This is a genomic window from Variovorax sp. GW821-FHT09B01 (genome assembly GCF_059418345.1).
The window spans coordinates 55,560-99,359 of the sequence record NZ_JBWKPQ010000029.1 but is presented as its reverse complement, the minus strand read 5'-3'; the positions used below and the strand labels follow the sequence as shown (position 1 = coordinate 99,359).

General features: G+C 70.4%; 41 protein-coding genes and 1 riboswitch (1 of these 42 cut by a window edge). Of the genes, 21 read left to right on the top strand and 20 right to left on the bottom strand.

The window, feature by feature from the left end:
• Positions 1-120 precede the first annotated feature (120 nt).
• The 3 genes from thiC to AC07RV_RS40820 form a co-directional block, all read right to left on the bottom strand.
• Positions 121-2,001 (bottom strand): phosphomethylpyrimidine synthase ThiC, encoded by a 1,881-nt coding sequence (gene thiC, locus AC07RV_RS40830; RefSeq protein ID WP_296787574.1) that lies wholly within the window; start codon positions 1,999-2,001, stop codon positions 121-123.
• Positions 2,002-2,087: 86 nt separating this feature from the next.
• A riboswitch (TPP riboswitch) is annotated at positions 2,088-2,193 on the bottom strand.
• A gap of 67 nt (positions 2,194-2,260) precedes the next feature.
• On the bottom strand, positions 2,261-2,707 hold the full coding sequence (locus AC07RV_RS40825) for a YchJ family protein (protein WP_093348268.1): 447 nt from the start codon (positions 2,705-2,707) through the stop codon (positions 2,261-2,263).
• A gap of 72 nt (positions 2,708-2,779) precedes the next feature.
• The gene (locus AC07RV_RS40820) at positions 2,780-4,621 is read right to left on the bottom strand and encodes a hybrid sensor histidine kinase/response regulator (RefSeq protein WP_296787576.1); all 1,842 of its coding nucleotides are present in this window, start codon (positions 4,619-4,621) and stop codon (positions 2,780-2,782) included.
• 278 nt (positions 4,622-4,899) lie between these two features.
• On the opposite strand from AC07RV_RS40820, the gene AC07RV_RS40815 reads away from it, so the two are divergent.
• Complete coding sequence (locus tag AC07RV_RS40815; protein WP_296781229.1) at positions 4,900-5,643, top strand: helix-turn-helix transcriptional regulator; 744 nt, start codon at positions 4,900-4,902, stop codon at positions 5,641-5,643.
• 1 nt (position 5,644) lies between these two features.
• On the opposite strand, the gene iaaH is transcribed toward AC07RV_RS40815, so the two are convergent.
• The 8 genes from iaaH to AC07RV_RS40775 all read right to left on the bottom strand — a co-directional run bounded on the left by iaaH (position 5,645) and on the right by AC07RV_RS40775 (position 14,993).
• A complete protein-coding gene (gene iaaH, locus AC07RV_RS40810; RefSeq protein WP_296781233.1) occupies positions 5,645-7,108 on the bottom strand; it encodes an indoleacetamide hydrolase in 1,464 nt (487 codons plus the stop codon).
• Between the two features lie 179 nt (positions 7,109-7,287).
• Positions 7,288-8,121, bottom strand: coding sequence for a metallophosphoesterase (locus AC07RV_RS40805; RefSeq protein WP_296781228.1), 834 nt, complete (start codon positions 8,119-8,121; stop codon positions 7,288-7,290).
• A 13-nt stretch (positions 8,122-8,134) separates the two neighbouring features.
• Positions 8,135-9,262, bottom strand: a complete 1,128-nt coding sequence (locus tag AC07RV_RS40800) for an acyl-CoA dehydrogenase family protein (RefSeq protein WP_296781227.1) — start codon at positions 9,260-9,262, stop codon at positions 8,135-8,137.
• Positions 9,263-9,298: 36 nt separating this feature from the next.
• Entirely contained in the window at positions 9,299-10,546 is a 1,248-nt protein-coding gene (locus AC07RV_RS40795) for a glutamate carboxypeptidase (RefSeq protein WP_296781226.1), read from the bottom strand.
• Between the two features lie 130 nt (positions 10,547-10,676).
• A complete protein-coding gene (locus AC07RV_RS40790; protein ID WP_296781225.1) occupies positions 10,677-11,861 on the bottom strand; it encodes an acetyl-CoA C-acyltransferase in 1,185 nt (394 codons plus the stop codon).
• 55 nt (positions 11,862-11,916) lie between these two features.
• Positions 11,917-13,737, bottom strand: coding sequence for a bifunctional isocitrate dehydrogenase kinase/phosphatase (aceK, locus tag AC07RV_RS40785; RefSeq protein WP_296781224.1), 1,821 nt, complete (start codon positions 13,735-13,737; stop codon positions 11,917-11,919).
• A 20-nt stretch (positions 13,738-13,757) separates the two neighbouring features.
• Positions 13,758-14,489, bottom strand: coding sequence for a carbonate dehydratase (gene can / locus AC07RV_RS40780; RefSeq protein WP_296781223.1), 732 nt, complete (start codon positions 14,487-14,489; stop codon positions 13,758-13,760).
• A gap of 63 nt (positions 14,490-14,552) precedes the next feature.
• Positions 14,553-14,993, bottom strand: coding sequence for a MerR family transcriptional regulator (locus AC07RV_RS40775; RefSeq protein WP_296781222.1), 441 nt, complete (start codon positions 14,991-14,993; stop codon positions 14,553-14,555).
• 126 nt (positions 14,994-15,119) lie between these two features.
• On the opposite strand from AC07RV_RS40775, the gene AC07RV_RS40770 reads away from it, so the two are divergent.
• The 6 genes from AC07RV_RS40770 to AC07RV_RS40745 all read left to right on the top strand — a co-directional run bounded on the left by AC07RV_RS40770 (position 15,120) and on the right by AC07RV_RS40745 (position 20,802).
• Positions 15,120-16,181: an MBL fold metallo-hydrolase gene (locus AC07RV_RS40770; protein ID WP_093348245.1), complete on the top strand. Its 1,062-nt coding sequence runs from the start codon at positions 15,120-15,122 to the stop codon at positions 16,179-16,181.
• Between the two features lie 59 nt (positions 16,182-16,240).
• Positions 16,241-17,542 (top strand): leucine-rich repeat-containing protein kinase family protein, encoded by a 1,302-nt coding sequence (locus AC07RV_RS40765; protein WP_296781232.1) that lies wholly within the window; start codon positions 16,241-16,243, stop codon positions 17,540-17,542.
• Positions 17,539-18,471, top strand: a complete 933-nt coding sequence (locus tag AC07RV_RS40760; protein ID WP_296781221.1) for a pseudouridine synthase — start codon at positions 17,539-17,541, stop codon at positions 18,469-18,471. Before AC07RV_RS40765 ends, AC07RV_RS40760 begins: the two co-directional genes overlap by 4 nt.
• A 95-nt stretch (positions 18,472-18,566) precedes the next feature.
• Positions 18,567-19,343, top strand: a complete 777-nt coding sequence (locus AC07RV_RS40755) for an SDR family oxidoreductase (RefSeq protein ID WP_296781220.1) — start codon at positions 18,567-18,569, stop codon at positions 19,341-19,343.
• A gap of 333 nt (positions 19,344-19,676) precedes the next feature.
• The gene (locus tag AC07RV_RS40750; RefSeq protein WP_296781219.1) at positions 19,677-20,366 is read left to right on the top strand and encodes an HAD family hydrolase; all 690 of its coding nucleotides are present in this window, start codon (positions 19,677-19,679) and stop codon (positions 20,364-20,366) included.
• 109 nt (positions 20,367-20,475) lie between these two features.
• Positions 20,476-20,802, top strand: coding sequence for a thioredoxin family protein (locus AC07RV_RS40745; RefSeq protein ID WP_296781218.1), 327 nt, complete (start codon positions 20,476-20,478; stop codon positions 20,800-20,802).
• Here the strand turns inward: AC07RV_RS40745 and AC07RV_RS40740 are convergent.
• Positions 20,790-21,707 carry a LysR family transcriptional regulator gene (locus AC07RV_RS40740; RefSeq protein WP_296781212.1) on the bottom strand — a complete coding sequence of 306 codons (918 nt, stop codon included), beginning with the start codon at positions 21,705-21,707 and terminating at the stop codon, positions 20,790-20,792. The two genes, AC07RV_RS40745 and AC07RV_RS40740, sit on opposite strands and share 13 nt — an antisense overlap.
• Before the next feature lie 71 nt (positions 21,708-21,778).
• Between AC07RV_RS40740 and AC07RV_RS40735 the strand changes: the two genes are divergently transcribed.
• The 5 genes from AC07RV_RS40735 to AC07RV_RS40715 all read left to right on the top strand — a co-directional run bounded on the left by AC07RV_RS40735 (position 21,779) and on the right by AC07RV_RS40715 (position 26,355).
• Positions 21,779-22,777, top strand: a complete 999-nt coding sequence (locus tag AC07RV_RS40735; RefSeq protein ID WP_296781210.1) for a D-2-hydroxyacid dehydrogenase family protein — start codon at positions 21,779-21,781, stop codon at positions 22,775-22,777.
• Positions 22,774-23,235: a hypothetical protein gene (locus AC07RV_RS40730; RefSeq protein ID WP_296781209.1), complete on the top strand. Its 462-nt coding sequence runs from the start codon at positions 22,774-22,776 to the stop codon at positions 23,233-23,235. Before AC07RV_RS40735 ends, AC07RV_RS40730 begins: the two co-directional genes overlap by 4 nt.
• Positions 23,236-23,303: 68 nt before the next feature.
• A complete protein-coding gene (locus AC07RV_RS40725) occupies positions 23,304-24,140 on the top strand; it encodes a helix-turn-helix transcriptional regulator (protein ID WP_208510932.1) in 837 nt (278 codons plus the stop codon).
• Between the two features lie 136 nt (positions 24,141-24,276).
• The gene (locus AC07RV_RS40720; RefSeq protein ID WP_296781231.1) at positions 24,277-25,338 is read left to right on the top strand and encodes an aromatic ring-hydroxylating dioxygenase subunit alpha; all 1,062 of its coding nucleotides are present in this window, start codon (positions 24,277-24,279) and stop codon (positions 25,336-25,338) included.
• Between the two features lie 45 nt (positions 25,339-25,383).
• Positions 25,384-26,355, top strand: coding sequence for a tripartite tricarboxylate transporter substrate-binding protein (locus tag AC07RV_RS40715; RefSeq protein WP_296781208.1), 972 nt, complete (start codon positions 25,384-25,386; stop codon positions 26,353-26,355).
• 9 nt (positions 26,356-26,364) lie between these two features.
• On the opposite strand, the gene AC07RV_RS40710 is transcribed toward AC07RV_RS40715, so the two are convergent.
• Positions 26,365-26,907, bottom strand: coding sequence for a zinc metalloprotease (locus AC07RV_RS40710; protein WP_093348215.1), 543 nt, complete (start codon positions 26,905-26,907; stop codon positions 26,365-26,367).
• Positions 26,904-27,974 carry an AraC family transcriptional regulator gene (locus AC07RV_RS40705; RefSeq protein ID WP_296781207.1) on the bottom strand — a complete coding sequence of 357 codons (1,071 nt, stop codon included), beginning with the start codon at positions 27,972-27,974 and terminating at the stop codon, positions 26,904-26,906. Before AC07RV_RS40705 ends, AC07RV_RS40710 begins: the two co-directional genes overlap by 4 nt.
• Before the next feature lie 141 nt (positions 27,975-28,115).
• Here AC07RV_RS40705 and AC07RV_RS40700 point away from each other — a divergent pair, with 141 nt between their 5' ends.
• From AC07RV_RS40700 to AC07RV_RS40670, 7 genes are all read left to right on the top strand, one after another.
• Complete coding sequence (locus tag AC07RV_RS40700) at positions 28,116-29,288, top strand: isovaleryl-CoA dehydrogenase (protein WP_057590699.1); 1,173 nt, start codon at positions 28,116-28,118, stop codon at positions 29,286-29,288.
• 152 nt (positions 29,289-29,440) lie between these two features.
• Complete coding sequence (locus tag AC07RV_RS40695) at positions 29,441-31,114, top strand: AMP-binding protein (protein ID WP_093348210.1); 1,674 nt, start codon at positions 29,441-29,443, stop codon at positions 31,112-31,114.
• A gap of 42 nt (positions 31,115-31,156) precedes the next feature.
• Positions 31,157-32,764 (top strand): carboxyl transferase domain-containing protein, encoded by a 1,608-nt coding sequence (locus AC07RV_RS40690; RefSeq protein ID WP_057590701.1) that lies wholly within the window; start codon positions 31,157-31,159, stop codon positions 32,762-32,764.
• A gap of 13 nt (positions 32,765-32,777) precedes the next feature.
• Entirely contained in the window at positions 32,778-33,578 is an 801-nt protein-coding gene (locus AC07RV_RS40685) for an enoyl-CoA hydratase/isomerase family protein (RefSeq protein ID WP_296781205.1), read from the top strand.
• A gap of 16 nt (positions 33,579-33,594) precedes the next feature.
• Positions 33,595-34,266, top strand: a complete 672-nt coding sequence (locus AC07RV_RS40680; RefSeq protein ID WP_208510927.1) for a DUF4126 domain-containing protein — start codon at positions 33,595-33,597, stop codon at positions 34,264-34,266.
• The gene (locus tag AC07RV_RS40675) at positions 34,259-36,259 is read left to right on the top strand and encodes an acetyl/propionyl/methylcrotonyl-CoA carboxylase subunit alpha (RefSeq protein WP_296781203.1); all 2,001 of its coding nucleotides are present in this window, start codon (positions 34,259-34,261) and stop codon (positions 36,257-36,259) included. The genes AC07RV_RS40680 and AC07RV_RS40675 overlap by 8 nt, the downstream gene beginning before the upstream one ends.
• A 119-nt stretch (positions 36,260-36,378) precedes the next feature.
• Positions 36,379-37,359 carry a DUF4349 domain-containing protein gene (locus AC07RV_RS40670; protein ID WP_296781201.1) on the top strand — a complete coding sequence of 327 codons (981 nt, stop codon included), beginning with the start codon at positions 36,379-36,381 and terminating at the stop codon, positions 37,357-37,359.
• A 46-nt stretch (positions 37,360-37,405) separates the two neighbouring features.
• On the opposite strand, the gene AC07RV_RS40665 is transcribed toward AC07RV_RS40670, so the two are convergent.
• Complete coding sequence (locus AC07RV_RS40665; protein ID WP_057590706.1) at positions 37,406-37,720, bottom strand: EthD family reductase; 315 nt, start codon at positions 37,718-37,720, stop codon at positions 37,406-37,408.
• Between the two features lie 119 nt (positions 37,721-37,839).
• On the opposite strand from AC07RV_RS40665, the gene AC07RV_RS40660 reads away from it, so the two are divergent.
• On the top strand, positions 37,840-38,229 hold the full coding sequence (locus tag AC07RV_RS40660) for a hypothetical protein (RefSeq protein WP_093348195.1): 390 nt from the start codon (positions 37,840-37,842) through the stop codon (positions 38,227-38,229).
• 53 nt (positions 38,230-38,282) lie between these two features.
• Complete coding sequence (locus tag AC07RV_RS40655) at positions 38,283-39,203, top strand: 2-hydroxyacid dehydrogenase (RefSeq protein ID WP_296781199.1); 921 nt, start codon at positions 38,283-38,285, stop codon at positions 39,201-39,203.
• A gap of 7 nt (positions 39,204-39,210) precedes the next feature.
• Here the strand turns inward: AC07RV_RS40655 and AC07RV_RS40650 are convergent, their stop codons facing one another.
• The 5 genes in view from AC07RV_RS40650 to AC07RV_RS40630 are tightly spaced (at most 45 nt apart) and all read right to left on the bottom strand, a layout consistent with a single transcriptional unit that may run on beyond the window.
• Entirely contained in the window at positions 39,211-40,176 is a 966-nt protein-coding gene (locus AC07RV_RS40650) for a Bug family tripartite tricarboxylate transporter substrate binding protein (RefSeq protein ID WP_296781197.1), read from the bottom strand.
• Positions 40,177-40,221: 45 nt separating this feature from the next.
• On the bottom strand, positions 40,222-41,172 hold the full coding sequence (locus AC07RV_RS40645) for a Bug family tripartite tricarboxylate transporter substrate binding protein (protein ID WP_296781196.1): 951 nt from the start codon (positions 41,170-41,172) through the stop codon (positions 40,222-40,224).
• Positions 41,169-41,975 carry a citryl-CoA lyase gene (locus AC07RV_RS40640; protein ID WP_296781195.1) on the bottom strand — a complete coding sequence of 269 codons (807 nt, stop codon included), beginning with the start codon at positions 41,973-41,975 and terminating at the stop codon, positions 41,169-41,171. Before AC07RV_RS40640 ends, AC07RV_RS40645 begins: the two co-directional genes overlap by 4 nt.
• A complete protein-coding gene (locus AC07RV_RS40635; protein ID WP_296781193.1) occupies positions 41,972-42,886 on the bottom strand; it encodes a dioxygenase family protein in 915 nt (304 codons plus the stop codon). The genes AC07RV_RS40640 and AC07RV_RS40635 overlap by 4 nt, the downstream gene beginning before the upstream one ends.
• 40 nt (positions 42,887-42,926) lie before the next feature.
• Positions 42,927-43,800: the 3' portion of a CaiB/BaiF CoA transferase family protein gene (locus AC07RV_RS40630; RefSeq protein ID WP_296781192.1), read on the bottom strand. 275 nt of this gene lie beyond the right edge of the window; the window shows 874 of its 1,149 coding nt (coding positions 276-1,149); the start codon falls outside the window, past its right edge; the stop codon is at positions 42,927-42,929.

Below are 43,800 nucleotides of genomic sequence, written 5' to 3'. Positions count from 1 at the left end.
GTCGCCTTTTCTTTGCCTACTTTCTTTTGGCGAAGCAAAAGAAAGTAGGTCGCCCGCCGGGGCGAGACCCGGCCAACGACCTAACCAACAGGCAAGAAGGCGACAACAAAAAGCAGCCCGTCAGACAGCCCGAATAGGGATATACATCTCCCCCCCACCCGCCACAAACTCCTTCGACTTCTCCTCCATCCCCTTCTCCACAGCCAACCCCTCGGCCACCCCCTTCGCAGCCGCATACTCCCGCACCTCCTGCGTGATCTTCATCGAGCAGAACTTCGGCCCGCACATCGAACAGAAGTGCGCCACCTTGCTCGAATCCTTCGGCAACGTCTCGTCGTGGAACTCGCGCGCGGTATCCGGATCGAGCCCGAGGTTGAACTGGTCCTGCCAGCGGAACTCGAAGCGCGCCTTGCTCAGCGCATCGTCGCGCGACCGCGCTCCCGGATGTCCCTTCGCCACGTCCGCCGCATGCGCGGCGATCTTGTAGGCAATGATCCCCTGCTTCACGTCGTCGCGATCGGGCAGCCCCAGGTGCTCCTTCGGCGTCACGTAGCACAGCATCGCGGTGCCGGCCCAGCCGATCATCGCCGCGCCGATCGCGCTCGCGATGTGGTCGTAGCCGGGCGCGATGTCGATCGTCAGCGGGCCCAGGGTGTAGAACGGCGCCTCGTGGCAGTGCTTGAGCTGCTCGTCCATGTTCGACTGGATCATGTGCATCGGCACGTGGCCCGGGCCTTCGATCATGGTCTGCACGTCGTGCTTCCAGGCGATCTGCGTGAGCTCGCCGAGGGTGCGCAGCTCGGCGAACTGCGCCTCGTCGTTGGCGTCGGCACCGCTGCCGGGGCGCAGGCCGTCGCCGAGCGAGAAGCTCACGTCGTAGGCCTTCATGATGTCGCAGATGTCCTCGAAGTGCGTGTAGAGGAAGCTCTCCTTGTGATGCGCGATGCACCACTTCGCCATGATCGAGCCGCCGCGCGAGACGATGCCGGTCATGCGGTCGGCGGTCAGGTGGATGAACGGCAGCCGCAGGCCGGCGTGGATGGTGAAGTAGTCGACGCCCTGCTCGGCCTGCTCGATCAGCGTGTCGCGGTAGATCTCCCAGGTCAGGTCCTCGGCCACGCCGCCCACCTTCTCGAGCGCCTGGTAGATCGGCACGGTGCCGATGGGCACCGGGCTGTTGCGCACGATCCAGTCGCGCGTGGTGTGGATGTTCTTGCCGGTCGACAGGTCCATCACGTTGTCGGCGCCCCAGCGGATCGCCCACACCAGCTTCTCCACTTCTTCCTCGATGCTCGAGGTCACGGCCGAGTTGCCGATGTTGGCGTTGATCTTCACCTTGAAGTTGCGCCCGATCGCCATCGGCTCCACCTCGGGGTGGTTGATGTTCGCGGGAATGATCGCGCGGCCGCGCGCCACCTCGTCGCGCACGAACTCGGGCGTGATGATGCGCGGGATGCTCGCGCCCATGGGGTTGCCGGCCACGCGCTTCGCGCGCTCCTCGTTGGCGAGGTACTCGGCCATCCACTCGCGCTTGCCGTTCTCGCGCAGCGCCACGTACTCCATCTCGGGCGTGACGATGCCGCGGCGCGCGTAGTGCATCTGCGTGACGTTGGCGCCCGACTTCGCGCGGCGCGGCGTGCGCTGCAGCGCCGAGGCGCCGGCACGCAACTCGGCCAGGCGCTGGGCATCGCGGTCCTCGTTCTTCGCGCCGTCGTCGAGCGCATGGTGCGTGCGCCCCTCGTAGCTCTCGGTGTCGCCGCGCTCGGCGACCCAGGCACCGCGCACGTCGGGCAGGCCGCGGCGCACGTCGATCTCGACCTTCGGGTCGGTGTAGGGGCCCGAGGTGTCGTAGAGCGACACGGTCTCGCCGTTGGTGAGCTTCACGTCGCGCACCGGCACGAACAGGTCGGGCCTGCTGCCGGGAATGACGCACTTGTGCGACGCGGGGAAGGGCTCGCGCGTGAGCGAGAGCAGGGTGGTGAACTTGTCGGGGGCATTCATGCAGGGCACTCCTTGTGGATGGAAAGGGTGCTCCGCAATCGCTCGGTGGGCTGTGGGCGCCGTCTCGGGTGGAGGGACGGACCGAAGCCAGGGAGTGCAGCTCTTCTTACGCCGGTATGACCCGGATCAAGTTCGCGGGTCGGCAGCTTTGCCATCTCAGCACGCCACATGCGTGCACCCCGGAGCGGGGCCGATTGTGCGAGCGCCGGCCTTCGCCGTCAACCGCCCGCGTCAAGACGGCGCGCTTTCGCACCGGGCTTCAGGCGCGCGCCTGCAGGTCGCCGTCGACGTAGTACCAGCGCGACAGGCCCTCGGCATCGGACTCGCGCACGAAGCGGCTGCGCTCGTGCAGCCGCGAGGCCGTGCCCGAGGCACCGCGCTGGCGCGCGACGAACTCGACCTCGGCATGGTCGGCATCGCTCATCGAGCGGCCGCGCACGTCGAGCCCGAGCCAGCGCACGTCCGGCTCGAAGTCGAGCGAGGCCGGCCGCGTGCTCGCGTGCCAGGTGCCGAGCAGGTACTCGGCACGCTCGCGCACGAAGGCCGTATAGCGCGAACGCATCAGCGATTCGGCATCGGGCGCGGGGGTGTGCTCGAAGTCGTCGAGGTAGCGGCCGCAGCACATCGCGTAGGCGATGGGCTTGTCGCGGCGGTCGGTGCGGCCGCAGGGGCAGGGTGCGGTGGAGGGATCGGGAACGCTGGGCATGGAGGCCCCTATTGGAACACCGTGCGGGCAGGGGCCTCCAGAGGGCAAGCCCTGGGGCCGCCGCGAGGGGGATCAGCGCGCCTCGGCCGGCCGCATGCTCTGCGCGATCGCCTCGCGCAGCGCCGGTGCGTCGGCCGGCTTGTAGATCAGCGCGTAACCTGCGCGCTCGACCTCGGCGCGGTTCGCGTGCGCGGTCTCGCCCGTGAGGATCACCACGTGGCGCGCCTTGCCCACCGCCTGCAGTGCCTGCGCGGCGGCCAGCCCCGAGAGCCCGCTGCCCAGGCGCAGGTCGCTGAGCATCAGGTCGAACACGCCGGCCTGCTGCAGCGCCTCGCGCGGATTGGCGGCCAGCGCCACTTCGTGGCCCCAGCCGCCGAGCAGCGAGCGCATGGCCTCGCGCACCGGCTGCTCGTCGTCGAGCACCAGGATGCGGATCGGCCCGCCGGTGGGGAGCGCTGCCTCCGGCGGCACCTCGGCGGGGGCCTCGCCCGGCAGCGGCGCCATCTGCTCGAGCACCAGCGAGAAGGTGCTGCCGCGCCCCGGCGCGCTGCGCAGCGCGATGCGCGCGCCCATCACCTGCGCCATGCTGGCCACCAGCGACAGCCCGAGGCCGAGCCCTCGGCTGCGGTCGCGCCCGGGGTTGTCGACCTGGAAGAACTCCTCGAACACCTGCTCGCGGTGCGCCGTGTCGATGCCCACGCCCGAATCGCGCACCTCGATGCGCCAGGCGGGCGCGGTGCCCGAGGGGCCGCCGCGCGTGCGCCGCGCGCACACCAGCACCGTGCCGTGGGGCGTGTACTTGATCGCGTTGTCGACCAGGTTGCCGAGCAGCCGCGCGAGCATGCGCGCGTCGGCGCGCACCACCGCGGGCGTGGCGCGGATGCGCAGCACCAGCCCCTTGGCCTGCGCCAGCGCCGCGAAGCGCCCCTGCAGCGGCGCGAACAGTGTGGCCAGTCGCACCGGCTCGAAGCGCACCGGCGCCACGCCGCCGTCGAGCTGCGCGATGTCGAGCAGCGCGTCGATCGAGCCGCGCAGTGCATCGACGCTGTCGCGCATGAAGCGCAGGTTCTCGGCCGTGGGCGCGTGGCGCGTGTCGAGCGCGTCGACGAAGATCGCGAGCGCATGCATGGGCTGGCGCAGGTCGTGGTTGGCGGCCGCGAAGATGCGCGCGCGCTGCGCCGCGAGCTGCGCCACGTGCTCGAGCTGGCGCGCCAGCGCATCGGCCAGCCGCGCGTTCTCGAAGCCGTTCTCGATCGAGCCCACGATCAGCCGGTTCTGCTTGCGCGCGTAGTGCAGCGCCGCCAGCAGCTGCGAGAGCGCGAGGCAGCCCATGATGACCGTCACGCTGCCGGGCTCGATCACCAGCCGCAGCGCGAGGCTCAGGAACACCGGCACGCTGAAGCACAGGGCCGCGAGCCACCACTGCGCGAGCGCCGCGATGATCACGCCGGTGACGCCGCTCACGAAGAAGTACAAGAGCAGGATGTGCGCGAGATCGCCGCTCGGGAAGAACAGCCACGGCGCCAGTGCCCACACCACGCCCGGGAACAGCATGCGCAGCTCGAGGCGGCGGCGCGTGGCCCAGGCCGAGGCGGCATCGATCGCCTCCGGCGCGAGGCTGCGCAGGTGGCGATGCATGTGCCACTGCATGCCATGCACCAGCACGGCCCACACCAGCGTGCCCTTGTGGCCGGTGAGCACGAGGAAGGTGATCCAGAACACCGCGGCGGTCACGGCCGCCGACAGCGGCGTGTCCATGGTGTCGACGATGTAGGCGCGCGCCAGGCTCTGGTCGACCAGCGGGTTCGGGTTGGGCGATTCGACCCAGTAGGCGCGCAGCCGCTGCAGCAGGCCGGCGGCCTGCGCGGACGAGCGCTCGGCGCTGGCGGGAGGCGTGGGCGGGGTCGGTGGCATGGCGGGTTCGCGGCCCATTCTGCCCGCGCCATGTGTCCGCCCATCGACCCGCGGGCATCCACCCTTGGCGTGCCGCTTGCTACCCGCTAACGTGACGCCCCGGAGACCGGACAAGGTGTGAATAAACCTACTGCGCGCCCCGATCTCGCACCTGCGGTCCTCACCGTACAGAGTACGGCTCCGGTCCTCGGCGCGACCTCGGGGCGCTCGCTACGGTTTCTTCACACCTTGCGAGTGGACCACGGGAAGACAACGCACACCATCGAGGAACAACGGCCATGTACCTGAGCGCTTCCGAACAGCAGGCCTTGCGCGGCGTGTTCACGCTGCTCGCGCGCGACGACGAGGGCGGCGAGCGCGAGATCCGCGAGCGCCTCGGCCATGCGCTGCTCGGCCTGCTGCGGGCCGACCAGTTCGCCTCCTTCGTCTGGGACGCCGAGCGCGGCGGCTTCGGCTCGCGCGTGGCGATCAACATGGCGCCGGCCAACCTCGACACCTATGCGCAGTGGCACCAGCACCACGACCCGATCACCTTCGTGCTGCAGTCGCGCCGCCGCGCCACGCGCGTGACCGAGGTGATGCCGCAGCGCGAACTGATGCGCACGCCCTTCTTCAACGACTTCCTAGCGCGCGACGGCCTGCATTGGGGCCTGAACCTTCATGCCTTCGACGGCGAGCGCGCGCTCGGCGACCTGCGCATCTGGCGCCGCAAGGAGCGCGGCGATTTCGGCGCGCGCGAGACGCTGATGCTCGACCTGATCGAGCCTGCGTTCGCGGGCGCGCTGCGGCGCGCGCAGCAGCGCACGGGTGGCGCGGGAAGCGCGGCCGCCTCGCCCTGGGCCAGCCTCAGCGCGCGCGAACGGCAGGTGGCGCGCGCCGTGCGCGAAGGCCTCACCGACAAGGACATCGCGCGCCGCATGGCGGTGGGCGTGCCCACGGTGCGCACCTACCTGCGGCGCATCTTCGACAAGCTCGGCATCGAGCGCCGCTCGGCGCTCGCGGGCGTGCTGCCGCGCGATTGAATCACTTCGCCGCCGGCAGCCGCCCCAGCAAGGGCTCGATCGCGAGGCCCAGCGCCAGCAGGCGGCGGTCGCTGCCCGCGGGGCCGTCTAGCTCGAGCCCGATCGGCAGGCCGCTGGTCGCGCCCAGCGCCGAGGGCAGCTGCAGGCCCGGGATGCCGGCGTTGCTGCCGGGGTCGGTGTTCTGGATCAGCGCGCCGAAGTTCTCGGGGCTGCTGGCCTCGGGCGCGGCCAGCAGCGCCACCTGCGGCACGGTCGGGAACACCAGCGCGTCGAGCCGGTGCTTCGTGAAGGTGTCGCGGTAGAGCTTCTGCAGCGCCGGCCGCGCCACGCGCATCGCGTGGTCGTAGGCCGGCTTGGCGTCGACCGTGCCGTTCGCGGCCGGCAGCTTGCGCGGCAGCACCAGGCCGTCGAAGGTGCCCTTCACGTCGGGGCTCGCGATGCCCGCGGCGAGCTGCTTCAGGTCGATGCCCGTGGCGTACTTCGCGAGGTAGGCCGCCATGTCGTCGTTCGCCTCGTAGAGCGCGACCGGGAAGCCCACCGCGCCGTTGAGTTCGGCGAGCTTCGGCATCTCGAGCTCGACCAGCGTGACGCCGGCCGCGCGCAGCTTGGCCAGCGCGGCATCGGTGGCGGCGCGGGTGTCGGCATCGAGGTTGGCGAAGAAGGCCGGCACCACGCCGAGCCGCACGCGTTTCAGGTCGGCGGGACGCACCGCCGCGCCGCCCGCGATCGCGCGGTCGAGCAGCACCAGGTCGGCCACCGACAGCGCCATCGGGCCGGCGGTGTCGCGCGTGTGCGAGATCGGCGCGATGCCCTGCTGCGGATAGCGGCCCATCGAGGGCCGCAGCGACGCGCAGCCGTTGAAGGCGCAGGGAATGCGCACCGAGCCACCGGTGTCGGTGCCCAGCGCGGCCGACACCATGCGCGCGCCGAGCGCCGCGCCGTTGCCCGACGAGGAGCCGCCCGCGATGCGGCGCGGGTCGTAGGCATTGCGCACGCCGACCTCGGGGCCCGAGGGGAAGGCCGGGTTGTAGCCGGTGACGCCGAAGGCCAGCTCATGCATGTGGGTCTTGCCCAGCACGATGGCGCCGGCCGCGCGCAGCTTCGCGACCACCGGCGCGTCGGCCGCCGGCACGAAGCCCTTGAGCGCGGGCGTGCCGGCGCTGGCGGGCAGGCCGCGCACCTGGATGTTGTCCTTGATCGCCACCGGCAGGCCGGCCAGCGGCTTGCAGGCCGCGCCGGGCTTGCGCGCGGCATCGGCGGCGCGCGCGGCCGCGAGCGCGCCCTGCTCGTCGAGCGTGATGAAGGCGTTGAGGTTCGCCTTGGCCCTGGCCTGCGCGACATAGGCCGTGACCAGCTGCTCGCTGGTCAGCCGGCCGGCGCAGAGCTCGCGCACCGCCTCGCTGGCGGTCAGGGTGGCGATGTCGGGCGCGGCCGGTTGCTGGGCGTGGGCTCCTGTGGCGCTCATAGCGAGCACGGCCAGCGCGGACGCTGCGAGACGCGCCGGGCGGCGCAAGGGGACGAAGGAAGAACGGGTCATGGCGGCGGCCTCGATGAACGAACGGAAGGCCGCCATCGTGCGCCGCCGCGCGGCGGCTGTCTGTCGTCGAAACCGATGACAAGGCGCGGATGCGCGATCGGTGGCCCCTACTCGAACAGCACCCACTCGGGCCGCATGTTGAGGCGCACCGGCAGGATGCTCACGCCCAGGCCGCTGGTCACGTACATGCGCCGGCCGCGGTTCTCGATCCAGCCATAGGCCCAGGTGCGCGGCGCCGCGCCGGGCACGATCGGCGCGCCGTAGCCCGGCACCCAGACCTGGCCGCCATGGGTGTGGCCGGCCACGGTGAGCACCGGCGCGGGCGCGGCGAGGCGAGGCATCCCGGCCAGGCTCGCGGGGTCGTGCATCAGCATCAGCGTCGGGGCGCCGGCCGGCACGCGCGACAAGGCGCGATCGGGCCGCGAATGATCGGTGGAGTGGTCGCCGATGCCCACCACCCAGAGCTCGCGCCCGGGCAGCGGCACGGCGTCGTTCTCGAGCACCACGATGCCCTGCGCCGACAGCGCGTGCGCGATGCGCGCGCCGTCGTGCCACCAGTCGTGATTGCCGAGCACGGCGTACACGCCCAGCGGCGCCTTCAGCCGCCCGAGCACCCCGGCCATGGTCTCGATCGGCAGCGGCTCGTCGCCGCCGTGGCCGGCCAGGAAGTCGCCGGGCAGCAGCACCACGTCGGGCTGCGCGGCATTGATGGCGTCGACGATGCGGCGCGCGCGCTCCACGTCGGTCACGCGCCAGAGGCTGCGTTCGGTGATGTGCCAGTCGCTCGCGACCGCGATGCGCAGCCGCGGCTGCGCGCCCCAGGCGGCGCTGCCCAGCGTCTCGGTGCGCGCCGCGACCCAGCGCGGCTCGATCGCGACGCTCCAGAGGCCGAGCGCGGCCAGCGCGAGCGCCGCGAGGGCGCGCCATCCGGGGCGGCGCATCAGCGCGGCTGGCTCACAGTGCCCGCTGGATCAGCAGCTTCTGGATGTCCGAGGTGCCTTCGTAGATCTGGCACACGCGTACGTCGCGGTAGATGCGCTCGAGCGGGAAGTCGTTCACGTAGCCGTAGCCGCCCAGGGTCTGGATCGCGGCGCTGCACACGCGCTCGGCCATCTCGCTCGCGAACAGCTTGGCCATCGCGGCCTCCTTCAGGCAGGGGCGGCCGGCGTCGCGCAGGCTCGCGGCATGCCAGATCAGCTGGCGCGCGGCCTCGAGCTGCGTCGCGCAGTCGGCGAGCCGGAAGCCCACGGCCTGCTGGTCGAAGATGGACCCGCCGAAGGCCTGGCGTTCCTTGGCATAGGCCACGGCCACGTCGAAGGCGCTGCGCGCCATGCCCACGCTCTGCGCCGCGATGCCGATGCGGCCGCCCTCGAGCGCGCCGAGCGCGATCTTGTAGCCCTCGCCCTCGGCGCCGATCAGGTTCTCCGCCGGGATGCGGCAGCCGTCGAAGTTGATCTGCGCGGTGTCGCTGCTGTGCTGGCCGAGCTTGTCCTCGAGCCGCGCCACCTGGTAGCCCGGCGCGTCGGTCGGCACGATGAAGGCGCTCATGCCGCGCTTGCCCGCGGCCTTGTCGGTGACCGCGATCACGATCGCCACCTGGCCGTTCTTGCCGCTGGTGATGAACTGCTTCACGCCGTCGATCACATAGCCGTCGGCGTCCTTGCGCGCGGTGGTGCGCAGGCTCGAGGCGTCGCTGCCGGCCTGCGGCTCGGTCAGGCAGAAGGCGCCGAGCATCTGCCCCTGCGCCAGCGGCTCGAGCCACTGCTTCTTCTGCTGCGCATTGCCGTAGCGCATCAGGATCGCGTTGACGGGGCAGTTGGTCACGCTGATCGCGGTGCTGGTGCCGCCGTCGCCGGCCGCGATCTCCTCGAGCACCAGCGCGAGCGTGAGGTAGTCGAGGCCGGCGCCGCCGTGCTCCTCGGGCACGCAGATGCCGTAGGCACCGAGCGCTGCGAGGCCCTGGTGCACTTCCTTCGGAAAGCTGTGCTCGCGGTCCCATTTCGGCGCGTGGGGCCAGAGTTCGGCCTGCGCGAAATCGCGCACGGCGTCGCGGATGGCTTCCTGGTCGGTGCTCAGCAGCATGGCGTGTCTCCTTGTGTCGTTCTCGTCGCGTCGTCGTTACTTGCCCGAACCCAGGTCCATGATCAGGCGCGCGGCCATGTACAGGCGGCGCGGAATCGCGCTGATGTCCACGTACTCGGCCTTGTCGCTGTGGTAGCCGAAGCCCGGCAGGCCCAGGCTCTCGATCACGGGCTTGCCCGACAGCGCCGCGTAGGCCGCGTCGGTGCCGCCGCCGGTGCGCTCTTCCACGCCCAGCGTGCCGCCGGCTTCCTTGTAATAGCTCACCGCCTTGTCGACCAGCTTCCTGCCGCCCTCGCCGGCATTGAAGGCCGGGCGGCCGCGCGTGACGATCACCTTCACGTCGGCATCGGGCAGCTTCTTCTGCTGCGCGCGCTCCTCGAGCGTCTTCATCGCGGCATCGAAGTCCTCGTTGCGCGCGTAGCGCACGTCGGCATTGAGCGTCGCGCTGGCCGGGATGATGTTCGAGACGTTGCCGGCCTTGGCGATGGTCCAGTTGAAGCGCAGGTTCTTCGACTTGTCGTCGATGCTCATGGTGCGCAGCACCAGGTCGGAGGCCTCGACCAGCGCATTCACGCCGAGGTCGGGCGCGGCGCCCGCGTGCGAGGCCTTGCCCGTGATGTTGACCTGCACGTAGGCGATGCCCGAGGTGCCGAGCGAGAGCTTCTCGTCGCCGGCGCCAGTGGGCTCGAACGAGAGCACGTAGTCGGCCAGCTTGGCCTCTTCCTGGATCAGGTCGCGCGAGCCGAAGGAGCCTTTTTCCTCGTCGGTGTTGAACAGCACGGTGATGGTGCCGTAGTCGCGCACGCCGTAGTCCTTGAGCAGCTTGAGCGTGTGCAGGATCACGGCATTGCCGCCCTTGTCGTCGGCGATGCCGGGGCCGTAGGCCTTGTCGCCCTCGATGCGGAACGGCGCCTTGGCGAGCGTGCCCTTGAGGTAGACGGTGTCCATGTGCGACATCAGCAGCAGGTTCTTGCCGCCGCGGCCCTTGAGCTTGCCGACGATGTTGTCGCCCACCACCAGGCCGGCCGACTTGCTGCGCGTGACGGTGAAGCCCAGGTTCTTCAGCTCGCCCTCGAGGAAGTTGCCCGCCGCGGCGATGCCCTCGGCGTCGCCGGTGCCGGTCTCGATGTTGACCAGCTTCTCCAGCGTCTTGATGACGGCGGGCTGCTCGTCGGTGGCGGCCTGGAACAGCACGTTGTCGCGCTTCTGCGCCCAGGCGGCCGGCGCGAGCAGGGCGCCCGCGAGCACGGCGGCGATGACGTTGCGTGAATGAAAGGGACGCATGGGACCTCCTGCTTTTCTGCGATTCGTTCGGAAACTGGGAAAGACCGCCGGCGGCCGCCGCCGACCGGCCGCCCCGGGGAGGGGCGGAAGGCGGCGGGCGGCCCGGGCCGGCGGACGGGCGCCGTACCTTTTACAGCAGTTCGAGCGCCACGGCGGTGCCTTCGCCGCCGCCGATGCACAGCGTGGCCACGCCGCGCTTCTTGCCCTGCGCCTTCAGCGCATGGATCAGCGTGACCATGATGCGCGCGCCGCTGGCGCCGATCGGGTGGCCCAGCGCGCAGGCGCCGCCGTGGATGTTGACGCGGTCGTGCGACACGTCGAGCTCGTGCATCAGCGCCATCGGCACCACCGCGAAGGCTTCGTTGACCTCCCAGAGGTCCACGTCCTTGACGGTCCAGCCGGTCTTCTTGAACAGCTTGGCCACCGCGCCCACCGGGGCGGTCGAGAACCACTCGGGCTGCTGCGCGTGCGTGGCATGGCCGACGATGCGCGCGATGGGCCTGGCGCCGATCTTCTTCGCATGCGACTCGGTCATCATCACCAGCGCGGCGGCGCCGTCGTTGATCGACGAGCTCGAGGCGGCGGTGATGGTGCCGTTCTCCTTCTTGAACGCCGGCTTGAGCGTCGGGATCTTGTCGAGCTTGACCTTGCCCGGGCCTTCGTCGATGGCGATCAGCGTGTCGCCGCCGCGGCCCTTGACGGTGACCGGCACGATCTCGTCCTTGAACAGGCCCGTGTCGGTGGCCTTCTTGGCGCGCTCGACGCTGGCGATGGCGAAGGCGTCCTGCTGTTCGCGCGTGAACTTGTACTTGGCCGCGCAGTCCTCGCCGAAGGTGCCCATCGAGCGGCCCGGCTGGTAGGCGTCCTCGAGGCCGTCGAGCATCATGTGGTCGAAGATGCGGTCGTGGCCCATGCGGTAGCCGCCGCGGCCCTTGAGCATCAGGTAGGGCGCGTTGGTCATGCTCTCCATGCCGCCGGCCACCATCACGTCGTGCGTGCCGGCCAGGAGCAGGTCGTGCGCGAGCATCGCGGCCTTCATGGCCGAGCCGCACATCTTGCTGAGCGTGACCGCGCCGGCGCTGTCGGGCAGGCCGCCCTTGTAGGCCGCCTGGCGCGCGGGCGCCTGGCCCTGGCCCGCCATCAGGCAGTTGCCGAACAGCACCTCGCCCACGCTGTCGGGCGCGATGCCGGCACGCTCGACGGCGGCCCTGATCGCGGCGCCGCCGAGGTCGTGCGCTGCGAGGGAGGAGAAGTCGCCCTGGAAGCTGCCCATGGGGGTGCGGGCGGCGCCGACGATGACGATGGATTCGGACATGTGAGTGCTCCTTGAAGCTGAAGAAAGAATGCGGGTCCGCGGATGCGAAGGCCCGTCAGGAATGCGCCGCCTGCTCCTCGTCGTGGAAGCGTTGCGACTCTTCGTACGGGAACACATCCAGCATCTGGCCGGCCTGGATGCGTTCCTTGTGGTGCTGCCAGAAGGCAGCGTCGAGCAGGTCGGCGTGGTGCGCCATGAAGGCTTCGCGCACGTCCTTGTTGCCCAGCAGGAAGGGCTCGAAGGTCTCGGGGAACACGTCCTTCGGGCCGACCGAATACCAGACCTCGCCGCTCATCTCCTCTTCCTCGTTGCGCGGCGCGGGCACCTTGCGGAACTGGCAGTCGGTGATGTATTCGATCTCGTCGTAGTCGTAGAACACGACCTTGCCGCCGCGCGTGACGCCGAAGTTCTTCCACAGCATGTCGCCCGGGAAGATGTTGGCCGCCACCATGTCCTTGATCGCGTTGCCGTACTCGATCACCGCCTGCTCGAGCTGCTCCCTGGCGCGCCTGGCCTGTGCCGGGCTCTCGGGATGCGCGAGCATGTCGAAGGCCTCCTGCAGGTAGATGTTCAGCGGGATCATCCGGCGCTCGATGTAGACATGCTTGAGCACCAGCTCCATCTCCCCGTTGCCGTCGCGATCGCCGATCTCGAGCTGGCTGGGCGCGAACTTCCGGATCTCCTCGATCAGCGCGGGCTCGAAGCGGTCGAGCGGAAAACCCACGTCGCTGTACTCGAGCGTGTCGGCCATGCGGCCCACGCGGTCGTGCTGCTTCACGAGCATGTACTTGCCCTTGATCTGCTCGCGCGTGGTGTCCTTCGGTGGCGGATAGAAGTCCTTGATGACCTTGAACACGAACGGGAACGAGGGCAGGTCGAACACCAGCATCACCATGCCCTTGATGCCGGGCGCGATGCGGAAGCGGTCGCTCGAGTAGTTGAGGTGCGAGAGGAAGTCGCGGTAGAACAGCGTCTTGCCCTGCTTGGCGAGGCCGAGCGCGTTGTAGATCTCGGCGCGCGGCTTGCGCGGCATCAGCGAGCGTAAAAACTGCACGCAGGCCGAGGGCACTTCCATGTCGACCATGAAGTAGGCGCGCGCGAAGCTGAACAGCATCTGCAGGTCGTCCTCGCCGAACAGCACCGCGTCGACGTGGAAGCGGCCCTGGCCGTCGTGCAGGATCGGCAGCGCGAAGGCCAGCTCGACGAAGCCGTTCATGATCTTGCCGACCACGTAGGCGCCCTTGTTGCGATAGAACAGGCCCGAGAGCACCTGCAGCTGGAAGTTGGCGCGCAGCTTGACCTGGTGGAAACGCGCCTGCATTGCGCTCGCCACGCGCTCGGCATCGCGCCGCTTGTGGGCCCAGCTGCCGAGCAGCGCGAAGTCGTCGAGCATCTGCTCGATGGTGTCGGCCAGCGTCGCGGGCGACGGATAGTAGGGCCGGTAGGTGGGCGCGCCGCGCGGCTCGATGTACTCGGTGCTGATCGCCGGGCGCACGAAGATGAAGTCGTTCTGGAAGTACGCGCGGTGCAGGATCTTGGTGGTGACCGAGTTGAAGAAGCTCTCGGCCAGCTCGGGCTGGTGATGGTCGACCAGCAGGCCGATGTAGTGCAGCTTGACCTGGTGCCAGACGTCCATCGGCTGCTCGCCGGCCTTGAACTCCTTCTCGAGCCGCGCCACCGCCTCGCTCACGCGCAGGTCGTAGAACTCGATGCGCTCGCGCTGCGCGCGCTGCTGGCCGTGCCAGTCGGCGGTCTCGAAGCGGTGCTTGGCGCGCGACGACTCGGCCCGGAACAGCGTGTAGTGCCGGTTGAAGCCGTCCATCATCGCCTTCGCGATGTCGTAGGCCAGCGGGGAGTCGAGGCGCTGCGGGAACATGAACCGAAGCGGGCGCGGTCTCAGTCGGCCGCGGGGGTGGCGGGCGCGGGCGCCGCTGCGGGCTTGCCCGTGAGTTTGGTCACCAGCTCGCCGGGGCGGCTGTACTTGTGGCGCACGCGCTGCACGGCGGCGCGGTAGAGCGATTCGAGCGACTTGTCGCCTTCCACGCTCATGCCCAGGTCCTGCAGCAGGCCGTCGTGCACGCCGAAGGTCCAGCCGTGGATCGTGACCTTCTGGCCGCGGCTCCAGGCGTCGACCATCACCGTGCTGACGGCCACGTTGACCACCTGCTCGGCGACGTTGAGTTCGCACAGCGCGTCGGCGCGCACTTCTTCCGAGAAGCTGTCGAGCATCACGTGGTGGCGGTCGCGCACGTCCTGGATGTGGCGGATCCAGTTGTCGGCCAGGCCGATGCGGGTGCCATTGAGCGCGGCTTTCACGCCCGCGCAGCCGTAGTGGCCCACCACCATGATGTGCTCGACCTTCAGGTGCTCGACCGCGAACTGGATCGCCGACAGCGCGTTGAGGTCGGAGTGCACCACGATGTTGGCCACGTTGCGGTGCACGAACACCTCGCCGGGCTCGAGGCCGGTGATCTGGTTGGCCGGCACGCGGCTGTCGGAACAGCCGATCCACATGTAGCGCGGCGTCTGCTGCTTGACCAGGCTGGTGAAGAAACCAGGCCGGTCGCGTTCCATCTGCGCGGACCAGGCGCGGTTGTGGGCGAAGAGGTCGTCGAGGGATTCGGACATGCGGGGATTGTCGGTGAGGTGGAGGGGGATTCGGTGCGGCGGCGCCCGGCGCCGGGGGCTCTCTCAGGCGGTGGTTCGGGCCGGTCGCGGTGGCTTGGCCTTGGGCTTGCCGGCGGTTTCAGCCTTCTGCGCGCGCGCCAGCGCCGTCTGGCCCTTCTTTTCGTGAGCACGCACTTCCGCGATATTGGCCTGCAGCTCGGCGAGCTGGCCCTCGAGTTGCGCGCGGTGGGCACCCAATATGCTGAGGAAGCGCTCGAGCTGCGGCACCGTGTCGCGCGGGCTGTCGTACATGTCGAGGATGTCCTTGGCCTCGGTCAGGCTCAGGCCCAGGCGCTTGGCGCGCAGCGTGAGCGTGAGCCGGGCCCGGTCGCGCGCGCTGTAGATGCGCTGCAGGCCCGCGCGCTCGGGCGTGAGCAGCCCCATGTCCTCGTAGAAGCGGATCGCCCGCGTCGTCAGGTCAAATTCCTTCGCGAGCTGGCTGATGGTGAAGGTTTGCGCTGGCATGAGGGCTTGTTCAGGGAACACGGGAGGCGCCGGAAAGGGGGCGTTGCGGGGGCGACAGCACATTTGCGCCGCGCTCTCTACAATGGTGCCCTCAACCCATGACGTTTACGTAAACGTCAATCCTACATGAATCTGCTCGAACGCGAACTCCACTACCCCCTCGGCGACACCCTGCCCGCCCCCGGCGAGGCCCTCGAAGTGGCGCCCGGCGTGCGCTGGATCCGCATGCGGCTGCCGTTCGCGCTCGACCACATCAACCTCTGGCTGCTGCGCGACAACTACCGCGGCGTCGAGGGCTGGACCGTGGTCGACTGCTGCATCTCGCGCGACGAGGCGCGGGCCCAGTGGGAGCAGGTGTTCGAGACCCAGCTGCAGGGCCTGCCGATCGTGCGCGTGATCGTTACCCACATGCATCCCGACCACATCGGCCTGGCCGACTGGCTGTGCAAGCGCTGGAACGTGCCGCTGTGGATCAGCTCCACCGACTACCACGTGGCACGCGTGCTCTGCAGCAGCGGCGACACGCTGGCGGGCGGCGAGCATGCCGCGCGCTTCTTCAGCGCGCACGGCCTGGCCAACCCCGAGGCACTCGACAAGATCCGCGGCCGCACCAACTACTACGCCAACATGGTGCCCTCGGTGCCCGAGAGCTTCGTGCGCATGCTCGACGGCGACAGCGTCGACATCGGCGGCCATGCCTGGCGCTGCATCAGCGGCTACGGCCATGCACCCGAGCACATCGCGCTGTACTGCGACGATCTCAAGCTGCTGCTGGGCGGCGACATGATGCTGCCGCGCATCTCGACCAACGTGAGCGTGTACGCGGGCGAACCCGAGGCGAATGCGCTGCGGCTGTTCCTCGACAGCATCGAGCGCTTCAAGTCGCTGCCCGCCGACACCCTCGGCCTGCCCGCGCACGGCAAGCCCTTCACCGGCATCCACCGTCGCGTCGAGCAGCTGCAGGAGCACCACCGCGACCGCCTGGCCGAGCTGCTCGAGGTCGCGCTGGCGCGGCCGATCACGGCTTTCGAGGGGCTGCCGATCCTGTTCAAGCGCGAACTCGACCTGCACCAGATGACCTTCGCGATGGGCGAGACCGTGGCGCACCTGCACCTGCTCTGGTATTCGGGGCAGGTGAAGCGCGAGCTGGGCGCGGACGGCATCTACCGCTTCGGCGCCCTGCACTGAAGCCGGCGCGGCGCGGCGCAGCGCGGCGGACGGCCGCGCATAGACTCGCGGGCATGAACATGTTGCACACGCTGGCCGAGCTGCGCGCGGGCCGGCTGGCCGGCGCCACGCGGCTCGACCTGGGCTGCGGCCTCGAGGAATTTCCGCGCGAGATCCTGGACCTGGCCGACACGCTCGAGGTGCTGAACCTCACGGGCAATGCGCTCGACCGCCTGCCCGACGACATGGGCCGGCTGCACCGCCTGCGCGTGCTGTTCTGTTCCGACAACCGCTTCACGCGGCTGCCCGAATCGATCGGCGACTGCGCGAACCTCGACATCGTGGGCTTCAAGGCCAACCGCATCGCCGAGGTGCCGGCCGCGGCGCTCGCGCCCTCGCTGCGCTGGCTGATCCTGACCGACAACGCGATCGAGCGCCTGCCCGACACGCTGGGCGACTGCGCGCGCATGCAGAAGCTGATGCTCGCGGGCAACCGCCTGAGCACGCTGCCCGAAACACTGGCCGGCTGCACGTGGCTCGAGCTGCTGCGCATCTCCGCCAACCGTTTCGCCACGCCGCCCGGCTGGTTGTGGTCGATGCCGCGCCTGTCGTGGCTGGCCGCCGCGGGCAATGCCTTCGACGCGCGCGACGAGGAGGCCGCGGCGATCGCACCCGCGGTGCCGCGCATCGACTGGCATGCGCTGCGGCTGGGTGCGAAGCTCGGCGAAGGTGCCTCGGGCGTGATCCACGAGGCGCTGCTGAACGAGCGGGAGCCGGTCGCGGTCAAGCTGTTCAAGGGGGCCGTCACCAGCGACGGCTGGCCGCGCAGCGAGCTCGCGGCCAGCATCGCGGCTGGCGCCCATGCCACCCTGATCGGCGCGCAGGGCCGCATCGACGGCCATCCCGAGGGCACGCAGGGCCTGGTGATGGCGCGCGTGCCGGCCTCGTTCCGCACGCTCGCGGGGCCGCCGAGCCTGGCCTCGTGCACGCGCGACGTCTATGCCGAGCAGGCCCGCTGGTCCGCCGCCACCGCGCTGCGCATCGCGCGCGACATCGCTGCGGCGATGCGGCACCTGCATGCGCGCGGCCTGGTGCATGGCGATCTCTATGCGCACAACATCCTCTGGCATCCCGAGCAGGGCGCGCGCCTCGGCGACTTCGGCGCCGCCTGGTTCGCCGATGCGCTGCCCGCAGACGACGCGGCACGCGCGCGGCAACTGGAGGTGCGCGCCTTCGGCTGCTTGCTCGAGGAACTGGCCGCGCGCTGCGATGAACCGCCTTTCGCGATGACGGCGCTGCGCGATCGCTGCCTGCAGCCCGAGGTGGCCGCGCGCCCCTCGGCTGCCGAGATCGCCGCGCTGCTCGAAGAGGCCCTTGCATGAGCCGCGGCCGCCTCGCCCATCCGCCGCTGCCGATGCGCGACGGCGTGAGCGCGAGTTGCGTCGGCCTGCCGACCGAGGACCACTGGCCCACCATCGCCGATTTCCTGATCGCGCGCTTCACCGCGATCGCGCCCGAGGCCTGGATGCGGCGCATCCGCGACGGCGAGGTGGTCGACGAGCACGGCGTGCCCGTCACGCCCGAGCGCCGCTACCAGGCGCCGCTGCGCGTCTTCTACTACCGCGCGCTCGACACCGAGCCGGCGATCCCGTTCGAGGAGCAGGTGCTGTACCGCGACGAACACCTGCTGGTGGTCGACAAGCCGCACTTCGTGCCGGTCACGCCCACCGGCAAGTACCTGCACCAGAGCCTGCTGGTGCGGCTCAAGCGCAAGCTCGGCATCGAGGCGCTGTCGCCGCTGCACCGCATCGACCGCAGCACCGCGGGCCTGCTGCTGTTCTCGCTGCGGCCAGAGACGCGCGGCGCCTACCAGACCATGTTCGCGCAGCGCACGGTGCACAAGGAGTACGAGGCGATCGTGCCGCTGCCCGGCGGCGAGGCCGCCGCGGCCGCGCTGCCCTCGGTCTACCGCAGCCGGCTGGTCGACGACGCGCACTTCATGCAGGTGAAGGAGGCACCCGGCGAACCGAACTCCGAGACCGGCATTGCGGTGCTGAAGGTCTTCGACGGCCTCGCGCATCTCGCGCTCTCGCCGGTCACGGGCCGGCGGCACCAGCTGCGCGTGCACTGCATGGCGCTGGGCATGCCGATCGTGAACGACCCCTTCTATCCGGTGCTGACACCGGTAGCCACCGACGACTTCGAGCGGCCGCTGCAGCTGCTGGCGCGCTCCATCGCCTTCACCGATCCAGTGACCGGCGAGCCGCGCCGCTTCGACAGCCAGCTGCGCCTGCTGCTGGCGCCAAGGTGACGCCCGCGGCGCGGCGCCGGCACTAAGCTGCGGCCTCCGGCTGCCCTTGCCTTTCTTCCATCGGGCGGCCCCAGGCACACCAGGAGACGCCGCACATGGACACCACCCGACTCTTCTCGCTCCAGGGCCGCACCGCCCTCATCACCGGCGGCTCGCGCGGCATCGGCCGCATGATCGCCGAGGGCTATCTCGCGCAGGGCGCGCGGGTCTACATCTCGGCGCGCAAGGCCGAGGCCTGCGACCAGACCGCCCAGGAGCTGTCGGCCCTCGGGCATTGCGTGTCGCTGCCGGCCGACGTGTCGACGCTCGAAGGGGCGCAGGCGCTGGTCGATGCGTTCGCGAAGCACGAGTCCTCGCTGGACATCCTGGTCAACAACGCCGGTGCCGCCTGGGGTGCGCCCTATGCGGAGTTTCCGGAGAGCGGGTGGGACAAGGTGGTCGACCTGAACCTCAAGACGCCGTTCTTCCTGACGCAGGCGTTGACGCCGCTGCTGAAGAAGGCGGCCGCGGGGGGCGACCACCTCGCGAAGGTGATCAACATCGCCTCGATCGACGGGATCTCGGTGAATCCGCAGGAGACCTACTCGTATGCGGCGAGCAAGGCGGGGCTGATCCAGCTCACGCGGCGCATGGCGCTGCGGCTGGCGCAGGACGGGGTCGTGGTGAGCGCGATTGCGCCGGGGGCCTTTGCTTCGAGCATGAACAAGGATGCCCGGGACCATGGGGATGAGATCAAGGGGCGGATTCCGGCGGGGCGGATCGGGAAGCCCGAGGACATGGCGGGGGCGGCGATCTTTCTGGCTTCGAATGCGGGGGACTATGTGATGGGGTCTACGTTGGTGGTGGATGGGGGGGTGACGCACGCGCGTTGATTTGTTTGCTGCGCTTTTGTTGAGGCTGTTGGCCGGGTCTCGCCCCGGCGGGCGAGTCACTTTCTTTTGCTTCGCCAAAAGAAAGTAACCAAAGAAAAGGCGACCCCACTGTCTGTGTCCCTCCGCTTCGCTGCGGGCAACCTGCGGTGCTCGGCTACGGCGGGGGTCCGCAGAACTCGCTGCGCTGCGCTCCGCTCAGACAGCTGCGGCCCTGATCCCGCCTACGCCTGCGCTCCTCGGCACAGCCAGAGGGGAGTGGGGCGGGCCATCGCTTCGCTCGGCCTTTGGGGACTGGCCGGGCCTTCGCGTTGCTCGGCCGGTACCATCTGTCTCATGTCCTCTTTTCCTTTCGCCGCGGTCCTTTTCGACTGCGACGGTGTCCTCGTCGACTCCGAACCCATCACCAACCGCGTGCTTGCCGAGATGCTCGGCGAACTGGGCTGGCCTCTCACCACCGACGAATCGATGCGCATCTTCACCGGCAAGGCGGTGAAGGACGAAGCCGACCTGATCGAGTCGAAGACCGGCTTTCGCATCACGCCCGAATGGCTGCACGGCTTTCGCGAGCGCCGCAACGAGGCGCTCGAGCGGGACCTGACGGCGATTCCGAATGCGCCCGCCGCGGTGCGCGCGCTGTTCGAGCAGCTCGACGGGCGCATCGCCTGCGCCTCGGGCGCGGATCGCTTCAAGGTCGAGCTGCAGCTCGAGAAGGTCGGCATCCTCGACTGCTTCGCGGGGCGGATCTTCAGCGGCCACGAGATGCCGCGCTCGAAGCCGGCGCCCGACGTGTACCTCGCGGCGGCGGCGGCGCTGGGCGTGGATCCGAAGCGCTGCGCGGTGGTCGAGGACACGGTCACGGGCGCGATGGCGGGCGTGGCGGCGGGCGCGACGGTGTTCGGCTACAGCACGGGCGAGTCGGGCCACAGCGGGCCCGAGGCGCTGCGCAGCGTCGGCGCGGTGCAGGTGTTCGGCGACATGGCCGAACTGCCGGCACTGCTCGCGGCGCATCGGCCCGTCGGCTGAAGCGAACACCCACCGGCGGCAGGGCTGCCGGCTTTCTGTTCGAATCGAATCACGACCGGCCGCCGGCGGCGGCTGCACACCATCCAATGCCCACCAGGAGCCCCCGCGCATGACCTCCGAGTACAAGACCGAACAGCCCGAACGCAGCGAGATCGACGCCCTGCAAGGCCCCGCGGTGGTCGAGTTCGGCACCAACTGGTGTGGCGTCTGCAAGGCCGCGCAGCCGGACATCGCCGCGGCCTTCGTGCAGCATCCGGGCCTGCGCCACATCAAGGTCGAGGACGGCAGCGGGCGTCCGCTGGGCCGCTCGTTCGGCGTGAAGCTGTGGCCCACGCTGGTGTTCATGCGCGACGGCCGCGAAGTGGCCAAGCTGGTGCGGCCCACCGACAGCGCCTCGATCGCCGAGGCGCTCGCGAAGATCGCTCAGCCCGCCTGAACGCGCCGGCCGCGCGCCGGCTTCGCCATCGACAGGATCAGTCGGTAGAGCGCCTGCGCGGCGGGCGACAGCACCGTGCCCTTGCGCGACAGCAGCGCGAAGCTGCGCCGCACCGTGGGCTGCGCGAGCGCGATCAGCACGATGCGCGGGTAGGTGCCGTCCTGCACGGCCAGCTTCGGCACCACGGCGGCGCCCACGCCCTGCGCCACCAGCCCGACGGCGGTCGAGCTGCGCTGCACCTCGTAGACGAAGGGCAGGTTCAGTCCGCTCGGTGCCAGCGCCGCATCGAGCAGCGGGCGGTTGCTGCTGCCCGGGCCCGGCACGATCAGCGCGTGGCCCTCGAGTTGCGACCAGGCGATGCTGCGGCGGCGCGCCAGCGGATGGTCGTCGCGGCAGGCGAGCACGAAGCGGTCCTCCAGCAACGGGATGCGCTCCAGCTCGGGCTCGTAGGACTCGGCGATGCTGATGCCGAACTCGGCCTCGCGCTGCAGGATCGCGCCGGCCACGCCGGCCGACGAGTGGTCGAGGATCTTGATGCGGTTGCCGGGGAACAGGGCGCTGTAGGCCTGGATCACCGCGGGCAGGAACTGCACGCCGACCGTCGGCACGCAGGCCAGGGTCACGTTGCCGCGCGAGGCCTGGCCGGCCTCGCGGATGCCGAGCATGGCCGAGGAGATGTCGGCGAGCAGGCGCCGCGCCTGCGGCAGGAAGTTCTGGCCGATCACCGTGAGCGCCAGCGAGCGCGTGGTGCGTTCCACCAGCTGCACGCCGAGCACCGCCTCGAGGTTCTGCAGCCGGCGCGTCAGCGCGGTGGAGGTGATGTGCAGCGAATCGGCGCCGGCATGGAAGCTGCCGTGCTCCGCCACGGCGAGGAATGCCTGCAGGCCGAGCATGTCCACTTTCATGAGGCGATTGCAGCAATGGTCCAGATAAATTCATTTTACGCAGCCGCATTGCAGGCACAGAATCCGCCGCCATGAACATCACGGTGCTGGACGACTACTTCGACACGCTGCGCACGCTGCCCTGCTTCGCCAAGCTCGACGGGCACGAGGTGACGGTGTGGAACGACCACGTGGACGAACCCGACGCGCTGGTGCAGCGGCTGTCGCAGGCCGATGCCGTGGTGCTGATCCGCGAGCGCACCGCGCTGCGCGCGCCGGTGCTCGAGCGACTGCCGCGGCTGCGGCTGATCAGCCAGCGCAGCGTCTATCCGCACATCGACGTCGAGGCCTGCACGCGGCTGGGCATCGTGCTGTCGTCGGACCCGCATGCGGGCACGCCTTCCTACGCCGCGGCCGAGCTCACATGGGCGCTGCTGCTGTGCGCGGCGCGGCGGATTCCGCAGCAGATGGCGTCGTTGCAGCGCGGCGGCTGGCAGACCGGCGTGGGCAGCACGCTGCGCGGCAAGACGCTCGGGATCTACGGCTATGGCCGCATCGGGCAGGCGGTGGCGGGCTATGCCGAGGCCTTCGGCATGCAGGTGTGCGTGTGGGCGCGGCCCGAGTCGATGGCCCGGGCGCGCGCGGACGGCCGCGAATGCGCGCCGGACCGAGAGCGCTTCTTCGGCGACTGCGATGCGATCTCGCTCCACATGCGGCTGGTGCCGGCCACGCGCGGCATCGTGCGGCGCGAGGACCTCGCGCGCATGAAACCCGACGCGATCCTCGTGAACACCAGCCGCGCCGGCCTGATCGAGCCCGGTGCGCTGGTGGCCGCGCTGCAGGCCGGCCGGCCCGGCATGGGCGCGGTCGACGTCTACGAGACCGAACCGCTGGTCGATCCCGCCGATCCGCTGCTGCAGCTGCCGAACCTGGTCTGCACGCCGCACATCGGCTACGTGACGCGCGAGGAATACGAGCTGCAGTTCTCCGACGTGTTCGACCAGATCGTGGCCTTCGCGCGCGGGCAGCCGAGCAATGTCGTCAACCCCGAGGTGCTCGGCCGCCTGCGCGCCGCGCCCACCCCGGCATGAACGAGGCGCTGCAGCGCCTCGCCGCCGCGGCCCGGCTCGAGGACGCGGCGCAGGAGCCGCTGCGGTTGCGCTTCGGCTTCGCCTGCGTACAGCGCGTGCGGCATCTGCTGGAAGCGCCCGAGGCGCTGCAGTGCCTCGACGGGCTCGGCGCCTACCTCGAAGGCCGCGGCAGCCGCGCCGAACTCGCGCAGGCGGCGCAGCGCATGGCGCACATCGCCGCCAGCCACCCGGGCTCGGCCTCGATCGATGCGTCGGCCCATGCGGCGGTGTCCGCGACTTATGCGGTGTTCCAGGCCGTGGCCGGGCGCGCCTTGCAGGCCGCCGAGTACGCGGCCTACGCCTCGGTCTATGCCTATGGCGCTTACGCGATCGCGGACCCCGAGGCCTTCGCCGAGGAGTTCGCGTGGCAGACCCGGACCTTTGCCGCGTTGAGCCGGGGTCACGCGGCGGCTGCCTGAAGCCCGGCGCGGGTTAATCCCGAGCGCCAGGCATTCCGCGCCGCGCCGCCGGCCGCCACAATTCCGGCATGCAGCCGACGCCGCCGCAATCCACCTGGCAGGTCTCCGATGCCGCCCTCGGCCGGCCGTCGTCGGCCGTGCTCGACCTGCGCGCGGTCTCGCTGCTGCTCGATGCACCGCGCGACGCGGCGCCGGCGCGCGCGATGCTGCATTTCCTCAATGCGCTGCTGCCGGTGGAGTTCATCTCGCTGGTGTCGCATGGCGACGAGGCACCGGCGCAGATCGAGGGGCATGCCTTCCACGCGGCCACGCCCAATGTCACGCGCGACTGCTTCGCGCAGTACCGGCGCCACTTCTACCGCTTCGACGACGCCACGCGCATCGCGCGGCAGATGCGCGTGCAGACCCGCGAGTCGGCCGCGATGACGGTGCTGCACATGCGCTCGCCCGACATCCCCGATGCCGGCTGGCGCCAGCAGATCTACGAGCGCGAGCACCTCTCGGAGCGGCTGGCGCTGCTCTACATGCCGGCGCCGCGCACCGCCTTCTCGATCAACCTCTACCGCAGCGAGGCCATGGGCCGCTTCGCGCCGCAGGAGATCGAGCGCGTGCTCGCGGTGTCGCCGCTGCTGCGGCAGGTGCACCGCAACCTGGTGGGCGCGGGCGGGGTCGGGCCCGACATGGACACCCGCATCGCGCTGGCCCGCGCGCGCATCGCGGCATTGGCGGTCGCCCTGAGCGCGCGCGAACTCGACGTGGCGGCGCGCATCGCCTGCGGACTCACGGCCGACGGCATCGCGGCCGACCTCGACATCGCGCCCTCGAGCGTGGTCACGCTGCGCAAGCGCGCCTACCTCAAGCTCGGCATCCACGACCGCGCCGCGCTGGTGCGGCTCGCGGCCTGACCTTCCCTCGCCGACCGTCGCTCCCGTCGTCTTCGCCGTCCCCTTCGCGGGGGACGCGCCGCCCGGCCGTTCGCCCCACGATCGCGGCAGCGGCGGGCACACGATCCCGCCGCACACGATGGAGACGAGAACGCGCATGTTCATCCGCAACTGCTGGTACGTGGTCGCCTGGGACCACGAGATTCCCGCCGAGGGCCTGTTCAACCGCACCGTGATCGGCGAGCCGCTGCTGCTGTACCGCACCGCGCAGGGCGAGGTGGTGGCGCTCGAGGACCGCTGCTGCCATCGCCACGCGCCGCTGTCCAAGGGCCGGCGCGAGGGCGACTGCGTGCGCTGCGGCTACCACGGGCTCAAGTTCGATGCGCGCGGCCTCTGCGTCGAGGTGCCGGGCATGGCGACGGTGCCGCCGCGCGCACGGGTGCGCAGCTACCCGGTGGCGGTGCGCAACCGCTGGGTGTTCGTGTGGATGGGCGAGGCCGAGCGGGCCGACACGGCACTCCTGCCCGACAACTTCTCGTGCGACCACCCCGAGTGGCGCCACATCCCGGGCTACCTGCACTACGACACGCCCTACCTGCTGATCTGCGACAACCTGCTGGACTTCTCGCACCTGAGCTACGTGCACGAGAAGACGCTCGGCGGCTCGACCGCGATCGCGCAGGCGCGACCCGAGATCGAGAAGATCGAGCGCGGCCTGCGCGTGACGCGCCGGGTGGAGAACGTGCCGCCGCCCGCGCACTGGGCCGGTGCGCGGCCCTTCGCGCCCGAGGCGCGCTTCGACCGCTGGTTCGTCTACGACTTCGTGCTGCCGGGCACGCTGCTGATGCAGTCGGGCGGCCGGCCGGTGGAGGATGCCGAGGGCGACATGCGCCATGCCGTCGAGCTGCACAGCTGCCAGACCCTGACGCCCGAGACCGAGACCAGCACCCATTACTTCTTCCAGCAGGCGCACCGGCTCTCGCTCGGCGGCGAGCAGCTCACGCGCACGCTCTACGACAGCCTGATCGTGGCCTTCAACGAGGACCGCGACATGATCACCGCGCAGGCCCGCAACATCGAGCACGCGCCCTCGCTGCCGATGCTGCCGCTGGCCATGGACTCGGCGCTGGTGCAGTTCCGCCGGCTGGTGGCGCAGGCGCTCGAGGACGAGCGGCGGAACGAGGTGCCCTCGCAGCCCGAGCGCGCCGCGAGCTGCTGACGCGCGGCGCCAGACAACACGAGAACCCACGAGGAGACAAGACCCATGCTCAAGCTGCTTTCGATCGCCTGCGCCGCGCTGGCCTTCGCCGTTCCCGCCGCCGCCCAGGAGGCCTACCCGTCGCGGCCGATCCGCATCGTCGTGCCCTATCCGGCCGGCGGCGCCACCGACTACGTGGCGCGCACCGTCGGCGAGCGCCTGTCGAAGGCGCTGGGCCAGCCGGTGGTGGTCGACAACAAGGCGGGCGCCGCCGGTGCCATCGGCGCCGCCGAGGTGGCGCGCGCCAAGGCCGACGGCTACACGCTGCTGATGACGATCACGGACTCGCAGATCAACAACACCGCGCTCTACCGCACGCTGGCCTATGACCCGCGCAAGGACTTCGCGCCGATCACGCAGATCGTGCGCAGCCCGGCGCTGATCTCGACCCATCCGGGCTCGGGCCTGCGCAGCCTCGCCGACCTCAAGGCCAAGGCCGGGCCCGGTGGCGCGAAGCTCAGCTATGCCTCGTGGGGCATCGGCGGCCTGGGCCACCTGGCCGGCGAGAGCCTCAACCGCAGCCTGGGCGGCGGCATGGTGCACGTGCCGCAGCGCGGCGAGGGGCTGGTGGTCACCGACCTGCTGTCGGGCACGGTCGACATCGGGCTGTCGTCGGTGGCGAGCGCGATGCAGCACGTGCCGGGCGGCAAGATCGTGCCGCTGGCCGTGCTCGGGCGGCAGCGTTCGAGCACCTTGCCGCAGGTGCCGACGATGCACGAGCTGGGCTTCGACGACCCGCTGTACGACAGCAACGTCTGGATCGGCCTGCTGGCGCCCGCGGCCACGCCGAAGCCCATCGTGGAGCGGCTCGCGAAGGAGGTGCGCGAGGTGGTGGGCGCGCCCGAGGTCGGCCAGCAGTTCGTGGCCCGCGGCTTCGAGATCATGAACAGCACGCCCGAGCAGTTCGCCAGCGCCTACCGCGCCGAGTTCGACGTCATCACGCGGCGCATGCGCGAACTCAGCATCGAGGCGCAGTGAGCGCCGGGTTCAGCGCTTGCCGGAGCGGCGCGCGGCCTGCGCCTTGTGGCGCCGCTCGGCCAGCGCGATCGGGATCAGCGCCCAGGCCTTGGCGCCGTCGAGCGGCGCCACCGGCACCAGGTTGAGCAGCGCGAACACGAGGTTGAAGTAGCCGAGGAAGGCGACCACCGGCCCGAGTCCGCGCACGCTCGCCAGCGGCGTGGTGGCGGCCAGCGCGATCAGCGGCAGCGCCACCATCATCTGTGCCGCGACGCCGCCCCAGGCCACGATGGCCTCGTCCTTGTGGCTGTAGGGCTCCTCGTAGTCGCACACGCCGTGGATCACGCCGAGGTAGATCGCGAACGGCCGGTAGCCCATGCGGCGGGCGAAGCCCGCGTGGCCGGCCTCGTGCAGGAAGATGATGCCGAAGTAGGAGACGATGGTGATGACCGCGAGCAGCGGCGTGCGGATGCACAAAAGGAACAGGCCGGCCCCGACCAGGAGGGCGGACCAGTGGATGTAGACCCGGGCGCCGAAGACCCGGAGCTTGCGAATCCGCGCGTAACCGTTCATGGAGGGAGGTCTCGGGTGCGTGGCGTCCCGGGCGCTGGCGTGGCGGCCTGCTGGCGGAAGTCCCTGGGTGCGAGTCCCGTCCATTGTAGAAAAGCGCGCGAGAAGCTCTTCTCGTTGCGAAAGCCCGCCGCCAGCGCGACCTGCTTGATCGGCCGGTGGGTGCGCCGCAGCAGGTCGACCGCGAGCTCGTGCCGCACCTCGTTCTTGAGCGCTTGCAGCGAGCTGCCTTCCTCCTGCAGCTGGCGGTGCAGCGTGCGGCTCGACACGTTGAGCAGCGTGGCCAGCGCCTCGGCGGTGGTGGTCTCGGCGGCGCGCGAGCGCAGCAGCTCGCGCACGCGCTGGCCCAGCAGCCGGTCGCGCCGGTACTGCAGGATCGTGAGCGGCAGCGCGCGCTTGAGCATGGTGCGCAGCGCGCGCTCGTCGCGCTGCAGCGGCAGCGCGAGGTAGCGCTCGTCGAAGGCGATGCTCGCGCGCGCGGCGTCGAAGCGCACCTCGGGCGTGAACATCGCCGCGTAGGCGTCGCGGTGCGCCGGCGCGGGAAAGGGAAAGCCGGCGTGCCGCAACGAGATGCGCGAATCGATGGCCCAGCACATGTAGCCGTGCATGAAGCGCAGGCTGGTCACGAGGCAGAACTCGCGAAAGGCCGGGTCGAGCGGCCGGTTCTCGCCGATGCGCAGCGTGGCCACGCCGCCCGCCACCTCGAGCGCGAGGCCGATGTCCTCGGTCAGCAGCCGGTGGTGGCGGCACCAGCGCTTGATCGCCACGCCGAGGTCGGGCGAGGTCAGCGAGGCGCGGCACAGCATGCCGTAGCTGCCCCAGGGCAGGCGGCGCGAGAACCAGCCCAGCGCCTCGTCATCGAGCTCCTGCATCGCGTGGCCCGACAGCGCCTCGAACTGCGCCGCCGTCACGCGCGCGCCGGGCCGCGCGAGCTCGCGCGGCGTGATCTGTGCCGCCTTCAGCGCCTCGGACGGGTCCTGGCCGTAGCGCTCGTAGCCCTTGACGATGGCTCGCACGAAGGCCATCGGCGTGACCGCGCGGGCGGGGCGGAGGAAGGAGGGGGAGGACATGGCGAGGCGGTGCCGGCGTGGCGCAAATTGCAACCATTGTGGCGCCAATTGCGGCGCCGCGAGGCGTAAGCTGGCGCCTTTCCAGCGCGTCGTGGCGCGGGCAGCCCCACGCGCCGGCCCCCTTCAGAGGAGACAACACCCATGCACGATCCCGGCCTGAACTTCGACCTGGGCGAGACCATCGACTCGCTGCGCAGCGCGATCCAGGACTTCGCCGCGAATGAAATCGCGCCCCGCGCCGCCGACATCGACCGCGAGAACCTGTTCCCGCACGACCTCTGGAAGAAGCTCGGCGACCTCGGCCTGCACGGCATGACCGTGAAGGAGGAGTACGGCGGTACCGAGCTCGGCTACCTGGCCCACATCGTGGCGATGGAAGAGGTGTCGCGCGCCTCGGCCTCGGTCGGCCTGTCGTACGGCGCGCACTCGAACCTGTGCGTGAACCAGATCCACCGCAACGGCAGCGAGGCGCAGAAGAAGAAGTACCTGCCCAAGCTGGTGAGCGGCGAGCACGTGGGCGCGCTGGCCATGAGCGAGCCCAATGCCGGCTCCGACGTGGTGAGCATGAAGCTCAAGGCCGAGAAGAAGGACGGCTACTACGTGCTCAACGGCGGCAAGATGTGGATCACCAACGGCGGCGACGCCGACACGCTGGTGATCTACGGCAAGACCGAGCCCGAGATGGGCGCGCGCGGCATGACCGCCTTCATCGTCGAGAAGGGCTTCAAGGGCTTCTCGGCCGGCACCAAGCTCGACAAGCTCGGCATGCGCGGCTCCAACACCTTCCCGCTGTTCTTCGACAACTGCGAGGTGCCCGAGGAGAACGTGCTCGGCGGCGAGGGCCAGGGCGCGAAGGTGCTGATGAGCGGCCTCGACTACGAGCGCGCCGTGCTCTCGGGCGGCCCGCTGGGCATCATGGCCGCCTGCATGGATGCGGTGCTGCCCTTCATCCACGAGCGCAAGCAGTTCGGCCAGAGCATCGGCGAGTTCCAGCTCATGCAGGGCAAGATCGCCGACATGTACTCGACCTGGCAGGCCACGCGCGCCTACGTGTACGCCGTGGGCAAGGCCTGCGACCGCAACGACCATGCGCGCACCTTCCGCAAGGACGCGGCCGGCGCGATCCTCTACTCGGCCGAGAAGGCGACCTGGATGGCCGGCGAGGCGATCCAGGCGCTCGGCGGCGTGGGCTACACCAAGGAATTCCCGGTCGAGCGGCTGTGGCGCGACGCCAAGCTCTACGAGATCGGCGCGGGCACCAGCGAGATTCGGCGCATGCTGATCGGGCGCGAGCTGTTCGCGGAGACCGCATAGTTCGGTTTTTCTCCCTCCCCCTCCTCTGGGGGAGGGCAGGGGTGGGGGCTTGCGGCGGTCGATGAGCCCCTCCCTGAACAGCCGCCGCAGGCCCCCATCCCGGCCTTCCCCCAGAGGGGGAAGGAGCAAGGCAAGGAGACAAGGACATCAACATGACTGCAGCACTGACCGAGAGCTACGGCAAGGGCGCCACCGACGTCCCCCTCATCGAACAGACCATCGGCGACTTCTTCGACGACATGGTCGAGCGGCAACCCGATCGCGAGGCGCTCGTGAGCCGCCACGAAGGCCTGCGCTTCAGCTACCGCGAGCTGCAGGCCGAGTCGGACCGGCTCGCCAGCGCGCTGCTGAAGCTGGGGCTTGCGCCGGGCGACCGCGTGGGCATCTGGTCGCACAACAACGCGCCATGGGTGTTGATGCAGATCGCCACCGCCAAGGTCGGCCTGATCCTCGTCAACATCAATCCCGCCTACCGCACCGCCGAGCTCGAGTACGCGCTCAACAAGGTCGGCTGCAAGGCGCTGGTGACGATGGCGCAGTTCAAGACCAGCGACTACCTCGGCATGCTGCAGGAGCTCGGCCCGAAGCGGCTGCCGCAGCTGGCCCACACCTTCTGGATCGACAAGGCCGGCGAGGGCGCCGAGGTGCCCGGCATGCGGCGCTTCTCGGCGCTGCTGGCCAGCGGCGACGCGGCCGACCCGAAAGTGGCCGCGGTGCAGAAGACGCTGAAGGCCACCGACCCGATCAACATCCAGTTCACCAGCGGCACCACGGGCTTTCCCAAGGGCGCGACGCTGACGCACCGCAACATCCTCAACAACGGCTTCTTCATCGGCGAGTGCATGAAGCTCGGGCCGGACGACCGGCTGTGCATCCCGGTGCCGCTCTACCACTGCTTCGGCATGGTGCTCGGCAACCTGGCCTGCCTCACGCACGGCTCGGCCATCGTCTATCCGAACGACGGCTTCGATCCGCTGACCGTGCTCGAGACGGTGCAGGCCGAGAAGTGCACCGGCCTGCATGGCGTGCCCACGATGTTCATCGCCGAGCTCGACCATCCGCGCTTCAAGGAGTTCGACCTCTCGACCCTGCGCACCGGCATCATGGCCGGCTCGCCGTGCCCGATCGAGGTGATGAAGCGCGTGGTCAGCGAGATGCACCTGGAGCAGATCACCATCGCCTACGGCATGACCGAGACCAGCCCCGTGAGCTGCCAGAGCAGCACCGACACGCCGCTCGACCGCCGCGTGTCGACCGTGGGCACGGTGCAGCCGCACCTCGAGGTGAAGATCGTCGACCCCGAGACCGGCAGGACCATGCCGCCGGGCCAGTCGGGCGAGCTCTGCACGCGCGGCTACTCGGTGATGCACGGCTACTGGGACGACGAGCCCAAGACGCGCGAGGCCATCGATGCCGAGCACTGGATGCACACCGGCGACCTCGCGACCATGGACGCCGAGGGCTACGTCAACATCGTGGGCCGCATCAAGGACATGGTGATCCGCGGCGGCGAGAACATCTATCCGCGCGAGATCGAGGAGTTCCTCTACCGCCATCCCAAGGTGCAGGACGTGCAGGTGGTGGGCCTGCCCGACCGCAAGTACGGCGAGGAGCTCTGCGCCTGGATCATCGCCAAGCCCGGCCAGAGCGTCACCGAGGAAGAGGTGCGCGAGTTCTGCAAGGGCCAGATCGCGCACTACAAGGTGCCGAAGTACATCCGCTTCGTGCCGGCCTTCCCGATGACCGTGACCGGCAAGATCCAGAAGTTCAAGATCCGCGACGAGATGAAGGCCGAGCTCGGCCTCGACGAAGCGCGTACCGCCTGAACACGGGGGCCCGCGCGCCCCGTTCCCGACATTGACTGCACCATGACCCAACTCGAAACCAAACTCAACGCCCGCTCGGCCGACTTCCAGGCCAATGCCGCCGCCATGCGCGCGCTGGTCGACGACCTGCAGTCGCAGTTCGCCGCGGTTGCGCAAGGCGGCGGCGAGGCCGCGCGCGCCAAGCACACGGCGCGCGGCAAGCTGCTGCCGCGCGAGCGCGTGGCCGAGCTGCTCGATCCGGGCACGCCCTTCCTCGAGCTGTCGCCGCTGGCCGCGCACGGCATGTACAAGGGCGACGCGCCCGGCGCCGGCATCATCGCGGGCATCGGCCGGGTCAACGGCGTCGACTGCATGGTGGTGTGCAACGACGCCACCGTGAAGGGCGGCACCTACTATCCGATGACGGTGAAGAAGCACCTGCGCGCGCAGGAGATCGCCGAGCAGAACCGGCTGCCGTGCATCTACCTGGTCGACTCGGGCGGCGCCAACCTGCCGAACCAGGACGAGGTGTTCCCCGACCGCGAGCACTTCGGCCGCATCTTCTACAACCAGGCCAACATGAGCGCCCAGGGCATCGGCCAGATCGCCGTGGTCATGGGCTCGTGCACCGCGGGCGGTGCCTACGTGCCGGCGATGAGCGACGAATCGATCATCGTGAAGAACCAGGGCACCATCTTCCTGGGCGGCCCGCCGCTGGTGAAGGCGGCCACCGGCGAGGTGGTGACGGCCGAGGACCTGGGCGGCGGCGACGTGCACACGCGGCTGTCGGGCGTGGCCGACCACCTGGCGCAGAACGACCTGCATGCGCTGGCGCTCGCGCGCTCGGCGGTGGCGAACCTCAACGCGAAGGCGGCCGAGGGCCCGGCCAAGGCCGCGGTGCGCGAGCCCGCGTTCCCGCGCGAGGAGCTCTACGGCGTGATCCCCACCGACACGCGCAAGCCCTTCGACGTGCGCGAGATCATCGCGCGCGTGGTCGACGGCAGCGAGTTCCACGAGTTCAAGGCCCGCTTCGGCGCCACCCTGGTCTGCGGCTTCGCCGAGATCGAGGGCATGCCGGTGGGCATCGTCGCCAACAACGGCATCCTGTTCTCCGAGTCGGCGCAGAAGGGCGCGCACTTCATCGAACTGTGCTGCCAGCGCAAGACGCCGCTGGTGTTCCTGCAGAACATCACGGGCTTCATGGTGGGCCGCAAGTACGAGAACGAGGGCATCGCGCGCCACGGCGCCAAGATGGTGACGGCCGTGGCCACCGCCAACGTGCCGAAGTTCACCATCATCATCGGCGGCAGCTTCGGCGCCGGCAACTACGGCATGTGCGGCCGGGCCTACAGCCCGCGCTTCCTCTGGATGTGGCCCAACGCGCGCATCAGCGTGATGGGCGGCGAGCAGGCCGCGAGCGTGCTCGCGACCGTGCGGCGCGACGGCATCGAGGCCAAGGGCGGCCAGTGGAGCGCCGACGAGGAAGAGGCCTTCAAGGCGCCGATCCGCCAGCAGTACGAGGACCAGGGCCATCCCTACTACGCCACCGCGCGGCTGTGGGACGACGGCATCATCGACCCGGCCGATACGCGCCGCGTGCTCGCGCTGGGCCTGGCGGCCGCGCGCAACGCGCCGATCCCCGAGCCGAAGTTCGGCATCTTCCGCATGTGAGGAGGAACGCGGCATGAGCGACTTCACCAAGCTGCAACTCACGATCGACGGCGCCGTCGCGCGCATCTGGCTCGACCAGCCCGAGGCACGCAACGCATTCGACGACGTGGTCATCGCCGAGCTGACGCGGGCCTTCACCGAGGCCGGCGCGGCGGCGCAGGTCAAGGCCATCGTGCTGGGCGCCAACGGCCCGGCCTTCTGCGCCGGCGCCAACCTCAACTGGATGCGCCGCATGGCCGACTACAGCCGCGACGAGAACATCGCCGACGCCGGCAAGCTCGCCGCCATGTTGCGCACGATCGCCGAGTGCCCCAAGCCGACCATCGCGCGCGTGCAGGGCGATGTCTACGCGGGCGGCATGGGGCTGGTCGCGGCCTGCGACATGGCCGTGAGCGTGGACAGCGCCTGGTACTGCCTCAGCGAGGTCAGGATCGGCCTGGTGCCCGCCACCATCAGCCCCTACGTGCTGCGCGCCATGGGCACGCGCGCCTCGCAGCGCTACTTCCTCACGGCCGAGCGCTTCGGCGCCGCCGAGGCGCACCGCATCGGCTTCGTGCACGAGGTGGTGGCGGCCGATGCGCTCGATGCCAAGGTCGACGAGCTGCTGAAGGCGCTGACCGGCGCGAGCCCGGCCGCCGTGCGCGCCTGCAAGCAGCTGGTGGCCGACGTGGCGGGCCGCGAGATCGACGACGCGCTGATCGCGAAGACGGTCGAGGGCATCGCCGACATCCGCGCCAGCGACGAGGGCCGCGAGGGCGTGCAGGCCTTCCTGCAGAAGCGCAAGCCGTCCTGGCTCGCGGGCGCGTCGTCCTGACCGGCTCCTTCATCCCATGACCGCGCTCGACATGCCCCAGCTGCTCGCCCTGGCCGCCGCCATCGGCTGGGCCAGCGGCGTGCGGCTGTACCTGGTGGTGCTGCTCACGGGCCTGGTCGGCTACCTCGGCTGGGTGCCGCTGCCGGGCGGGCTGCAACTGCTCGCGCATCCGGTGGTGATCGCGGCCAGCGGCTTCATGGTGTTCGTCGAGTTCTTCGCCGACAAGATCCCGGGCCTCGATTCGCTCTGGGACGTGGTCCACACCGCGATCCGCATTCCGGCCGGCGCGGCGCTCGCGGCCAGCGTGTTCGGTGTCGACCACGGCGCGATGGCGCTGGTGGCGGCGCTGCTCGGCGGCGGCTTCGCGGCCACCGCGCATGCGGCCAAGGCCACCACGCGCGCGGCCATCAACACCTCGCCCGAGCCGTTCTCGAACGTGGGCGCCTCGCTGGTGGAAGACACCATGGTGCCCGCGGGCCTGTGGCTGGCCGTGGCGCATCCCTTCGTCTTCCTCGTGCTGTTCGTGCTCGTGCTGGTCGCGAGCGTGTGGCTGATCCGCAAGAGCTGGCGCTTCCTCAGGGCGCTGTTCTCCCGCGTCGCCCGCATCTTCAGCGGCCGGCCCGATCCGGGCGTCGTGCCCGCGTTTCAACTGAAAAAGAATCCTCCGGGAGACTCGTCCAATGTTTAAGAAGATCCTGATCGCCAATCGCGGTGAAATCGCCTGCCGCGTGGCCGCCACCGCGCGCCGCATGGCGATCCGCACGGTCGCCGTGTACTCCGATGCCGACGCGCATGCCAACCACGTGCGCGCCTGCGACGAGTCGGTTCACCTGGGCGGCAGCGCGCCGAAGGACAGCTACCTGCGCTGGGAGAAGATCCTCGAGGCCGCCAAGGCCACGGGCGCCGAGGCGGTGCATCCGGGCTACGGCTTCCTCAGCGAGAACGAGGAGTTCGCGCAGGCCTGCGCCGACGCCGGCCTGGTCTTCATCGGCCCGCCGCCCTCGGCGATCAAGGCCATGGGCCTGAAGGCCGAGTCGAAGCAGCTGATGGAGAAGGCCGGCGTGCCGCTGGTGCCCGGCTATCACGGCCACGACCAGGACCCGGCGCTGCTGCAGCGCGAGGCCGACCGCATCGGCTACCCGGTGCTGATCAAGGCCAGCGCGGGCGGTGGCGGCAAGGGCATGCGCGCGGTCGACAAGGCGGCCGACTTCGAGGCCGCGCTGGCCTCGTGCAAGCGCGAGGCCATCAACAGCTTCGGCGACGACGCGGTGCTGATCGAGAAGTACGTGCAGCGCCCGCGCCACATCGAGATCCAGGTCTTCGGCGACAGCCACGGCAACTACGTCTACCTGTTCGAGCGCGACTGCTCGGTGCAGCGGCGCCACCAGAAGGTGCTCGAGGAAGCGCCCGCGCCCGGCATGACCGAGGCGATGCGCCAGCAGATGGGCGAGGCCGCGGTGGCCGCGGCGCGCGCCGTGGACTACGTGGGCGCGGGCACGGTGGAATTCATCGTGGAGCAGCGCGACGGCGGCGAGATGAACTTCTTCTTCATGGAGATGAACACCCGCCTGCAGGTGGAGCATCCCGTGACGGAAGCCATCACCGGCCTCGACCTCGTCGAATGGCAACTGCGCGTCGCGGCGGGCGGCACGCTGCCCGTGCAGCAGTCCGAACTGCGGATCCACGGCCATGCGATCGAGGCGCGCATCTGCGCCGAGAACCCCGACAACAACTTCCTGCCCGCCACCGGCACCCTGCGCATCTACCGCAAGCCGCAGGCCACGGCCTTCCAGCGCAGCCGCGTGCGCATCGACGACGGCGTGCGCGAGGGCGGCGAGATCTCGCCCTTCTACGACTCGATGATCGCCAAGCTGATCGTGCATGGCGCCACGCGCGACGAGGCGCTCGCGCGGCTCGACGCGGCACTGGCGCAGACCCATATCGTGGGCGTGGCGACCAACGTGCAGTTCCTGCGCGGCGTGCTGGCGACCGAGTCGTTCTCGAAGGCCAACCTCGACACCGCGCTGATCGAGCGCGAGCGCGCCGTGCTGTTCGACCGCGAGACCCTGGGCCTGCCGCTGGCGGCGGCCGCGGCCGTGGCGCGCACCGCACTCGCCGCGGCGCCCACCGGCAGCATCGACCCCTTCGCGCGCCGTGACGGCTGGCGCGCGCTCGGCGAGTACACGCGCCGCTTCGACTTCGAATTCCGCGGTGCCGAGCAGAGCGCGCTGCTGACCTACAAGCGCGACGGCAGCCTGTGGCTCGAGGCCGGCGGCGTGGCCGGTCCGCTGGTCGTCGGCCGCCTGCCCTCGGGCGAGCTCGAGCTCGAGTTCGCGGGCCAGCGCCAGACGCTCGACGTCTACCTCGACGACGCCACGGCCCATGTCTTCGCCGCGGCCGGCGCGACGCGGATCACCGCCATCGACCGCCTCGCCCATGCTGGCGACACGCAGGCCGAGGGCGGTCGCCTCACGGCGCCGATGCCGGGCAAGGTCGTGTCTTTCGCGGTCAAGGCCGGCGACAAGGTCAGCCGCGGCCAGCCGCTGGCGGTGATGGAGGCGATGAAGATGGAGCACACCATCGCCGCGCCGGCCGACGGCACGGTCGAGGAGCTGCTGTTCGCGCCGGGCGAGCAGGTGGCCGAGGGCGACGAACTGCTGCGCATGGCCGCAGTGGCCTGAATCCGCGGCCCCGGTCCACGGGGCTTGCAAGCTGTTACCAGATGGCGGCGCCGGTTTTAACCCCGGCGCCGCCGGCAGGCCGTATCACCGCGATGCCCACTTCCCTTGAAGGATTCTTCATGACGCATCGCCAACCGCAGCCTTCCTCGTTCTCTCCCTTCCAGCGCCTCGGCGCCCGTCCGCGCATGCTGCTGCTCGCGCTGGCCGCGGCCCTGACGCTCAGCGCCTGCGAGCGGCGCGACGGGGCCTCGGAGGTCGATGCCGCCGTGGCCCGGCCCACGGGCAACTACGCGGCCGGCGGCGCGATGGAGTCCAGGCGCATGCGCATGGCCGAGCCGGCACCGCCCGCGCCCGCCGCGATGTCGCTCGACCAGCAGGCCGAGAAGCAGGCGGGCGAGAGCGCGCCGCTGCAGCGCTACCTCGCGATCCGCCAGGACCTCAACGTCGAGGTCGCGCCCGAGCAGCTCGCCGAATCCTGGGGCAAGGTGCGCGACCTCTGCGGCACCCTGCGCTGCGAGCTGCTGTCGTCCTCGCTGCTGCGCGAGACGCCGCAGCAGGCCGGCAATGCCACGCTCGAGATGCGCGTGGAGCCGACCGATGTCGAGAAGCTGCTGGCCGGCCTCGCGGGCGTGGCGAAGGTGGTGGCGCACAACACCACCAGCGAGGACAAGACCGCCGAGGTGATCGACGTCGAGGCGCGCATCAAGAACCGCACCGAGTTCCGCGACAGCCTGCGCGTCATGCTGCGCGACACCACCACCAAGCGCACCATGGCCGACCTGCTGCAGATCCAGCGCACGCTGGCCGATACCCAGGCCGAGCTCGATGCCTCGGCGACGCAGCGCAAGGTGCTGCAGCAGCAGACCAGCAAGCAGCACATCCAGATCCAGTTCACGACAGTGCGCGCACTGGTCGGCGGCGGCGAGAGCTACAACCCGATGACGCAGGCCCTGCGCAACGCGGGCCGTGTGCTGGCCGAGAGCGTGGGCAGCCTGATCACCTTCGTGGCGGCGGTGCTGCCGTGGCTGCTGTTGCTGGTGCCCGTGCTGTGGGGCGTGCGCCGGCTGTGGCTGCGCCGGCGCCAGGCCAGGGCCGCCTGAGGCGGCGGCACCGGCGCGAGGGAAGCGAGGGTGGGCGGGCGGCCGTTCAGCCGACCACCACTTCGCTGATCTGCATCACCGGCGCGATGTCGGTGTAGTTCCTCACATCGCCGAGGATCTCCTTGGCATGCGGGCCGAAGGCACCCTGGAAGGCCTCGACGGAATCGCAGAACACGTGGCACATGCCGACGTAGGTGGGCTTGGCGCCCGGCGCGCCGCCGGCCAGGCCCTTGTCGATGGTGTAGGACTTGCAGGCATCGCCCATGCGCGCCTTCAGCAGGGGCATGTGCTTGTCGCGGTAGTAGTCGTGGTCGAAGCGGGCGCCTTCGGTGTAGGGGTACATCACACTGACTTTGATCATGGGTAGGGTCTCCGGATTGAACGATCGAGCATAGGAGATGGCGCAAGAGCACACAAGGCGTGCACTGTCGCCCCCGGCGCTCGTGCGGCGATCTCTTAGACGAACGGAGCGACAGACCGATGACACCCGAACTGCAGGCCCTGAAGGACAAGACCCTCGCGAGCATGGTCGACTACATGCGCAACGACGAGGAAGACGCGGACCACGATCCCGAATTCGACCCCGGCTACACGCAGGCCGAGGTCGACCGCTGCGCCGAGATCGTCGACGAGTACCTCGCGACGCTGGCGGCGATCGACGAGGCCTCGGAGGCGAAGCGCGACGCCGCGATCCTCGCGGCGGTCGAGCGCGTGGTGCTGCAGCTCAACCGCCTCAACGAGGACAGCGAGGGCAGCCTGATCGAGACCGACCAGCGCGAGGACCTGTGCGAGCTGATCATCGCGGCCGCGAGCCATGCGGGCCTGGAGACCGAGGGCGAGGACATCACCGAGGAATGGCGCGAGTGGTGACGAGGGCCGCCTCGGCGACCGCCGCAGTCGCCGTGGGCCTCTAAGATTCGCCCATGCGAATCACCGTCTACCTCACCGACAACCGTCCCGACCCCTGGATCGAAGGCCTGAAGGCCGAGCTGCCCGACGCCGAGATCGAGGCCTGGCGCCCCGGCGCGCCGCAGGCCGACCATGCGGTCGTCTGGGCGCCGCCGCAGCAGTTCATCGACGAGCAGCCCGCGCTGCGCGGCATCTTCAACATCGGCGCCGGCGTCGACGCGCTGCTCAAGCTCCGGATTCCGGCCGGCACGCGCATCGTGCGGCTCGACGACGCGGGCATGTCGGTGCAGATGGCCGAGTACGTGTGCCACACGCTGATCCGCCACTTCCGCGAGTTCGATGCCTACGAGGCCGATGCGCGCGAAGGCAAGTGGAGCTACCGCCGCCCCAAGGCGCGCGGGGACTTCCCGGTCGGCATCATGGGACTGGGCGTGCTCGGCGAGCGGGTCGCGAAGGCGGTCGCGCAGTTCGAGTTCCCGGTGCTGGGCTGGAGCCGCTCGCCCAAGCAGATCGAGGGCGTGCGCGTGTTCAGCGGCGAGGCGCAGTTCGACGAGTTCCTGTCGTCCACGCGCGTGCTGGTCAACCTGCTGCCGCTGACCGAGGCCACGCGCGGCATCCTCAACCGCGAGACGCTCGGCAAGCTGCGGCCCGAGGGCTACCTGATCAGCATCGCGCGCGGCGCGCACCTGGTCGAGGACGACCTGATCCCGCTGATCGACGGCGGCCAGCTCGCGGGCGCCACGCTCGACGTGTTCCAGGTCGAGCCGCTGCCGGCCGACCATGCCTTCTGGCGCCATCCCAAGATCGTCGTGACGCCGCACGGCTCGGCGCGCACGCTGCGCGAGGAATCGATCGCGCAGATCGCCGGCAAGATCCGCGCGATGGAGCAGGGGCTGCCGGTCGCGGGCGTGGTCGATCCGGTGCGCGGCTACTGAGCGCCGCTCAGTCGACGCGGATGTTCTTCGCCTTCACGATGCGGCTGTAGATCTCCGCGTCGCGCCGCAGCGCCGCGGCCATCTCGGCCTGCGTGAGGCCCAGCGGCTCGCTGTTGAGTTCGCGGATGCGCTTCGCCAGATCGGGGTCCCTGCTGGCCTCGATCATCACGGCGTTGAAGCGCTGCTGGATCGCCGCCGGCGTCGCGGCCGGCGCCCACAGGCCGTGCCACGAGGTCATCGTGAGGCCCGGCACCACCTCGGCGAGCGTGGGCACCTCGGGCATGGCCGGATGCCGGCTCGGGCCCGAATAGGCCAGCGCCTGCACGCGGCCGCTGCTGATCAGCGGATAGCCGGTGGCGATCGGCTCCATCACCGTGTCGACCTGGCCGCCGATCACGTCGGCCACCGGGCTCGCGCGGTAGGGCACGTGCAGCATGTCGGTGCCGGTCTCGTCCTTGAGCCATTCCACGATCAGGTGCGAGGGGCTGCCCGCGCCGTAGGAGGCATGCGAGATCGAGCCGGGCTTGGCCTTCGCGGCGGCCAGCAGTTCCTTGATCGATTTCGCGGGCAGCTTCGGGCTCGCGATCAGCACCAGTCCCTGCCGCATCGTGGTGGCGACCGGCACCAGGTCCTTCTGCGGATCGAAGGGCAGCTTGGCGTAGATGTAGGGGTTGATCGTGAACGCGGTCGAGAGGTTGTAGAGGAAGGTGTAGCCGTCGGGCGGCGCCTTGGCCACGGTGTCGGAGGCGAGGTTGCCGGCCGTGCCCGGCTTGTTGTCGATCACCACCGGCACGCCGAGCTGCTTGCCCATGTAGTCGCCGTAGAGCCGCGCGAAGATGTCCGGCGGCGTGCCGGGCGCGAAGCCCACCACGATGCGGATCGGCTTGTTGGGCCAGGCCGTGCCCTGGGCCAGGGCGAGACTGCAGGCCAGGGCCAGGAAGAGGCCGGCCAGCCATTGGAATCGGGTACGCATGTCTGTCTCCTGTCGCGGGAGGTCCCGCTTTTTTTATCGAACCGATCAATCGACCTGCGCGCCCGAGCGCTGCACCGCCTCGCCCCACTTGGCGATCTCGGTGCGCGCGAAGGCGTCGAGCTGGTCGGCATTCATCTCGGCCTGCTCGATGCCCTGCTGCGCGAGCTTCTCGCGCACCTCGGGCTGGGCCAGCACCTGGCGCGTGGCCTCGCGCAGCCGGTCGCGCTGCGCGGCGGGCATGCCGGCGGGCGCGTACAACATGAACCAGGCGACGAGGTCGAAGTCCTTGACGCCCTGTTCCATCAGCGTGGGCACCTCGGGCGCGGCGGCGCTGCGCTTCGCGCCCGAGGCGCCGATCGCGCGCAGCTTGCCCGCGCGCACCTGCGGCAGCACCGCGGCCGGGTGATAGAACATGAACTGCACGTTGCCGGCCATCAGCTCGGTCATGGCCTGCGCGCCGTCGCGGTAGGGCACGTGCATGAAGCTCTTGCCGAGCCGCACGTTGAGCAGCTCGCCGGCCAGGTGGCCCGAGGTGCCGTTGCCGGCCGAGGCGAAGTTCACGTTGCCGCTCGCGTTGCCCAGGTCGGCCACGCGCTTCCACGGCGAGCCGGCGGGCACCACCAGCAGCGTGGGCGTGGCGCCGATGAAGCCCAGCGGCACGAAGTCGCGCAGCGGCTGGTAGCTCAGGCGCTTGTAGAGCGAGGGGTTGATGGCGTGCGTGCCCACCGTGCCCAACAGCAGGGTCTGGCCGTCGGTGCCGGCGCGCGCGACCTGCTCGCTGCCGATGGCGCCGCCCGCGCCGGGCTTGTTCTCGACGATCGCGCCGGTGCCGAGCTGGCGGCCCAGCGCATCGGCCAGGATGCGGCCGACGATGTCGGTCGAGGTGCCGGCACCGAAGGGCACGACGATCTTCAGCGGCCGCGCGGCGCCCGGCGCCTGCGCGAGCGCCGCGCCCGTGGCCAGCAGCGCGCCGGCCAGCAGCAGGCGGCGCTTCATGCCGCGCTCCCGAAGCCCGCGGGCAGCTCGCCCTCGTACTGCAGCTCGCGCGTGGCCTGGTAGGACAGCGCGAAGCCGCTCGGCGTCTCGGCCTCCTCGGCCAGGTGCGCGATCAGCCCCGCGGTGCGCGCGAGGATCGGCACGCCGCGCAGCGAGGCCACCGGGAAGCCCACGCCCAGCAGCACCGCCGGGATCGCGGCCGAGACGTTCATGCGCAGCTCGCGGCCCACGATGGCGGGGATGGCGCGCTCGAGCGCCTGCGCGATCTGCACGTAGCGCAGGTCGGCGCCGGCCTCGGTCGCGACCTCGATCAGCCGGTCCACGCGCGGATCGTTGGCCTTGTGCAGCGGATGGCCGTAGCCGGGGATGGCCTGGCGGCCTTCCTTCAGCGCGCGGAGGGTGTCGGCCGCCACGGCGTCGAGCGCCTCGCCCGCGTCGACGCGCGCCGCCACGCCGGCGAACAGCCGGCCCGCGGTCTCCGAGGCGCCGAGGATCACCGAGCCGCAGCCCAGGATGCCCGCGGCCACCGCGCCCTGCAGCGCATCGGGCGCGGCCGCGAAGGTCATGCGGCTGGCCTGCACGCTGGGCACCAGGCCGTGCTCGGCGATCGCCACCAGCGTGGCGTCGAGCACCGCGCTGCAGGCGGCGTCGGGACGGCGGCCGGTGAGCAGCAGGAAGAAGTAGTCCGAGAACGAGACGCGGCCGATCAGGTCGCGGCAGAGGTCCTGGCCGCGCACGACGATGGTGTGTTCGTCCGAGGTGCAGATGGCGGTGCGCGGGACGGTGGATTTGCCGATTTTCATGGGAGGGCGTTCGAGGTGGCGGGTTGCAGATGGAAGTCGTAGTGCGCGGACCAGTACGGCCGCTCGAGCGCGCGGCCGTCGGGCGCGCGGCCCGGCGCATGGGCCTCGAAGTCGACGAGCAGGCTGGGCCGCACGCCGAACACCGCGTCGGAGTCGATGTAGGGGCTGCCCGCGACGAACAGGTGCGTGGTCACCGGCACATGGCCCTCGGCCGCCACCTTCATGTGGATGTGGCCGGGCCGGTTCGGATGGCGGCCCATGCCGTCGAGCATGCGGCCCACCGGGCCGTCGACCGGCACCGGGTAGTACGAGGGCTTGATCGACCAGAACCAGTAGCGGCCCTCGGCGTCGGTGCGGATGCGCGCGCGCGCCGCCATGCCCGCGCCCTCGACCTGCATGTCGTAGACGCCCTCGCCGTCGCCCGACCAGATGTCGAGCAGCGCGTTCGCGAGCGGCTCGCCGCGCGTGTCGCTGACGCGGCCGCTGTAGAAGGCCGGTTCGCCGCGCACGCCCGGCGCGATGTCGGCGCCCAGCGGCAGCTCGGGCGCGCCGTCCCAGTAGTAGGGGCCCTGCACCGTGGCCTCGGTGGTCTCGGTCGCGGGCAGCGCCTCGCCGTTCCTGCCGGCGAGCGCGGCGGCGCGCAGCTGGTCGAGCATCACCACCATCATCGAGGCGCCCAGCGTGTCCGACAGCAGGATGAACTCCTGGCGCTTGTCGTCGCAGGCCTGGCCGACGGCGGTGAGGAACTCGATGCCGGCCATCCATTCGTCGGGCTGCAGGTCGACCTCGCGGATGAAGGCATGCAGGTGCTCGATCAGCGACTGCATGATGCGCGCGAAGCGCGGGTCGGCCGCGCCGTCCAGGCGCTGCAGCGCGGCCCGGGTCAGTTCGTCGGCGTTCGATGGGGTCATGGGGCTTGTCTCCGTTCTTTTCTTCTGGGGTGGGAATGCGTCAGCGCTGCTGCAGGCGTCGGCGTATGGGTTCGACGATCGCCGCGTTGTCGGCGCCCAGCACCGGCGGCGCCGTGACCTCGAGCGCGCGCTCGCCGTCGAAGCTCACGGGCGAGCGGATGGTGCGCCAGTCGCCGCCCTCGGGATGGGGCGCGCTGACCTCGAGCTGCAGGTGGCGCGCCTGCGGGTCCTCCATGGCCTCGCGCGTGTCGTACATGGGCGCATGCGGCACGTCCTCGGCCTCGAGCCGCGCGCACCAGTCGGCGCGCGTGCGTGCGCGGAACAGGCCGTCGAGCAGCGCGATCAGGTCGTTCTGGTGCGCGATGCGGCCCTCGCGCGTGGCGAAGCGCGCGTCCTGGAACAGGTCGGGCCGCTCGATCGCGTTGGCCAGGCCCTGCCAGAACTTCTCGGGCGAGGACATGTGCAGCGCGATCCACAGGCCGTCGGCGCACTCGAGCACGTACGACTGCGAGACGCTGGGCCGGCTGAACGGACCCATGATCTCGTTCTCGGAGAAGTAGTGCGTGAAGGCGTCGAGGTTGAAGTGGCACATGGCCTCGAGCATCGAGACCTCGACCTTGCGGCCCTGGCCGGTGCGCCCGCGCTCGACCAGCGCGCCGAGCACGCCGTAGGCCGCGTAGAAGCCGGTCATCGCGTCGGCCACGGCCGGGCCCACCACGCGCGGATTGGCCGGGTTCACCAAGAGCTTGAGGAAGGCGCTGGCCGCCTGCGCCACCGTGTCGTAGGCCGGGCGCGCCGCGGCCGGGCCGGTCTGGCCGAAGCCGCTGATGGCGCAGTAGACCAGCCGCGGATTGAGTTCGCGCAGCCGTGCCTCGCCCGCGCCCAGCCGCTCGGCCGCGCCGGGGCGGAAGTTC

Coding starts and splice junctions, on each gene's coding strand:
- AC07RV_RS40715 (WP_296781208.1), top strand. CDS start 25,384: ATGCTCAAGCTGCTTTCGATCGCCTGCGCCGCGCTGGCCTTCGCCGTT.
- AC07RV_RS40725 (WP_208510932.1), top strand. CDS start 23,304: ATGCAGCCGACGCCGCCGCAATCCACCTGGCAGGTCTCCGATGCCGCC.
- aceK (WP_296781224.1), bottom strand. CDS start 13,737: ATGTTCCCGCAGCGCCTCGACTCCCCGCTGGCCTACGACATCGCGAAG.
- AC07RV_RS40635 (WP_296781193.1), bottom strand. CDS start 42,886: ATGACCCCATCGAACGCCGACGAACTGACCCGGGCCGCGCTGCAGCGC.
- AC07RV_RS40685 (WP_296781205.1), top strand. CDS start 32,778: ATGAGCGACTTCACCAAGCTGCAACTCACGATCGACGGCGCCGTCGCG.
- AC07RV_RS40775 (WP_296781222.1), bottom strand. CDS start 14,993: ATGCCAGCGCAAACCTTCACCATCAGCCAGCTCGCGAAGGAATTTGAC.
- AC07RV_RS40790 (WP_296781225.1), bottom strand. CDS start 11,861: ATGTCCGAATCCATCGTCATCGTCGGCGCCGCCCGCACCCCCATGGGC.
- AC07RV_RS40670 (WP_296781201.1), top strand. CDS start 36,379: ATGACGCATCGCCAACCGCAGCCTTCCTCGTTCTCTCCCTTCCAGCGC.
- AC07RV_RS40755 (WP_296781220.1), top strand. CDS start 18,567: ATGGACACCACCCGACTCTTCTCGCTCCAGGGCCGCACCGCCCTCATC.
- AC07RV_RS40650 (WP_296781197.1), bottom strand. CDS start 40,176: ATGCGTACCCGATTCCAATGGCTGGCCGGCCTCTTCCTGGCCCTGGCC.
- AC07RV_RS40700 (WP_057590699.1), top strand. CDS start 28,116: ATGCACGATCCCGGCCTGAACTTCGACCTGGGCGAGACCATCGACTCG.
- AC07RV_RS40680 (WP_208510927.1), top strand. CDS start 33,595: ATGACCGCGCTCGACATGCCCCAGCTGCTCGCCCTGGCCGCCGCCATC.
- AC07RV_RS40795 (WP_296781226.1), bottom strand. CDS start 10,546: ATGCGTCCCTTTCATTCACGCAACGTCATCGCCGCCGTGCTCGCGGGC.
- AC07RV_RS40805 (WP_296781228.1), bottom strand. CDS start 8,121: ATGCGCCGCCCCGGATGGCGCGCCCTCGCGGCGCTCGCGCTGGCCGCG.
- AC07RV_RS40800 (WP_296781227.1), bottom strand. CDS start 9,262: ATGCTGCTGAGCACCGACCAGGAAGCCATCCGCGACGCCGTGCGCGAT.
- AC07RV_RS40760 (WP_296781221.1), top strand. CDS start 17,539: ATGAGCCGCGGCCGCCTCGCCCATCCGCCGCTGCCGATGCGCGACGGC.
- AC07RV_RS40665 (WP_057590706.1), bottom strand. CDS start 37,720: ATGATCAAAGTCAGTGTGATGTACCCCTACACCGAAGGCGCCCGCTTC.
- AC07RV_RS40735 (WP_296781210.1), top strand. CDS start 21,779: ATGAACATCACGGTGCTGGACGACTACTTCGACACGCTGCGCACGCTG.
- AC07RV_RS40705 (WP_296781207.1), bottom strand. CDS start 27,974: ATGTCCTCCCCCTCCTTCCTCCGCCCCGCCCGCGCGGTCACGCCGATG.
- AC07RV_RS40710 (WP_093348215.1), bottom strand. CDS start 26,907: ATGAACGGTTACGCGCGGATTCGCAAGCTCCGGGTCTTCGGCGCCCGG.
- AC07RV_RS40740 (WP_296781212.1), bottom strand. CDS start 21,707: ATGAAAGTGGACATGCTCGGCCTGCAGGCATTCCTCGCCGTGGCGGAG.
- AC07RV_RS40720 (WP_296781231.1), top strand. CDS start 24,277: ATGTTCATCCGCAACTGCTGGTACGTGGTCGCCTGGGACCACGAGATT.
- AC07RV_RS40820 (WP_296787576.1), bottom strand. CDS start 4,621: ATGCCACCGACCCCGCCCACGCCTCCCGCCAGCGCCGAGCGCTCGTCC.
- iaaH (WP_296781233.1), bottom strand. CDS start 7,108: ATGAGCGCCACAGGAGCCCACGCCCAGCAACCGGCCGCGCCCGACATC.
- thiC (WP_296787574.1), bottom strand. CDS start 2,001: ATGAATGCCCCCGACAAGTTCACCACCCTGCTCTCGCTCACGCGCGAG.
- AC07RV_RS40655 (WP_296781199.1), top strand. CDS start 38,283: ATGCGAATCACCGTCTACCTCACCGACAACCGTCCCGACCCCTGGATC.
- AC07RV_RS40640 (WP_296781195.1), bottom strand. CDS start 41,975: ATGAAAATCGGCAAATCCACCGTCCCGCGCACCGCCATCTGCACCTCG.
- can (WP_296781223.1), bottom strand. CDS start 14,489: ATGTCCGAATCCCTCGACGACCTCTTCGCCCACAACCGCGCCTGGTCC.
- AC07RV_RS40770 (WP_093348245.1), top strand. CDS start 15,120: ATGAATCTGCTCGAACGCGAACTCCACTACCCCCTCGGCGACACCCTG.
- AC07RV_RS40695 (WP_093348210.1), top strand. CDS start 29,441: ATGACTGCAGCACTGACCGAGAGCTACGGCAAGGGCGCCACCGACGTC.
- AC07RV_RS40815 (WP_296781229.1), top strand. CDS start 4,900: ATGTACCTGAGCGCTTCCGAACAGCAGGCCTTGCGCGGCGTGTTCACG.
- AC07RV_RS40745 (WP_296781218.1), top strand. CDS start 20,476: ATGACCTCCGAGTACAAGACCGAACAGCCCGAACGCAGCGAGATCGAC.
- AC07RV_RS40645 (WP_296781196.1), bottom strand. CDS start 41,172: ATGAAGCGCCGCCTGCTGCTGGCCGGCGCGCTGCTGGCCACGGGCGCG.
- AC07RV_RS40825 (WP_093348268.1), bottom strand. CDS start 2,707: ATGCCCAGCGTTCCCGATCCCTCCACCGCACCCTGCCCCTGCGGCCGC.
- AC07RV_RS40690 (WP_057590701.1), top strand. CDS start 31,157: ATGACCCAACTCGAAACCAAACTCAACGCCCGCTCGGCCGACTTCCAG.
- AC07RV_RS40660 (WP_093348195.1), top strand. CDS start 37,840: ATGACACCCGAACTGCAGGCCCTGAAGGACAAGACCCTCGCGAGCATG.
- AC07RV_RS40750 (WP_296781219.1), top strand. CDS start 19,677: ATGTCCTCTTTTCCTTTCGCCGCGGTCCTTTTCGACTGCGACGGTGTC.
- AC07RV_RS40730 (WP_296781209.1), top strand. CDS start 22,774: ATGAACGAGGCGCTGCAGCGCCTCGCCGCCGCGGCCCGGCTCGAGGAC.
- AC07RV_RS40675 (WP_296781203.1), top strand. CDS start 34,259: ATGTTTAAGAAGATCCTGATCGCCAATCGCGGTGAAATCGCCTGCCGC.
- AC07RV_RS40765 (WP_296781232.1), top strand. CDS start 16,241: ATGTTGCACACGCTGGCCGAGCTGCGCGCGGGCCGGCTGGCCGGCGCC.